General features: G+C 40.2%; 48 protein-coding genes (2 of these 48 cut by a window edge). 20 read left to right on the top strand and 28 right to left on the bottom strand.

Features of this window, described 5'->3' with window-relative positions:
• The 3 genes from FL972_RS18670 to FL972_RS18660 form a co-directional block, all read right to left on the bottom strand.
• A protein-coding gene (locus FL972_RS18670) for a TonB-dependent receptor (protein ID WP_144607498.1) crosses the window boundary here: on the bottom strand, positions 1 to 1988 show its 5' portion. It extends 172 nt beyond the left edge of the window; the window shows 1988 of its 2160 coding nt (coding positions 1–1988); its start codon is at positions 1986 to 1988; its stop codon lies beyond the left edge, outside the window.
• Between the two features lie 301 nt (positions 1989 to 2289).
• On the bottom strand, positions 2290 to 3408 hold the full coding sequence (locus FL972_RS18665) for an amidohydrolase family protein (RefSeq protein ID WP_144607497.1): 1119 nt from the start codon (positions 3406 to 3408) through the stop codon (positions 2290 to 2292).
• A 78-nt stretch (positions 3409 to 3486) separates the two neighbouring features.
• Positions 3487 to 6042, bottom strand: coding sequence for a M14 family metallopeptidase (locus FL972_RS18660; protein ID WP_144607496.1), 2556 nt, complete (start codon positions 6040 to 6042; stop codon positions 3487 to 3489).
• Positions 6043 to 6137: 95 nt separating this feature from the next.
• Between FL972_RS18660 and FL972_RS18655 the strand changes: the two genes are divergently transcribed.
• The 3 genes from FL972_RS18655 to FL972_RS18645 are packed head-to-tail and all read left to right on the top strand — an operon-like array spanning position 6138 to position 6806.
• The gene (locus FL972_RS18655; protein ID WP_144607495.1) at positions 6138 to 6404 is read left to right on the top strand and encodes a PLDc N-terminal domain-containing protein; all 267 of its coding nucleotides are present in this window, start codon (positions 6138 to 6140) and stop codon (positions 6402 to 6404) included.
• Complete coding sequence (locus tag FL972_RS18650; protein ID WP_250161394.1) at positions 6397 to 6630, top strand: PLDc N-terminal domain-containing protein; 234 nt, start codon at positions 6397 to 6399, stop codon at positions 6628 to 6630. Before FL972_RS18655 ends, FL972_RS18650 begins: the two co-directional genes overlap by 8 nt.
• A gap of 2 nt (positions 6631 to 6632) precedes the next feature.
• On the top strand, positions 6633 to 6806 hold the full coding sequence (locus FL972_RS18645; RefSeq protein WP_144607494.1) for a PLDc N-terminal domain-containing protein: 174 nt from the start codon (positions 6633 to 6635) through the stop codon (positions 6804 to 6806).
• Positions 6807 to 6809: 3 nt separating this feature from the next.
• On the opposite strand, the gene FL972_RS18640 is transcribed toward FL972_RS18645, so the two are convergent.
• Positions 6810 to 7700, bottom strand: coding sequence for a TIGR01777 family oxidoreductase (locus FL972_RS18640; protein ID WP_144607493.1), 891 nt, complete (start codon positions 7698 to 7700; stop codon positions 6810 to 6812).
• A 139-nt stretch (positions 7701 to 7839) separates the two neighbouring features.
• On the opposite strand from FL972_RS18640, the gene FL972_RS18635 reads away from it, so the two are divergent.
• Positions 7840 to 9039 carry a voltage-gated chloride channel family protein gene (locus FL972_RS18635; protein ID WP_250161393.1) on the top strand — a complete coding sequence of 400 codons (1200 nt, stop codon included), beginning with the start codon at positions 7840 to 7842 and terminating at the stop codon, positions 9037 to 9039.
• Positions 9040 to 9488: 449 nt separating this feature from the next.
• On the opposite strand, the gene FL972_RS18630 is transcribed toward FL972_RS18635, so the two are convergent.
• Entirely contained in the window at positions 9489 to 9722 is a 234-nt protein-coding gene (locus FL972_RS18630) for a helix-turn-helix domain-containing protein (protein ID WP_262710920.1), read from the bottom strand.
• Positions 9723 to 9889: 167 nt separating this feature from the next.
• Here FL972_RS18630 and FL972_RS18625 point away from each other — a divergent pair, with 167 nt between their 5' ends.
• From FL972_RS18625 to FL972_RS18610, 4 genes are read left to right on the top strand one after another with little or no spacing between them, the layout of a single operon-like run.
• Positions 9890 to 10246: a helix-turn-helix domain-containing protein gene (locus tag FL972_RS18625; protein WP_144607491.1), complete on the top strand. Its 357-nt coding sequence runs from the start codon at positions 9890 to 9892 to the stop codon at positions 10244 to 10246.
• Positions 10227 to 10961 (top strand): ImmA/IrrE family metallo-endopeptidase, encoded by a 735-nt coding sequence (locus FL972_RS18620; RefSeq protein ID WP_144607490.1) that lies wholly within the window; start codon positions 10227 to 10229, stop codon positions 10959 to 10961. Before FL972_RS18625 ends, FL972_RS18620 begins: the two co-directional genes overlap by 20 nt.
• Positions 10942 to 11478: a hypothetical protein gene (locus FL972_RS18615; RefSeq protein ID WP_144607489.1), complete on the top strand. Its 537-nt coding sequence runs from the start codon at positions 10942 to 10944 to the stop codon at positions 11476 to 11478. The genes FL972_RS18620 and FL972_RS18615 overlap by 20 nt, the downstream gene beginning before the upstream one ends.
• Positions 11479 to 12348 carry a hypothetical protein gene (locus FL972_RS18610; RefSeq protein WP_144607488.1) on the top strand — a complete coding sequence of 290 codons (870 nt, stop codon included), beginning with the start codon at positions 11479 to 11481 and terminating at the stop codon, positions 12346 to 12348.
• A 124-nt stretch (positions 12349 to 12472) separates the two neighbouring features.
• On the opposite strand, the gene FL972_RS18605 is transcribed toward FL972_RS18610, so the two are convergent.
• The 6 genes from FL972_RS18605 to FL972_RS18580 all read right to left on the bottom strand — a co-directional run bounded on the left by FL972_RS18605 (position 12473) and on the right by FL972_RS18580 (position 18833).
• Entirely contained in the window at positions 12473 to 12817 is a 345-nt protein-coding gene (locus tag FL972_RS18605; protein ID WP_144607487.1) for a hypothetical protein, read from the bottom strand.
• A 131-nt stretch (positions 12818 to 12948) separates the two neighbouring features.
• A complete protein-coding gene (locus FL972_RS18600; RefSeq protein ID WP_144607486.1) occupies positions 12949 to 13461 on the bottom strand; it encodes a DUF4145 domain-containing protein in 513 nt (170 codons plus the stop codon).
• Between the two features lie 151 nt (positions 13462 to 13612).
• A complete protein-coding gene (locus FL972_RS18595; protein ID WP_144607485.1) occupies positions 13613 to 14431 on the bottom strand; it encodes an ion transporter in 819 nt (272 codons plus the stop codon).
• 125 nt (positions 14432 to 14556) lie between these two features.
• Complete coding sequence (locus FL972_RS18590; RefSeq protein ID WP_144607484.1) at positions 14557 to 17016, bottom strand: bifunctional UDP-N-acetylmuramoyl-tripeptide:D-alanyl-D-alanine ligase/alanine racemase; 2460 nt, start codon at positions 17014 to 17016, stop codon at positions 14557 to 14559.
• A 1-nt stretch (position 17017) separates the two neighbouring features.
• The gene (locus FL972_RS18585; RefSeq protein WP_144607483.1) at positions 17018 to 18082 is read right to left on the bottom strand and encodes a lysylphosphatidylglycerol synthase transmembrane domain-containing protein; all 1065 of its coding nucleotides are present in this window, start codon (positions 18080 to 18082) and stop codon (positions 17018 to 17020) included.
• A gap of 1 nt (position 18083) precedes the next feature.
• Positions 18084 to 18833 (bottom strand): segregation and condensation protein A, encoded by a 750-nt coding sequence (locus tag FL972_RS18580; protein WP_144607482.1) that lies wholly within the window; start codon positions 18831 to 18833, stop codon positions 18084 to 18086.
• 177 nt (positions 18834 to 19010) lie between these two features.
• Between FL972_RS18580 and dxs the strand changes: the two genes are divergently transcribed.
• Both dxs and FL972_RS18570 read left to right on the top strand, forming a co-directional pair.
• Entirely contained in the window at positions 19011 to 20924 is a 1914-nt protein-coding gene (dxs, locus tag FL972_RS18575; RefSeq protein WP_144607481.1) for a 1-deoxy-D-xylulose-5-phosphate synthase, read from the top strand.
• A gap of 7 nt (positions 20925 to 20931) precedes the next feature.
• Complete coding sequence (locus FL972_RS18570; RefSeq protein ID WP_144607480.1) at positions 20932 to 21702, top strand: alpha/beta fold hydrolase; 771 nt, start codon at positions 20932 to 20934, stop codon at positions 21700 to 21702.
• Here FL972_RS18570 and prmC read toward each other — a convergent pair.
• On the bottom strand, positions 21694 to 22530 hold the full coding sequence (prmC, locus tag FL972_RS18565) for a peptide chain release factor N(5)-glutamine methyltransferase (RefSeq protein WP_144607479.1): 837 nt from the start codon (positions 22528 to 22530) through the stop codon (positions 21694 to 21696). The genes FL972_RS18570 and prmC overlap by 9 nt on opposite strands.
• A gap of 84 nt (positions 22531 to 22614) precedes the next feature.
• Between prmC and FL972_RS18560 the strand changes: the two genes are divergently transcribed.
• Both FL972_RS18560 and FL972_RS18555 read left to right on the top strand, forming a co-directional pair.
• Positions 22615 to 23424: a hypothetical protein gene (locus FL972_RS18560; protein WP_144607478.1), complete on the top strand. Its 810-nt coding sequence runs from the start codon at positions 22615 to 22617 to the stop codon at positions 23422 to 23424.
• A gap of 57 nt (positions 23425 to 23481) precedes the next feature.
• Positions 23482 to 24669: an RsmB/NOP family class I SAM-dependent RNA methyltransferase gene (locus FL972_RS18555; protein ID WP_144607477.1), complete on the top strand. Its 1188-nt coding sequence runs from the start codon at positions 23482 to 23484 to the stop codon at positions 24667 to 24669.
• A gap of 32 nt (positions 24670 to 24701) precedes the next feature.
• Here the strand turns inward: FL972_RS18555 and FL972_RS18550 are convergent, their stop codons facing one another.
• The 3 genes from FL972_RS18550 to FL972_RS18540 all read right to left on the bottom strand — a co-directional run bounded on the left by FL972_RS18550 (position 24702) and on the right by FL972_RS18540 (position 26291).
• Positions 24702 to 25001: a helix-turn-helix domain-containing protein gene (locus FL972_RS18550; protein ID WP_144607476.1), complete on the bottom strand. Its 300-nt coding sequence runs from the start codon at positions 24999 to 25001 to the stop codon at positions 24702 to 24704.
• 3 nt (positions 25002 to 25004) lie between these two features.
• The gene (locus tag FL972_RS18545) at positions 25005 to 25343 is read right to left on the bottom strand and encodes a type II toxin-antitoxin system RelE/ParE family toxin (RefSeq protein ID WP_144607475.1); all 339 of its coding nucleotides are present in this window, start codon (positions 25341 to 25343) and stop codon (positions 25005 to 25007) included.
• 111 nt (positions 25344 to 25454) lie between these two features.
• A complete protein-coding gene (locus FL972_RS18540) occupies positions 25455 to 26291 on the bottom strand; it encodes a universal stress protein (protein ID WP_144607474.1) in 837 nt (278 codons plus the stop codon).
• An 889-nt stretch (positions 26292 to 27180) separates the two neighbouring features.
• On the opposite strand from FL972_RS18540, the gene ileS reads away from it, so the two are divergent.
• The 4 genes from ileS to FL972_RS18520 all read left to right on the top strand — a co-directional run bounded on the left by ileS (position 27181) and on the right by FL972_RS18520 (position 36214).
• Positions 27181 to 30555 (top strand): isoleucine--tRNA ligase, encoded by a 3375-nt coding sequence (ileS, locus tag FL972_RS18535; RefSeq protein WP_144607473.1) that lies wholly within the window; start codon positions 27181 to 27183, stop codon positions 30553 to 30555.
• Between the two features lie 17 nt (positions 30556 to 30572).
• Positions 30573 to 31196, top strand: coding sequence for a lipoprotein signal peptidase (locus FL972_RS18530; protein WP_144607472.1), 624 nt, complete (start codon positions 30573 to 30575; stop codon positions 31194 to 31196).
• A 196-nt stretch (positions 31197 to 31392) separates the two neighbouring features.
• Positions 31393 to 34335: a DEAD/DEAH box helicase gene (locus FL972_RS18525; protein ID WP_144607471.1), complete on the top strand. Its 2943-nt coding sequence runs from the start codon at positions 31393 to 31395 to the stop codon at positions 34333 to 34335.
• Positions 34336 to 34867: 532 nt separating this feature from the next.
• The gene (locus tag FL972_RS18520) at positions 34868 to 36214 is read left to right on the top strand and encodes a PhoH family protein (RefSeq protein WP_144607470.1); all 1347 of its coding nucleotides are present in this window, start codon (positions 34868 to 34870) and stop codon (positions 36212 to 36214) included.
• Positions 36215 to 37035: 821 nt separating this feature from the next.
• Here FL972_RS18520 and FL972_RS18515 read toward each other — a convergent pair.
• Positions 37036 to 40182 carry an AsmA family protein gene (locus FL972_RS18515; RefSeq protein ID WP_144607469.1) on the bottom strand — a complete coding sequence of 1049 codons (3147 nt, stop codon included), beginning with the start codon at positions 40180 to 40182 and terminating at the stop codon, positions 37036 to 37038.
• Between the two features lie 762 nt (positions 40183 to 40944).
• On the opposite strand from FL972_RS18515, the gene FL972_RS18510 reads away from it, so the two are divergent.
• Positions 40945 to 41178: a hypothetical protein gene (locus tag FL972_RS18510; protein WP_144607468.1), complete on the top strand. Its 234-nt coding sequence runs from the start codon at positions 40945 to 40947 to the stop codon at positions 41176 to 41178.
• A gap of 212 nt (positions 41179 to 41390) precedes the next feature.
• Here the strand turns inward: FL972_RS18510 and FL972_RS18505 are convergent, their stop codons facing one another.
• The 11 genes from FL972_RS18505 to glgP all read right to left on the bottom strand — a co-directional run bounded on the left by FL972_RS18505 (position 41391) and on the right by glgP (position 54366).
• Positions 41391 to 43349, bottom strand: a complete 1959-nt coding sequence (locus FL972_RS18505; protein WP_144607467.1) for a CASTOR/POLLUX-related putative ion channel — start codon at positions 43347 to 43349, stop codon at positions 41391 to 41393.
• A 415-nt stretch (positions 43350 to 43764) separates the two neighbouring features.
• Positions 43765 to 44043, bottom strand: a complete 279-nt coding sequence (locus tag FL972_RS18500) for a DUF5615 family PIN-like protein (RefSeq protein WP_250161391.1) — start codon at positions 44041 to 44043, stop codon at positions 43765 to 43767.
• The gene (locus FL972_RS18495; RefSeq protein ID WP_144607466.1) at positions 44040 to 44261 is read right to left on the bottom strand and encodes a DUF433 domain-containing protein; all 222 of its coding nucleotides are present in this window, start codon (positions 44259 to 44261) and stop codon (positions 44040 to 44042) included. The genes FL972_RS18500 and FL972_RS18495 overlap by 4 nt, the downstream gene beginning before the upstream one ends.
• A 247-nt stretch (positions 44262 to 44508) precedes the next feature.
• Positions 44509 to 45264: a LytR/AlgR family response regulator transcription factor gene (locus tag FL972_RS18490; RefSeq protein WP_091651632.1), complete on the bottom strand. Its 756-nt coding sequence runs from the start codon at positions 45262 to 45264 to the stop codon at positions 44509 to 44511.
• 121 nt (positions 45265 to 45385) lie between these two features.
• Positions 45386 to 46120, bottom strand: a complete 735-nt coding sequence (locus FL972_RS18485; RefSeq protein ID WP_091651629.1) for a LytR/AlgR family response regulator transcription factor — start codon at positions 46118 to 46120, stop codon at positions 45386 to 45388.
• Between the two features lie 11 nt (positions 46121 to 46131).
• On the bottom strand, positions 46132 to 47190 hold the full coding sequence (locus FL972_RS18480; RefSeq protein WP_144607465.1) for a sensor histidine kinase: 1059 nt from the start codon (positions 47188 to 47190) through the stop codon (positions 46132 to 46134).
• A gap of 80 nt (positions 47191 to 47270) precedes the next feature.
• Positions 47271 to 50102, bottom strand: coding sequence for an excinuclease ABC subunit UvrA (gene uvrA / locus FL972_RS18475; RefSeq protein ID WP_144607464.1), 2832 nt, complete (start codon positions 50100 to 50102; stop codon positions 47271 to 47273).
• A 115-nt stretch (positions 50103 to 50217) separates the two neighbouring features.
• The gene (locus FL972_RS19630; protein WP_250161390.1) at positions 50218 to 50442 is read right to left on the bottom strand and encodes a VOC family protein; all 225 of its coding nucleotides are present in this window, start codon (positions 50440 to 50442) and stop codon (positions 50218 to 50220) included.
• The gene (locus tag FL972_RS19625; protein ID WP_250161389.1) at positions 50435 to 50605 is read right to left on the bottom strand and encodes a hypothetical protein; all 171 of its coding nucleotides are present in this window, start codon (positions 50603 to 50605) and stop codon (positions 50435 to 50437) included. The genes FL972_RS19630 and FL972_RS19625 overlap by 8 nt, the downstream gene beginning before the upstream one ends.
• A gap of 231 nt (positions 50606 to 50836) precedes the next feature.
• Complete coding sequence (locus FL972_RS18465; RefSeq protein ID WP_144607463.1) at positions 50837 to 52657, bottom strand: M14 family metallopeptidase; 1821 nt, start codon at positions 52655 to 52657, stop codon at positions 50837 to 50839.
• Positions 52658 to 52707: 50 nt separating this feature from the next.
• Complete coding sequence (glgP, locus tag FL972_RS18460) at positions 52708 to 54366, bottom strand: alpha-glucan family phosphorylase (protein WP_144607462.1); 1659 nt, start codon at positions 54364 to 54366, stop codon at positions 52708 to 52710.
• Positions 54367 to 54887: 521 nt separating this feature from the next.
• Between glgP and FL972_RS18455 the strand changes: the two genes are divergently transcribed.
• From FL972_RS18455 to FL972_RS18445, 3 genes are all read left to right on the top strand, one after another.
• Positions 54888 to 55469, top strand: a complete 582-nt coding sequence (locus FL972_RS18455) for a YceI family protein (protein ID WP_144607461.1) — start codon at positions 54888 to 54890, stop codon at positions 55467 to 55469.
• An 18-nt stretch (positions 55470 to 55487) separates the two neighbouring features.
• Positions 55488 to 56759 (top strand): hypothetical protein, encoded by a 1272-nt coding sequence (locus tag FL972_RS18450; RefSeq protein WP_144607460.1) that lies wholly within the window; start codon positions 55488 to 55490, stop codon positions 56757 to 56759.
• A 62-nt stretch (positions 56760 to 56821) separates the two neighbouring features.
• The gene (locus FL972_RS18445; RefSeq protein WP_144607459.1) at positions 56822 to 57415 is read left to right on the top strand and encodes a YceI family protein; all 594 of its coding nucleotides are present in this window, start codon (positions 56822 to 56824) and stop codon (positions 57413 to 57415) included.
• Position 57416: 1 nt separating this feature from the next.
• Here the strand turns inward: FL972_RS18445 and FL972_RS18440 are convergent, their stop codons facing one another.
• Positions 57417 to 57671: the 3' portion of a carboxylesterase/lipase family protein gene (locus FL972_RS18440; protein ID WP_144607458.1), read on the bottom strand. 1404 nt of this gene lie beyond the right edge of the window; the window shows 255 of its 1659 coding nt (coding positions 1405–1659); the start codon falls outside the window, past its right edge — the gene reads right to left on this strand; the stop codon is at positions 57417 to 57419.

The following is a 57671-nucleotide window of genomic DNA, read 5'->3' as shown; positions in this document are numbered from 1 at the left end:
TTGACTCCGAAATGAATGATCAAATTGGGTTTGGGTAAATAGCTCCAACTGAAGCTTAAACTTTGAAAGCTTTCAGTTTTAGAACTCATTTCCTCTCCATCATTTGGGTTATGGTAGGGATATCCATCATTCATGGAAAAGCTGATTCCAAGCTGGGATTTGAAGTCCAAAATGAAATGTTTGGCTACAACAGAGAAGTTGTGTTTGGGAGCGAAAGATGGCTGAACCTCTGACTTATACTGGTCAAACTGTCTCTTGCTATCCACAAAGCTGTAGGTGATCCAATAGTCTGTGTTTTTTATACTTTTTCTATCTCTGAAAAAGATATCCACACCCTGAGCATACCCCTTACCTAGGTTGGTCGGGTTTTGGGGCTTTTGTGGATAACCTTCAAAAACTACCAAATTCTCATATCCTTTGTAAAATCCCTCCGCTCTGAAAGTGATACCATCTCTTTGTAGTAAATAATTTAATATCAGGTGATTAGACTCCGTATTATTGAGTGCTTGATTCAAAACCCGTAAGTTTTCCACAGGCATTTGAGAAAAAGAGCCTGCAGCAAAGGAGACTTGGGAAGTTTCTGAGATTTTGTATGCTAAAGAAGCTCTTGGGTCTAACCATTGTTCTTTATTCAAGGAGCTTTTACCTGCTCTAAGGCCTGCCCGAAAAACAAGATTTTTGTTGAGATAGTAATCCCACTCTGTAAAAAGATAAAACTGATGATCTACGTAATCTCTAGAGAAGTTGAGGTCTACCAAGCTTTCATCAAACTGGTGATTGAAGTATTCTAATCCCGTATTCATGGATAATCTATCCGAAAAATCTTTGGTTGCCGTAAATTTTCCGTGTGCCAATTGATTCTTTCTTTCCAATCGAATACTATCAATGTGGATATCATCGAAGTTGGAAGAAAGAGCTGCCCCGGCAAATAGGGTCCATCCATTTTCAAAAGCATTCTTCCAATTGCTCTGGGCAAATGAATATTTATTTTTCAGCCGAATTAGTTGACCTCTCCCTTCCTGGCCTGGTTCTGGTTGCCATATTTCCATTCCTCCGGACTCTTTTCTGGCCAGTATTTTCCAAAGACCTCCTTTGGCTAATTTCTTTTGTGCCGATAATTCAATATCCCACCCATTGGGTGCTCTTTCCCAATCGAAATTTTGCTTTACCAAGGACTGGTAAGGTTTTAAATCAAAATAATTGGCACTGAAAGTCAGGCTTTGCTTTTCTGAGGAAAGCGTATGTGCATAACCCCCTCCTACGGACATGATACTTAGGTCTCCTTGACTTCTGATCGAAAGGTCTTTGGTATTCAAAGCTAAAGCCGAGGACAAGGCCTGCCCGTATTCGGCAGAATAGCCTCCTGTCGAGAAAAATGTGCCTTTAAATAGATTAGGATTGAAGCGGGTTCGTGTCGGGACATTTCCTGCAGTGCTTCCATAGGCATTTCCGACCCGCATGCCATCAATATAAATTCCCACTTCACTTGCATCTCCGCCCCTGACGAATAATCTTCCGTCATTTCCTACTGTGCTTGTTCCCGGAAGTGTCTGGAATGCGCCCACGATGTCACCCATTGCGCTAGGAGTAGTGACTATGTCTATTGGACGAAGTATGACTGATTTTTTTTCATCGGAAGCTTCCATTGCACCGGCAGAAATAGTCACAGCATTCATTTCTGTGATTGCTTCAACTAATATCTGATCTGGGATTTGAATGGCATTTCCTTCGCAATGGATTGCTATCTCAATACTTTTAAAACCCATCAGTTGAAATACTAATACTTGAGGGCCTTCTACCTCAGTTTCAAATTCAAAGCTTCCATCCTCTTTGGAAGTACTTCCGTCGTAAGATCCTTTGATAAGCACATTCACACCTGGCAAGCCTTTCTTTTTTTCATCCAGCACTTTTCCTGAAATCTTGGTTTGAGAAAAAGAAATTGTTGATAAAGACAGAAAAAAGAAGATGAAAATAATGAGCGTTCTCATAGCGAATCATATTTGATCCGAATATGAGCTGCTTTTTACCCTTCAAAAATTAAAGTTGACTGAAGCGTCAAAATCGGCGACTGAAATGTCAGAGATTAAAGATGAAGAAATAATGGTTTGGTGCAGATTCAATAAAAAGAGGCTGTCTCATAAATAGCTCTAGTGTCAGCCTGAGCGCCTGCCTGACGTCAGACAGGGAGTCGAAGGCCATTTCTATGGTTGTGGCCTACATTTCGACTTCGCTCAATGTGACAAATTGCACTTTTGAGACAGCCTCCTCTTAGACTTCAGGCTTAAATTCTTATTCTGGAAATATTGAAGCGTCCATTTTTGGAACGATGCGGAGGGCATTTTTATAATAAACTTTTTTCAACACTTCATCCGGCAGACCCAAACCGTACATCCTCCAAAAGGCATGGTATTTTTTGTAGTAAGGAAAATATTCATCCTCGGTTTCCAAAATTCTAAAGTAAGTGTGGAACTCTTCTGGATTGTAGGCGTCTTTACCAAAAATTAATCTATCCTGATATTTAATGAAAAACTCCCTGGCTCTTTTAGGCTGCCTTCCAAACTCTTGGATAACTGCGCCGATTCCAAAATTCACATTGGGATATTTCTCCAGATGAGCGCTGGCCTTATCCAAGTCATTGGCCATCCAACCCATATGTGCATTGACAAAAGTTGTATTGGGATGCTTCTCGAAAATGTGATGCTGTTCTGCTATGATTTGTTCAAAAGGAGCAGGGTCAGTATCAGATCTTTTTCTATTTGGATGGGTTTTCAACTCCAACCACCTTTCGTTATTGGCATCCATGGGTTCCCAAAACTGAGCTGGATCTGCAGCATGAATCAAAACAGGGATTCCCAATTCACCGGCTTTTGCCCAAACCGGATCCAAATCCGGATGGTCTATAGGAACTCTGTTTCCATTGATATCTTTTACACTTAGGCCTAAGCTTTTGTAGATTTTTAAACCCACAGCTCCTGCAGCTACATCCTCCTCTAATTCTTTGACAGCGATTCTACTCCAATTTTCATCCCCAAAACCGGCGAAATTCAAATTGGTAAAAACAAGAAATCGTCCTGGTGCATGGGTGTTGAATTCTCGAATCATGTTTTTGATGTATTCCTGCTGGGAATTGCTGTCTCCTCTGCCAAATCCCCGGCCGCTCAAATTGACCATTACACCCATATTGAGCTCATTCATTTCGGAAACCAACTTATTCACCTTGGCTTGGTCAATTCCTCCCTGGTGGCTGTGAATATCCACAAAAGGGAATTTGGCCCTGGTAACAGGGTTTTCAGGGACTTTCAGTGTAGAAGGAGGATTATATTCTTCAAAGCTCATTTCCTGAGCAGTTACATTGAAAATCAACCCGCTGAAGAATAGGGCAATTAGGCTTAGGCTAAGTTTGTTCATGTGCTATTAAACTCAATTAATGGTTTTGGGATGTGCCGTTCATAAAAAATCCCGAGCTAATAACTCGGGATCTTCTTTTTACCTAGCTGTTCCTCCTTCTATGACTTGACCGAAGAAGATGGCATTCATGTATAGTTTATTTGTTCCAAACCAGAATGCTCTGAAATTCATATTATCTGCAAAGGCTACAATTCTTCCTCTGCCTACTGCCCCAACCTGAATCACCGACCCGTTCTTCAATCCGGGAAGATTACTAGGATGCAAATAGCCGGAAGCCAATGGGTTTTCAGTATAGACTAGGGGATTTGCATAAGGATTATCAGAAGGTTCCAAAAATAGGTTGTCATTTCTGAAGGTATGAATAGATCCAGATTGGTAGCCATAACCGATAGGATGAGTGGTATCCAATTTTGCATTGAAAATTGCCCCGCCGGTTACTTTTGCACCAGTGGCATTTTCATAGTTAGCATAGGATTTTTGAAGTCCTTTTTCTTGGTTATCCACAGTTCTGAATTTGAACTCTTTGATCTCATTTTGCGATAGCCATCTCACTGCCCCACCTTTTGCTACCAAAGTATTGCCTCGGCCTATCCAATTTTTGATGGTTTCCGCACCTGATTTTCCAAGGCTGTTATAATTTCCGTCAGGCATTAAAATCACATTATAGCGATCAATCACGGTAGCGCTTACTCTATCCATAGGAAGCAAAGTAACAGGCATTTCATATCGCTGATCCAAGAGATGCCAGATTTCTCCAGCTTCATAGCTATCTACTCCTCCATCTACCAAAAGTGCGATTTCAGGCTTATCCAAAGGAGAAATAAAAGTAGAACCCATATTGATTCCGGCAGTATAGCCTGTGCTGATCGCATGGATATCTACGGTGGATTTAGATGCGATTTCCTTTAGTTTTTGATAAAAAGCATCTTTGTCCAACCCAGATTCTCCTTGATCTATCAAAAGGGTTCCTCTTCCAAAGCTTTTTCCTTCCGGTGTGGTAAACTCAGCATTAGCTACCCTTACTAAGAAGCCTGCCTTCAACAATTGGTAGGCAGCTTTAGGTGCATAGTAATCAGACCACTCTAAAGCATATTGGTAGGCGCCCACACCACCAAATACCTGCCCGGGTTTTAGCTGAAAATTATTCTTATTGATCTCTTCCACACTGGCCAAATTTAGAATTCGGCTGTTGAGTACCATGTAGTCCAAATTGAAAGCCATGGGATAAGTCCAGGCGGAGATGTCATAGAAAAGTGAATCAGCAAAGCTGGTTCTGGTTTCAAACATCGCCTTGATCAGACGATATTGGGGCTGATCTGCTGGAACGATATAGGAATTTTCCTTTTTAAATTCTCTTCCATTGACGGTGATGTCTTCTTTCAGATTAAAGACTTTGATATCATGCTGCAAAATCAAATCCGCCAAATGATATCCTCTGGCATCATCCTCTTTGCTTCCAAAAATGTAAGCTTTATTGACATCGGCGTCAGTTTCGGTTTTAATGCCTACATAAAAGTCTCTCATCCATTGGTTCAATTCCTGTCTCATTTCCTTAGCCGCCTGATAGGAGGAAAGATTGGCTGTAAATTGATTTCTGATTGTAAATGGAAAACTCAGCAAACCATTGGCAGATTCCTGCAAATGGCCCCGAGAACTTGCTTGCTCAAACAAAATTCCAATCGATCCCTGAATATCCGGATAAGTAGAACCTTTCCCGTAGTAAAAGTCATCGTAGTTCTCCTGATTATAATAGAGAGAACCGATTTTATCCAAAGCTTTGGCATGATATTGCCCAATCTTCTCAGTGAGTTTGAAGTTTTTTTCCGGCGTCAGCGGGTGCATTCTTGCCGGTACACCCGGCTGGAAAAAGAAAGTACTGTTGGTTCCCATTTCATGGAAATCCAAGTGGATATTGGGCAGCCAGCTTTGGAATACCCGAACTCTATTTCTGGATTCAGGGTGTTGAACAGGTAGCCAATCCCTATTGAGATCAAACCAATAGTGATTGGTTCTACCTCTTGGCCAGGCCTCATTGTATTCTCTTCCATTTGGATCACCATTTAAGTTATAAGCTTTGTGGGAGTTGACCCAAGAAGCAAAACGGTTGAGTCCATCAGGGTTGATAGCTGGATCCAAGAGCAATACAATATTTTCCAGCTCAGCTTCAATTTCATTAGCTGCCGCAAAATGATAGGCAGCCAAAAGAGAAGCATTGGCGCCGCTGGGTTCATTTCCATGAACAGAATACCCCATAAACATCACCACAGGCATGGAAGCGATATTGACAGAGGCATTCGGATTTCTAAGCTTAGCCCGGTCTGCTTTGATTTGGTCAATCTTGGCCAGGTTAGCTGGAGAAGAAATGGTCAAAAGCGTTTGAGGCCTTTTCTCATAAGTTCTGCCAGTCTCTTCAAATTTTACTCGGTCTGAAGCAGCAGCAACGGCTTTCATGTACATGACCAACTGGTCGTGGCTTACATGCCATTCTCCAACTTCATAGCCTAAAACCTCCTTAGGAGTTGGGATGGCTGGATTATAAGTATATCCGGAAGGGAGATAATAGCTCAAGTCCACTTGAGCTTGACTAAAACCGGTGATGAAGCATAAAACCAGTAGGAGTGCACTTCTCGTCATATCTATTGAATAGTTAAATTTTCGACTAAATTCTTACTTTATTTTCCCAAAAAAAGCTATTTTGGAACAGTGGTAAAAATAATTGAAGAATCGAAATGAATTTACTTGAACCCGGCTTTCCTTTTTGGATAGTGCCTCTTACAATGGGTATTTATTTGGGGTTTTGGATTTATGCTCTCATAAATTTGCTCAGAGCAGACTTCAAAGACTCTCATCAAAAATTAGTGTGGATGCTGCTTTTGATTTTTGTTCCTGTTATTGGGACTTTTTTGTATTTATCGATGGCAAGGACTATGAAAAAACGTAGGCGGTTTGATCCAGATTTTAGCAATCAAAAGAATGATTTTAGCAAATATGAGTGAACTAGTATTTGTGAATAACATGGGAGGAGGGATAATCCTGTTTTTGATCTTATTTGGAATAGCTTACTCCATCCTTTGGATTTATTGCGTGGTGGATATCATCCGCTCGGATTTTAAAGATCCTAATATGAAGCTCATCTGGATCATCATTATTTTATTTGGACAAGTAATTGGGCCTCTTGTCTACCTCATTATGGGAAAAGGCACTAAAACCTCAACTTTCTGAAAATGTTTGGAATTGGAATAATAGGATTGGCTATCTATGCCTACACCATTTACGATGTGGTGATCAGCAACTTTGCGAACGATACAGATAAATTAATCTGGATTTTAATAGTGATTTTGGTGCCGCTTTTGGGAACTGTGCTTTGGTTTTTAGTTGGGAGAGGAAAAAGAATCTAGGTATCAGTGCTTGAAAATATCCTTCAAGGCTTCTGACAATTCAAAGTAGTCAAACTGAAAGCCGGCTTTTTGGATTTTCTGGCAGGAAACCCTATTTCCTCCCAATACCATGGCTGCCATTTCTCCTAATACTAATTTTAATACAAAACCAGGAACTCCAATCCCCAAATAAGTTTTGCCTTTCGCATCGGCTGCTTCCTTGGTCAATTGTTGATTTGTACTAGGATTAGGGCCTACAGCATTATATACGCCTTGTAGGGTGGTTTTTTCTAAAGCAAAGACAAACATTTTTGCCAAATCATCAATGTGGATCCAACTCATCCACTGATCTCCTGAACCTAAAGGTGCAGCAACCGGCGGTTTGAGCATTTCTGCCAATGCGCCTCCATCTGCGTCCAAAACAATTCCAATTCGGAGCATGACTGTTCTGAGATGTAGGGATTCAATTTTCTTCACTTCATTCTCCCAGGCTATTACAACCTGAGCCAGAAAATCAGTTCCAGCAGTTGAGTTCTCATCCACTAATTTGGTTCCGGTATTGAAACCGTAGTAGCCAACTGCTGAGGCAGAAATGAAAGTCGTGGGTTTGGCCTCGGACTTTTCTATTGCTTGATGAAGAAGGGCTGTACTTTTTGTTCGGGATTGAAGAATTTCCTGCTTTCTTTCCGCAGTCCATCGTTGATCAGCTACACCTGCCCCTGCTAGGTGGATGACAGCATCTGCCCATTCCATCGCTTCAGGGTCAATGGTTTGGGAATTGATATCCCAAACAAAGGATTTTCGCTTTTTGGAAGACCTACTCAGCCAAGCCACTGCATAGTCTTTTTCCTCCAATAGCTGGGTAATTTTTTGGCCAATCAGGCCAGAGCCGCCGGTGATTAATATGTTCTTCATTTTGTGTGCTAATAACCCTGAAAACTCAAATAAGTTCTCGGGAAGTGATTTTCCTAGTTTATCTCCTACTTAAAAGTCAATTTCTATTCCTATTTTGCCATTCTTGATTTAAACGGTCGCTTTGGATTACTCGAAACTGTTGAAATATTTTTTGCTTTGGCTGGTTTTAGGCCTTTTGGTTGGCTTGCTTTCGGGCTCTGCGTCCGCCTTTTTTCTGGTAGCATTAGACTGGGCAACCAACTTCAGGGAAGAGCATTTGTTGGTAATTGCTTTACTTCCGCTGGGCGGTTGGATCATCGGCTGGACTTATTATAAAATTGGTCAAAATTCTGTTAAAGGCAATAATTTATTATTGGACGAATTATACCAAACCAAGAATCCAATTCCCCTCAGAATGACTCCTTTGGTGCTTTTTGGGACTATTTTCACCCATTTTTTCGGCGGTTCGGCAGGAAGGGAAGGCACTGCAGTTCAAATGGGCGGATCTTTGGCAGATCAGTTGACCAAATGGTTCAAACTTGAGTCACCTGACAGGAGAATTATCTTGATCTGTGGAGTTTCAGGTGGATTTGCTTCAGTTTTCGGGACTCCACTAGCAGGAGCTATTTTTTCTTTGGAATGGATGCACACGGGTCATTTCCGATGGAAATCTATTTTTCCAGCCTTTTGGGCTGGTTTGGTTGCACATTGGGTTTGCGAATCACTCTGGGGAGTGGGTCATACTGTTTATCAAATCCCCGAAGTAGCGACTCATACTTTGATGAATTTATTATGGATTATACCTGCTGGAATTGCCTTTGGTTTATCGGGGCGATTATTTGCAGAGGCTTCCCATTTTTTTTCCAGAGTTTTTTCAAAGACGATTTCCTACCCACCACTTAGGCCGTTCATAGGTGGACTGTTGATCGCATTATTTGTATGGATTTCGGGCAGTACCACTTATTTGGGCTTGGGAGTTCCTAGAATCGTGGAGGCTTTTGAAACACCCTTGCCTTGGTATGATTGGTTGGCTAAAACCGGCTTGACAGGATTTACTTTAGGAGCAGGATTTAAAGGAGGAGAAGTGACACCTTTATTTTTCACGGGAGCTACCTTGGGTAATGCGCTTCACTCGCTGATCCCATTGCCTTTGGCGCTTTTGGCAGGGATGGGATTTGTGGCCGTATTTTCCGGCGCTACAAACACACCAATAGCCTGCACAGTGATGGGGATGGAGCTTTTCGGATATGAATCCGGAATTTTTCTTGCAATAGCTTGCTTTATAGCCTACGTCTTTTCAGGCAAAGGAGGGATTTATGGGTCTCAGGATTTGGGCTGGAAGAAGGGGTGGTGGTATTGAGAAATATTCATGATAAAAACTGATTGAAAGGCCGAATTTTTAAAATGTTTTCAAACCAAAGTAGATTTAACCGTTTGTTTTTCAGCAATAAAAGAAACTTTGAAAAATTAAATTCAGTTGTATTTTTAATTCAAGCTTATCAAATTTCGATCATATAACGCTCTTGGCAACGTATTCTCTATTCTACATAACATAGCGAGGATGCCGACCCTAGAGCTTTTTTTTAATCTCAATGAAAAAAAGAACTGCAATTTTGGTAGATGGAGGATTTTTTCTGACACGGTATCGATCCATCAATAAAATAAAAAATCTTGATCCGGAGAGGACTGGGAAAGATCTTTGGGAAATGTGATTAAAGCATCTAACACAAGCTCGGTCTGAGAATTACGACTTGTATAGAATTTTTTATTATGACTGTCTTCCCTATGACAAAAAACAGCACAACCCAATTACCGGTAAGTCAATTGATTTTTCAAAAACTGATCGGAGAAAAAATAATCCGGTCGAACCCCAAGTGCTTCGAATAGAATTCCAATCATATCGCGGTCAGGAATAACCTGTCCCAACTCGTACTTACTTAGGGACTGCTTAGTAATCCGATTATCTATTTTATCAGCTAAGCCCTGAAGGGAAAGTCCATTCATTAGGCGGGCTGATTTAAAGCGAGAGGCGAGGTAATTCAAGGGAGTTTGAGTTTGATTAGGTCAAATTTTGGTTGACAAATTTACATTTTTATATGCACTATGTCAACTTAACTCAAGTCTGACTTTCTCTTAAAATTTGTTACATTTATTTTGATTTACTTTTAAATATTGTAGGTTTGTAACATTATTTTTTAACCAAATCGTCTATGAATCAGGATCAACTCATCGGAAAGAACCTTCAAGCACTTCGTAAAAAGCTTGGCTTTACACAGGATCAAATTGCAGTGTACTTAGGAATATTGAGAGAAGAGGTCAGCTATTACGAAAACGGTAGCCGTACCATTCCATCCCCTTTGCTAAGTAAGCTAGCCAACCTGTATGGGGTGGACGAGTATGACTTTTTTGAAGAAGATTTGGAGGTAGCAAGTGTCAATCTCGCCTTGGCATTTCGGGCAGATAGTCTGAAGGCCTCCGATCTGGAGCAAATCGCCAAATTCAAAAAGATGGTCCGAAATTACCTAAAGATGAAAACCCTTCTCGCCGATGAGTCCGCTGGTTCTTGAGAAATATGCAGCTCAGTTCCGGGCTGAGAATGGATTCAGCAACAAGGAAAGTATCCATCTCAAAAGCCTACTACACAAGCTTGGAGTCCTCGCAGTATTCAGACCTTTGGAAATGGATATTTCAGGGATGGCTATCAAGGTAGGTGAGAATAATCGGTTTATGCTGGTGAATACGGCCCGAACGCTGGGACATCAGCACTTCACGGTTTGTCACGAACTCTATCACCTGTTTATTCAAAAGGATTTTTCATACCACGTCTGCCAGGTAGGCGCTTTTAACAAAAAGGATAAAGAGGAGTACAATGCCGATTCTTTTGCGTCCAAATTTCTTATACCGGAAGACGGAATCAGGGATCTGGCTCCTGACGAGGAATTGGAAAAATCAAAACTAAGTCTCGCAACTGTATTGAAAATCGAGCAATACTTTTCCTGTTCCCGAAAAGCACTATTGAATAGGCTATATGAACTGAAATTGATTGATAAATCACAGGCTGAGGAATACAGTCATGGAGTGCGGGCCAGTGCCATAAATCACGGGTATTCACTGAAGCTGTATGAGAAGGACAATCAAAGTGAAGTAATCGGAGATTATGGTGACCTAGCGCGAAAACTTTACGAGCGGGATCGAATTTCCGAGTCTCATTATTATGAACTTTTGGAGGATTTAGGTTTGGATTTTTCTGACTTGGGAAGCAATGGGGACGAAAAAGAATGAGAAAATCATCCTGATCGACGCAGATGTCCTTTCCCACTTTATCTCCGGTGGGCAAATCACCCTGCTTCCACATATTTTCCCCTATCCCATCAAAATTCTGGACAAGGTCTATGCAGAAATCTCCAGAATGCCGGGAAGGAAAACGGAAGTGGACAATCTGCTTAACTTCAAACTAATCGAGCAGATCCCTTTTCCGGAAGACCAGCCTGAAATCAAAAAAGAATATCTTCATATTAAAAAGCTAATGTTTAAAGGTGATGGAGAATCCGCTTGTTTGGCTGTAGTCCGCTATTCCAAAGACATTCTGGCCAGCAGCAACCTAAAGGATATCGCCAGTTACTGCAAGCTCCACCAAATCACCTACCTGACTACGATGGATTTTCTTTGCCAAGCAGTCAAGAAAGGGCAACTCACCGAATCAGACTGCGACGATTTTATTCAGCGAGTGCTAAAAGCAGGAAGCAGACTTCCTGTGAAGAAGTGGGAGGAGTATGGGTGTAGGGAGCTAAAATTCTAAATGATGCTAAACTGGAGAGAGATAAAAACCGAAAATCCTGAGATTGACCAATTAATAATCCTGTCAAGTGAAAAAATCACCGATTTTAATAAATGGACCTTAGCCCAGTTTATTGAAAGCGATGATAAAACGAAGTTTGCTTATTTTATTCACTCGGAAGAAACGAAAGAGGCTAGTCCATACCTGTATTGGATCCCATTTTTACTAAAGGATTTGGGAATACCTTCAGATTATCAAGAAGAGGAATTGCCAAGATATCTTTTTGCTTTTAAGGAAATTTTGCGAAGCTATGAACAAAGATTTCTGTTGATGTTTCGAACTAGCCAGCTTCCAGGAAAAGAACTTTTTCATTTGGATTTATTTTTAAACGGCACCTATTCAAGAGCACTCTCTCTAATTGAAGGATTTATCCTTCTTTTGGAATCCAAGAATTATATGGCAGCATCGCACCTCGTTAGGCCTTACCTTGATAGTTTCCTAAGATTATTTGCGGCTTGGCTTGTTGAGGATCCTCATTATTTTGCTAATGAGGTAATGAAAGGTGAGAAAGTTGATATATTCTATGATTCAAAAAATGAAAAACAACGTCTTCAGGATTGGTACTTAAGAGACAAAGCTTCAGAGGAATATCCGTGGATAAAAGATGTTTACAATACGACCTCAGGGTACATCCATTTTAGCAGAAAACATATTTTTAATCCAATTGTAGAAGTGAATACAGATGATTTCACCATTGGAAGTTACCTTTCAAAATATGACTCAAAAACCGTTACTGACCTAAATCGAATAGAAGCTGTTACAGTAATGATTGAAATCTCAAATTGTATTTTGGAATATGCCTATGGATGGGTTAACAAAAATGAAGGATAAATAATTATTTTTTTAATGTTCTAATAATTATAAAATCATTCGAAATCATCCATTATAGCGGTTAACTTTATGAGAACAATTTTAAAATTTTCGATATTTTCCGGATGATAAATACCTTTTGAATTCATTTGTATCGTTTTGTTATTTCCAGCCCTTCATCTAAAAGAGACAATATTTCATTTGTGGAGTATAAAGAATGAAGCTTAGTTTGCATCTTTTCAAGACCTATCTTTTCCTCAAGGGTTGGTTTAGACTTAAGGAACTTTAAAATAGCTTTTTCGATGTTCTTCTTAATTTCTTTTAATTGTTTGTCATAACTACCAACAGTTGATCGCAAATCTGCTCCTCTCTCCGTATCAATAAGATTTTTGAAGTATGCATTCTTAGACTGATGTTCATTATAGCCGCAATTAAATGCTCTTCTGATAAAGGTCTCGTAGGGCATTGCCATGACATAAGAATTTTCCATTTTTTAATTTTTGGTTGTGAAATTGAATCATAACTAAACTTAGAAAATATGATTCAAATATTCTGGAAAAACCTCTAGAGACTGATTCTTTTAGTGACACAAAATGACGAAATAAATTTGTACTATTAGGGTTAACATGACTTATTATCTACAACATTCTCCGCCACCATCCCCAACTCCTCTACCTCCCTCACATACTCATTCATTTTTTGTCCGACCAATTCCCCACGAAAGGCCTTCGCCAATACCGTATGAGGTAACTGATCAATCTTCGCTTTTAGGCTTTGGTATTGGAATTCGATTTTAAAGATGTCAAAAAGCAACACTTCAGCATCCTTCTGACTTGCCTTATTTTGATGCACCGCAATATTGCCCCTATGTTTGATTGAATTCAAAAGGTCTTTGACCTGGGATGGAATTACCCCTTCCAGCTCTAAACTTTTTATGCGATTATTCAACCAATTGTCATACGGAAAGTCCAATTGATGCTCCTCAAAAAGGTATTCTGTAAGCCTTTTACCGAACTGTCTGAGCTTAAAAAGGCAGGTCACAGGATCTTGATGAAGATTAAATTCAGCAGCCTGCCCGATATTAAATAAAATCGGGAATTCAGTTTCTAAAAATGAAAAACTAGAGATTGACATTTCATCAAGATTGAAAAAGAAGTTTTATGATTTTTTACATCATTTTTCAAGAAATGAATTTTTTCAAGAATTTAAAAACGAATTTATTAAAAAGGCGGAATCTATATCTCCCAGGAGTTGGGGTGGAAGAAGAGGTGGCCTTATTAAATAATCAAGGCTTAATGTCTACAGGGTGCCCACAGTTTTTACAAAACTTGGCATCTTTATCCAAACCATCCTGTCCGCAATAGGTACAAGTTTTGGAGGTAGCATGATACTCAGGGCTTTTTTGCTTGGTCATTTCTGAACTGACAATACCAGTTGGAACGGCAATAATTGCATATCCTAAGAGCATGATTAAAGAAGCTACAAATTGTCCCAATGGGGTTTGTGGTGTGATATCCCCAAACCCAACCGTAGTCAACGTAACGATAGCCCAATACATCGCTCTTGGAATACTGGTAAATCCAGCCGCCGGTCCCTCGATCAAATACATGAGAGTTCCCATGATCAAAACAATAGTCAGGACAGTGAATAAAAAAATCTGAATTTTGGTCATACTTGCTTTTAACGACCTCCTTATAAAGTCTGCCTCAGCTAAGTATCTTCCCAGTTTTAATATTCTGATAACTCTCAAAAGTCTTAAAGCCCTCACTACGGTCAGTAATTGCACATTGGCAACAAAAAAGCTCAGATATACCGGAAGAATGGCAAGAAGATCCACGATGCCATAGAAGGAAGAAACATATCTAAACGTCTTACTGGTCAACCAAACCCGTAAACCATACTCAATGGTAAAAAGAAAAGTAAAGATCAATTCGAGCGTAAAAAAAAGACGTCCGTATCCTTCTTTTAATTCTGTTACAGAATCCAGAACCGCCACGATTACAGAACCAAAAATCAGAATAAGAAGTACCACATCAAAAGTTCTTGAAGGTCTATCATTTGACTCAAAAACAATATGAGCAAGCTTTCTTTTGGTGAGCTTCATGGCTGAGTTTTTTCTTTGTCTCGGTGGAAGGGTGATGTGATTATTTTTTCTTTCAAATAGAATCGAAATCCTATCTGTCTACTTTCTTATCTGAATTTAGGAAATTTTCGGAAAGTGAAAGCCTATTAGTCAAGATAGTATACCCGCTTCACCCGAGAACTGATATTAGTCAGTAATTCGTAAGGTATCGTTCCGATCCGGTCAGCTAAGTCCTTCAGAGAGATTTGACTTCCATAAATAATGGCTTCATCTCCCGCTTTGGCCTCGATATCCGTGACATCCACCATGACCATATCCATGCACACATTTCCTATAACTGGAGCTTTCTTCCCATGAATCAGTACATAGCCTTTGCCATTGCTGAACCTCCGGTCATATCCGTCTGCATAACCAATGGAGAGTGTGGCAATTTTACCTCCATTTTCCAACCGTCCTTTTCGAGAATAGCCTATAGTTTCTCCCGGTTCTATTCTTTTTACCTGAGAAATGGTGGTTTTCAAGGTAGAGATGGCCTGTAATTCTCTGTCATGTTTTCCCGTCACTTCAACTCCATATAGGCCTATTCCCAACCTTACCATATCCAATTGATAGTCTGGAAATGCTACAATGCCAGCAGAGTTTAAGGCATGAAGGAGAGGCTTTTGCGAAAGGTGTGGAAGGATTTGGTCTTTCATTCGGATGAAACTGTCCAACTGCTCCTGGGAATAATCTCTATGAATTTCCTCATCTGCCCCTACCAAATGGGTATAAAGGGACTGAATAATTAATTCAGGATAGGTTTTGATCAAGTTGCACAAGGCTTCCAGGTGCCCTTCCTCAAAACCTAATCTCCTCATTCCGGTATCCAGATCCAAATGGACTTTCAATTGGGTATGATTGTTTTTGCACCAATTTCCCAGGCTGGTGAAGAACTCCAAACTAAAAACTACTGGTTCTAAGTCATAGGTTTTACAGAGTTCGAATGATTCCTGTACCGGATTCAAAACCATAATAGGAAGTTGAATTCCTTGCTTTCTGAGCATCACCCCTTCATCAGTGAACGCCACAGCCAGATAATCAGCCCCTAGAGTCTGAAGATGATTGGCGATTTCTACTGCACCTCCGCCATAAGCAAAAGCCTTCACCATGACCATGACTTTGGTTTCAGGCTTAATCCGTCTTTTATAAAAATTAAAATTATGCGTAAGCGCGTTGAGGTTGATTTCTAAGGTTGTACCGTGGATTCTCTGCTGAAGCTGATTGACAATTTGCTCAAAATGATAAGCTCTTGCACCGGTGATCAATAGGAGATCATCAGAAAAGTTTTCAAGTCCTACCCATTCTGAAAGTTCTTGGGTGCTGTCAAAAGCCTTAAATTCACTTTGAATCAACTTTTGCAAAGGATGGATATTTTCCCCTACAGCAACTACCAGGTCTAAAGAATGGGAGTTGATCAGCTCGGCTACTTCCGGATAGATTTTTTCGGGTTGACCCTGCTGTTGAAACTCAGATAAAAATAAAATCTTTCTTCTCTTAGGCCTCTGTTGCCGCATAAAATCCAATGATACCCTCAGCCCTGCCAAATCATTATTGTAGGTATCATCAATAATCAAAGAATCATTGATTCCCGGCTTGAGCGTCAGTCTCATATCTACCTGTCTCAGCAAATTGATTCCCTTCTGGATGGAGTCTGATAGCATTCCCAAGCTTAGCGCTGCTACGATCGTATGAGTCAGGTTTTCCAGAGAAGCCTGATCGGAAAATCGGGTGTAGAAGGTGAAAGTACTTAAGTCGGATTTAATCAGAATAATCTTGGTAAGCTCCTCCTGAAATTTAACGGCACGTGTATAATCGGCTCCTGGCTCATCTGACCAAGCGATTAACCGTTCATTTTCAATGGTTGCCTCGATGATTTTACTTAGCTCTTTCTGATCTTTGTTGTACACCAAAAGGGCTGAATCTTTGAAGAGTTGAAGCTTCTCCTTGATTTTTTCCTCCCTACTATCAAAACCCTCATCGTGCGCAGTTCCTATGTTGGTAAAGATTCCCAAATTTGGCTGGGCAATAGCCTGCAAAGCTTCCATTTCACCCTTTTTGGATATGCCGACTTCCAGAATAGCGACCTGATGATAGGGCTGGATTTCAAAAACGGATAAGGGTAATCCTACTTGGGAATTATAGCTTTTGGGGCTTTTAGCTACCGCATAGTTTTGACTTAGAATCTGCCCCAGCCATTCTTTGACGATCGTTTTTCCATTGGAGCCTGTTATGCCGACTACCGGTTTTTCAAATAGTTCACGTTGATACTTGGCAAGTGCCTGAAGTGCCTTTCTCGTGTCCTTTACAGCAATATAGGAGACTTGATTTTCCTGGATTTGGAAGGATTCGGAAACCAAAAATACCTGAATGCCTTCTTCGATTAATTGGGGAATAAACTTTGCGCCGTCTGCTTTGGCTCCTTTTAAAGCCACAAAAAGCGTCTGTGTGGGATTCAGAATTTGCCTGGAGTCAATGCTGACCCGTGTCAATTCAAGGGATAAATTTTTCCCAAGCAATTTACCACCGGTAATGGAGGCAATTTGCTCAGGAGTCAAGGCATTCATCATCTTATTCTTGGCTAGTTGTTTTCTTTTTGAAAAAAACCTGGCGAATCCATCTTGGAAGGAAAATCGCTCCTAGAATCAAATATGGATAATAGGATAGAAGCCTCCAAAAAATGCTGGTGACAAAGGTGTAGTTGCCTAAAAACTGGGTGAAGAACTGCCCGAAGAAAAACTCAGCAGTACCAGAACTTCCCGGAGTAGGTGAAATCATCATAACGATCCACATGATTACCTGTCTCGCGAAAACGATTACATTATTTTCAACAGACAATGGCACATAAGCAGATATCAATGCATTCAGCATCAAATACCGGGAACTCCAAATAAATATGGTGGCCGCGATGATAGGAAGCCAATAATTTAATTTTTTACCGCTTAATTCTTTGGAAGCTTCGATGATTTGATTTCCGTATTCCTGGGCGTCATGCTTCCATTTTCTCAGCCATTTGATAGAGAATATTTTGATCAAAACCCATTTGAAAACCCTTGGTCTGTAAAAAAGAGCCAAAGCCATGATTAAGCTGTAGGCGGCATAAAGTGCATAACTGATCCAAAAAATAGCCTGTAAGCTATTTTCCAATTGATTTTCCAGGACCTGACTATTGGGGAAAATATTACCTTTTGCAAAAAATAGGATAATTGGCGCTCCTATCACAAAAAAGAGATTGTCAAGGATTGCTGTGACCATCACAAATGAAATGGCTCTACCTAATTTGATTCCCTCCTTATTTAATATAAAAATAGCTACGGCCGTACCTCCAACCACTGAGGGAGTCACAGCAGAGGCAAATTCCCAGAGGATGATCACATAAATGGACCTTGTCCAAGTCAGTTCCCGTTGAGTGATTTCTCTGATCCTGTATACATATCCCGCATCTCTAAAAATTATGACCAAAATGGCCAGAATTACGTAGGGGGCAGAAGCATCGAATACGCCTTTTAAGGTTTGGGCATCAACGCTCGGATCGAAATAAAACATTCCGAATACGATGCCCAAGCCGATTAAGATCGGTACCCAAACTTTGTTGGGGTTGAGAGTTTTAAAGATTTTTTTGTTGTCTAGCTTCATATCAGGCTGTAGCGATCGGCTCAGTCTTTTCTACCCAAAAGTTATTAAAACCCTCTCCAATGACGATTGTTACTAAAGAAAGTTGTAGTAATTCCAGAATTGCCAAAAATGTGTAGATAACGAATATTTTTTCGGGTTTATAGGATATGAATTCAGTGAAAGGGACTTGCTTTTTGAAGCTGATTTTTTCCAAGATAAAATCTTTTTGTTGCTCTATGGTATATGGATATTGGATCACTGTGTGCTTGGTGTCTTCCACACGTGCGGCCATTTTAGCCATGCATTTTTGAAAAACTTTCAAAAGCTTGTAGAGATCCAGGTCTTGCATCTCTGCGTCTACATCGTCAACCTTATTGAGCGCTTTTAGTTCCGCTGCAATATTTCCACGCTTCTGTTTCGAAAGCCTTTCTTGCTCTAAAGTGGCCAATTCCTCTACTACTGATTTATATTTTTTATATTCCAGTAGATTTCTGATGAGTTCTTCTCTTGGATCGATTTCCTCTCCGTCCTCATTTAATTCAGGCCGGGGAAGAAGCATTCTCGATTTTATCTTCATCAGTGTGGCAGCAAATAGGATAAATTCGCTGGCCACCTCGATCTCCATTTGCTCCAAGTGATGGATATAATCCAGAAAATCATGGGTGATTTTGGAGATCGGAATATCATAAATATCCAATTCGTCCCGCTCTATAAAGAAGAGCATGAGGTCGAAAGGACCTTCGAAGAGCGGTAATTTGATTTCGAAACTCAAGGGATATTTAAATTATTGGTTAATTTTGCCACCTTGTGGCCAAAGATATTCAATTAAGACAAATTAATTGAAATTCAGGTCAGAGAATGGAGACTTTGATTTAGTTGCTATGCTAACTAAAAAACAAACCTAGGCTTGCAAAGTTTACCATTCCAGACCATTAAAATGTAAAGATACATGCTGATCGAACCAGGAGAATTATTAGCCCAAATTAACAGTCCGGCAGACCTTAAAAAGTTTCCTAAGGAGAAATTGGTACAAATCTGCGATGAATTAAGAAACTTCATTGTAGACAATGTGTCTATTTACGGAGGCCACTTTGGCGCAAGCTTGGGTGTGGTTGAGCTGACAGTGGCTTTACATTATGTATTGAACACTCCTCAGGATCAATTGGTCTGGGACGTAGGTCATCAGGCTTATGGTCACAAAATTCTAACAGGGAGAAGAGATCAATTTCATACCAATAGAATTTTTGGAGGTATCTCCGGATTCCCTAAAAGAAAAGAGAGTGTTTATGACACTTTCGGAGTAGGGCACTCCAGTACTTCTATTTCCGCTGCGCTTGGGATGGCGATCGCTTCCAAGTATAAAGGTTCTGGCATCCAGCATGTAGCCGTTATTGGTGATGGTTCTATGACAGGTGGGATGGCATTCGAGGCGATGAATCATGCGGGCGTTTCAGATTCAAATATTCTGATTATCCTAAATGATAACTGCATGGCAATCGATCCTAATGTCGGTGCTTTGAAAGATTACCTGACAGATATTACCACTTCCCACACTTATAATAAGGTAAAGGATGAAGTATGGAAGTTGTTGGGTAAGTTCAGCAAATTTGGAAGCTCAGCTCAGGAAGTCATTTCCAAAGTAGAAGGTGCGATCAAATCCGCTGTACTAAAGCAAAGCAATTTATTTGAATCACTGAATTTACGATATTTTGGTCCGGTAGATGGGCATGATGTGAATCATCTTGTAGAGATTTTAAATGACCTGAAAGATATCCCTGGCCCGAAGATACTCCACTGTGTGACGGTGAAAGGGAAAGGCTATGAGCCTGCAGAAAATGGGAATCAGACTACCTGGCATGCTCCGGGCCTATTTGATAAAGTGACTGGTGAAATCTATAAAAAGTCACCTGCAAAGCCTCAAGCTCCAAAATATCAGGATGTTTTCGGACATACAATTGTAGAATTGGCCGAGCAGGATGAGCGTATCATGGGGGTCACTCCGGCCATGCCTTCCGGATCCTCTTTGAATATTATGATGAAGGCCATGCCCGACCGTGCATTTGACGTAGGGATAGCAGAGCAACATGCAGTGACTTTTTCTGCAGGTTTGGCAACGCAGGGTTTGAAGCCTTTCTGTAATATTTACTCCACCTTCATGCAGCGTGCTTATGATCAGGTGATTCATGATGTATGCTTGCAAAATCTTCCTGTCGTGTTCTGTTTAGATAGAGCAGGATTTGCAGGTGCGGACGGTCCTACCCATCATGGCGCTTATGATTTGGCCTATTTCAGATGTATTCCAAATTTGGTAGTAGCTGCTCCTATGAATGAGGAGGAATTGAGAAATATGATGTTCTCGTCCCTTTCTCACGAGGGCCCTTATTCCATCAGATATCCAAGAGGAAATGGTGTTATGCCAGAATGGAGAATGCCTTTCCAGCAAATTCCATTAGGTCAGGGAAGAATCGTGAAGGAGGGTGAGGAAGTTGCGATTTTGACCATTGGCCATATTGGAAATTATGCAGTGGAGGCTTGCGAGTCTCTTGCTGCTGAAGGATTAAATCCTGCTCATTATGATATGAGATTTGTAAAGCCTTTGGATGAAAACTTGCTTCATGAGGTTTTTGGAAAATTCAAGAAAGTAATCACTGTAGAGGATGGTTGTTTGATGGGTGGATTTGGTTCTGCTGTACTCGAATGGATGATGGATCATGAGTATCAGGCTCAGGTGAAACGTCTGGGCATCCCTGACGAAGTGGTTGAGCATGGCGAGCAAATCGAATTGCACAGAGCCTGCGGATTTGACCCGGATGGTATCGCCGATGCTGTTAGAAGCATGAGCGAAGTAGCCAAGAGCATCTAAATAATTTATGTCTTTTGTATATTTTTTTGAAAAAGGACAGGGCCAGCCTGTGGTTTTGATTCATGGGTTCTGTGAAATTGGAGCTATGTGGTCCGATTTTGCAGATGAACTGAGTAAAGATTACAGAGTCATTTGTCCGGATTTGCCAGGTTTTGGAAATAGTCCTTTGGAGCAAAGCCAACTGAGCTTAGAAGAACTTGCAGTGATGCTGGAGGAATGGATGGAAGAAAATGGAATTTCCGAACCGATTGTAATAGGCCATTCTTTAGGGGGATATGTGACCTTGGCACTTTTAGAATTGATGCAGCAAAAATTAAAGGCTGTTGGACTTTTTCATAGTACTGCTTTCGCAGATGATGCTGATAAAAAGCAGATGAGAAACCGGGCAATTACTTTTTTGAAGAAAAACGGGGTTGACAAATTTGTAACTTCCTTTGTGCCTCAGCTTTTCCCGGAAGACAGAAGAAATGAACTTTCCACAGCAATTGAGACAGCTGTAGAACAGGCAAAGGAATCAAGTTTGGAGGGCTTGATCGCATTTACGGAAGCGATGCGGGACAGAAAAGACCGAACCCAAGTTTTGGAACATTTTCATGGTCCAAAATTATTGATTGCAGGCACAGAGGACGGCTCGGTTAAATTAGCAGCAAGCAGGGCTCAAAGTCACCTCTTTACTGATTATTTCGAATTAGAAAATACCGGGCACATGGGGATGTTTGAGCGTAAAGGGGAAACTTTGGCTTTGGTTAAAAACTTTTGTCAAAAGGCTTCATTCTAAAATACCCTTCACGATTCTATCCTTGTCATTAAGGTCTTGGATCAATTCAATCTTGCTGTAGCCCTGCTGATTCAGCAAGTTCAGTACTTCTTGTCCATAATCTTCATGAATTTCAAAATAGAGCTTTCCTCCTTTTTTTAGGCATTTTTTGGCTTTCTCAGCAATGACCCTGTAAAATAAAAGTGGATCCTCATCTGGAACGAAAAGTGCCAATTCTGGCTCAAAATCCAATACGTTTTTGTGCATAAGTGCTTTTCCTTTTTCAGGGATATAAGGTGGATTGCTGACCAAAATATCCAAATCATCTAAAGGAATTTCCTCTTTCAGGATATCTATTTTGTAGAATTTGACATCAGTCTTGAATTCCTTAGCGTTTTCTCTGGCGATTTTCAAAGCCCCTTCGGAAATATCCAAGCCATACACATCCGCTGAATTCATTTCCAAAGCCAGCGATATTGGGATACAACCTGTGCCGGTACCGATATCCAAAATTCTTAAATGAGGTTGGGGATTTTCTTTGATCATCAAATGCACCAACTCTTCGGTTTCATTCCGAGGGATCAGCGTATCTCTGCTTGCTTTGAATTCTCTCCCGTAAAAAGGGGCCTTTTCTAAAATTTGCTGGATAGGTTCTCCTTTTTTCAAACGTTCAAAATCTGACAAAAGAGCCTGAGGAAGATCCTTTTCCTCTAAAAAATGCATCATATCCACTCTTCTCAAGCCCAAGTGATGCTCAAATAGCCATTCCACCAAGTTTTGCGCTTCTGAGAAATCGTAAAGCTCCAGGGATTGGGCCCATTTTTTTACCAAACTATTGTAATTGATCATTGTAGCGAAAAATGAATTAGCTCCGTAAAGGTAAGCACATCCCTGACTGTGGGAAAGTTGTCCGATAATATTAATGCTTGAGGAATGATGAGAAAATTACTATTACTTTCTATGCTTGTCCTGATTTCTGCAAGTGCTGTTTGCCAGGAGAAAAAAGGAATTTGGTTTGAATTGGATGGGGTTTATTGGGAGAAGGCTTTGAAGCAAACCAAAAGTATTGCTCCTGAAAAAGCAAGGTTTGGGGGAGGTAGGTTTTTCGCAGGAATCCCATTGGGGAAAAGCTGGTCTTTGGGCTTGATGGGTTCTCATCATTCTTATTATGAGCCTCAGGAGACAGGATATATCAACAAGACGATTTATGGGGCTCCCAGAGAAAATGGTTATTCATACGATATTCTTGGAATCGTCAGAGACCCGGTCTTAGTAGGTTTACAAAATGAATTGGTGGGATTTGGATTATTTCTTCAAAAATCTTTCTCATTGGGAGAAAGAACCTCTGTGAATGTCAATCTCTTTTCGATGAGAGAAAGAGGAGCAAATGCCAAATTGGAATTTTATCCAGATTATAGCTATCTGTTTTGGTGGCCATGTCTGAATTGTCTTTCTATAGTTCCCGGCCCATTTGTAATTCCTGTGGAGGAGACAAATTGGAGAACGGGGATGGATGTAAGTTTCTCTTATGCCTTGAATAATTGGTTGGACTTGGGGCTTAGAGCGAATTTTCTTGAGTTTAGAAAACAAATCATTCAGAAGGAGCCAATGATCAGCAATCATATGGGTCAACCGAATCAGTTTTCGGTTTTAGGAGATGTTTACGCGGGGGATTTTTTTTATTTTGGTTCAGCAGTCCCCCGGGAAGGCATCAGAATTTCATTGACCTTCAAACCCTTTTGAGTTTCTTTTCGGCTAGTCTGAGAAAGAAAAACTACCTTTGTGCAGAATTTCTTTCTGATGAAGCTACATAATAACACCATACGCGGAGTACATACCGCTTTAGAATCTATTTTTCAAGAAGGTCAATACGCTGACAAGGTCATCGAGCGTACCCTTAAATCCAATCCCAAATGGGGAGCAAGAGATCGATCATTTATAGCAGAGACCACCTATGAAATGGTGCGTTGGTGGAGGTTGATCAATTACTTGAGTCCTTCTGAAAGCTACTGGGATTTGTTTGGAACTTACTGGTTGATGCAGGGTAATGAACTTCCGCCATGGGAGGAATTTTCCGGATTAAATCCAGACAAGATCAAAGCTAAGTACGAGAGCTTGGACAAACCAGCCATTTTGGAATCAATTCCTGATTGGTTGTATGAGTTTGGGAAGAAGGAATTGGGTGAGAAATGGGATCAGGAAATTCACTCTTTGAATGAAGAGGCAGAAGTTGTTCTTCGGGTAAATACTTTGAAAATCACCCGGGAACAATTGAAAAACCGATTGGCTGAAGATGGAATCCGAACTTACATTGTGAAAGGATATCCAGATGCTTTGATTTTGGAGCAAAGACAAAATGTTTTCCGCAATCCGGCATTCAAAGAGGGCCTTTTTGAAGTTCAGGATGCTTCCTCTCAGTTGGTAGCTCAGGCCTTGGCAGTGGAACCGGGAATGCGCGTGATCGATGCCTGTGCAGGTGCCGGAGGGAAGTCTCTCCATTTAGCGGCTTTGATGCAGAACAAAGGGAAAGTACTTTCCATGGATGTGGAAGAGTGGAAGCTACAGCAAACCAAGCTAAGAGCAAGAAGAGATGGAGTTTCTATTATAGAAAGGAAAGTGATCGAAGGCTCCAAGACGATCAAAAGGTTGAAAGAGTCAGCGGATCGATTGTTATTGGATGTGCCTTGTTCTGGATTAGGAGTATTGAGAAGGAACCCGGATACCAAGTGGAAATTGAGTTTGGACTCTATCGCCAAAGTGCAGGAAACCCAGCAGGAAATTATTCAAAGCTATTCCTCCATGTTGAAAAAAGGCGGTCAGATGGTCTATGCGACTTGTAGTATTTTACCTTCAGAAAATCAAAAGCAGGTTGAAAAATTTCTGGCTTCCGAGGCAGGAAAAGACTTCGAATTGATCGAAGATCAAAAAGTATTGGCTCAGGAAAGCGGGTTTGACGGATTTTACATCGCGAGATTGTTGAAGAAATAAAGTAGAATTCTAAGGTTTAACTTTCCCATTTATTAGAGGAAAGTTAAACCAATTCTTTTATTAAGCCCTTGCTCAAATATCCTAATCAACGTTGACAATTGGATATTTCCCTTACCATTTTCAAGTTTAGAGATATAGCTTTTTTTCGTTCCGGCCTTTTCAGCCAATTGTTCTTGAGTAAGTTTTGCCTCCTTTCTGGCTTCTTTTAGCATTTCACTTATGATAAACATTTGGGCATTTTCATCAAATCTGTTTCTGCTTTCAGTGCCAACCTTTCCATGTTCTAATTCAATTAGTTCATCGAAGGTTTTGATTTTGCTATAGTCCTTCATCTCTCATTTTTTTTTTAATTCAAAATAATCTTTCATCAGTCTTTCAGCTTTTTCGATTTCCTTTTTGGGAGTTTTTTGAGATTTTTTTTGAAACCCATTAAAGAGGATAACTAATTTACCTTCGTCAAAGCAACAGAAAATTGTGTAAATGTTTGATTGATACTCTATTCTTATTTCATAAAGGCCATTAGTTCCTTCTAGATGTTTTAGAAACTTTTCAGGCACCTTTTCGACCTGCTTGATAAGCTCCAGAACATATTGAACTTTATTTTTTGCCTTAATATCTAGGTTTTGATAAAATTCAATAAAATGATTTTCATAAAAAATAATTCTCCTGACCATCCATTCAAAGTTATCTTAAAAGAGAACATTTTCAAAAAAATTAAGTTTCATTTTGTGATCACTTTAATCTCTAATTCAACCATTTAATCAGATTTTTCTTGACGAGGCAATTCATTCCTCTAGGCAAATTGAAAGAATAGGAAAATTATGCGTTTTGGCCAAATTTTCTGTTAGGCTTGGATTGAAGAATTTGGTTAGTCCTGATTTTTCTGTTTTAGCTAAAGTTAAAAAATCAGGTTGATGGTTTTCAGCATAGTAGATAACTCCATTTTCGGGATCCTTTGCATTGATCAAGAAATGCTGTGTGGTATTATCTGACTCCAACATCTCATCGAACATTTCATCAATCTCAGCACTTTCATGGAAATGATAGGGAGTATTGATAAAAATTAAATCCAGCTGTGCTCCTAATAAGTCTGCCAGTTTTTTAAGTTTTTTAAAAATAGGCTTTTGACTTTTTTCCAAGGTAGATAGAAATGCAATCTTTTTGATCTCATTGTGAGCAGGCTCCTCCTTTACAATCAGGATAGGAGTTTTAATATTTCTAAGTACCTTTTGGGCAGTAGAGCCAAGGTAAAAGGGTTTTTTTGCTCCTCTGCCTTCGGATCCCATTATCACCAAGTCCGGTTTGGCATTTTGAACATGCTCAAATACCGTCTCCGAACCAAAACTGTAGATTAATGAAGAATAGGCATTGATGCCCTGCTTTTCTAAATCATTGACTATTGATGAAAGGTTGGATTTCGCATTGGCAATAGCATTCAGTGTTTCTGGGTAAAACTTTTCCTTATCCTTGTCCAGCCTTACCCAATCCACCGGAGTGCTGAGGATATGCATTACCTCTACTTTGGCTTTGAGTTTGGATGCCAGTTGCTTGGTATAAAAAAGGGCAAACCCCGCTACATCCGAAAAATCTGTCATCAAGAGTATTTTAGCATTGATTTTCATGGTCTTCCTTCATTGATGTCCTATAAGTTACGAATGATTCTGATCATATCCTTTGATCAAATTGGTGTTTGGAACTGATAAAAGTCAGTGCTTAGTGAAATAATTCTGAAAGGATTGAACTTAAGGGAGTAACGAGTTCAACTCCTTCAGAGTTGGGATGCACCGGGGTATATGGACTTTCTTTTACCACCAGTTTCACTGGAGGCTATTGAGGGGTTTAACCACTTCGTGGTTGGTTATAGGTTGGTGATTTTTCAACTAATTTTATCTTGAAAATTTAAGTTAGAGTTGTTCAATTTTTTCTCTTTTGAAGAAATCGGATCTGCAGCACAGTTGACAATCCTGAAAGGATTGAACTTTATAATAATCACGGGTGCAACCCGTGGAAAAGGAAGCGGCCGATCTTGTTATCCTGACCCTGAAGGGGTCAAACTTTATTGTGTACAGAGTTCAACTCCTTCAGAGTTGGGCTTGGCCATGGTATATATACCATTTGTCCACCAGTTTCACTGGCGGTTATTGAGGGGTTCAACCACTTCGTGGTTGGATTGTCGGTTTCTGCAGAGCAGTGTTAGGCGTTCAAGAATTTAAGCGCTCCATTCCTTCTTGATGACTTTGAGGATGATAATCGTGACCCTACAGGGGTCTAACTTTTCTCATGCAGAGTCTCTATTTTTCAGAGTCCATCATGTATTTACTTTTTACTTCTTAGAAAAGCGCTTTTCTGCTATCTTTGTGGCTTGTTTTGAGCGGGATGCCCCGCGTGAGGGATAGAAGCGGTATCCATTCTGCGTAGCAGGAGGATAAGAGCGGATAGCCCGACCCCGCCCTTTTCGGCGGGGGCACGCCCAAAAAACCCGACATCCAAATCATTCGACAAATATTGGCTGTGAAAACGTATCAGGAATTCAAACAGGTTGACTACCCTCAAATAGGAGAGTCAGTCTTGGAGTATTGGAAAAAGAATCAAATTTTCGAAAAATCAATCGCCAACCGGGAGGGAGCCGAGACTTTTACATTTTTTGAAGGGCCTCCGTCTGCAAACGGTACCCCGGGTATTCACCATGTGATGGCCCGAACGCTGAAGGATATCTTTTGCCGATACAAAACGCTCAAAGGTTTTCAGGTAAAACGTAAAGGTGGTTGGGATACGCATGGATTGCCGGTGGAACTCCAAGTGGAAAAGGAGTTGGGCATCACCAAAGAAGATATCGGAAAGAAGATTTCCGTAGAGGAATACAATAAAAAGTGTCGGGAAACGGTGATGCGTTTCAAAAACGAATGGGATGACCTGACTGAGAAAATCGGTTATTGGGTGGATCTGGATGATCCTTATATCACCTTCGACAGCAAGTACATCGAGACGCTTTGGAGCTTGCTGAGAAAGCTTTATGATAAAGGGCTTTTGTATAAGGGCTACACCATTCAGCCTTATTCACCTGCGGCTGGTACGGGATTGAGTTCCCACGAACTCAACCAACCGGGTACCTACAAGGATGTAAAGGATACTTCTATCACTGCACAGTTTAAGCTAAAAGGACAGGAAAATACTTACATCCTAGCCTGGACGACTACGCCTTGGACTTTACCATCCAACTCCGCTTTGGCTATTGGTGAAAATCTGGATTATGTGAAGGTGAAAACCTTCAATCCTTATACCCATGAGCCTGCTTTTGTGATTTTAGCAAAAGCCAGAATGAGCGCTTATTTGAACCCAAAAGCTGCAGAACTGAAGCTGGATGATTATCAGGCAGGTGATAAATTGATTCCTTACGAAGTAGTGGAGGAGTTTAAGGGAAAGGATATGTTAGGTTGGGAGTATGAGCAATTATTCCCGATCGAATCCTTGGCTTTGCCTCATCCGGCCTTTACGGTAGTTTCCGGGGATTATGTGACCACGGAAGATGGTACAGGAATCGTACACCTGGCCAAAGCATTTGGTGCAGATGACTTTAGAACCTTGGTTCAGAATAATGTGCCAGGCATTTTTGTTCAGGATGAATTGGGAAATGATATCCCTGTAGTCGATAAAAGAGGAAAGTTTCTCCCGGTAGTAGGAGAATACCTGGCCGCAAAAATGAAGGAGCATGAAATCACCGCTCATAAGCAATATGGAGTGGATGATTTTTATGTGAAAAACTATACGGAAGATGATGAGAACGCGACGGATTATAAAAATACCGATGTGATCATATCCATCATCCTAAAAAATGAAAACAAAGCCTTTAAGGTTGAGAAGTATGAGCACAGTTATCCACATTGCTGGAGAACTGATAAGCCTGTATTATACTATCCTTTGGAATCCTGGTTTATCAAAACTACGGCCTTCAAAGACAAAATGGTGGAGCTTAATAAGACCATCAACTGGAAGCCTGAAGCAACCGGAACAGGTCGCTTTGGCAACTGGCTGGAAAATCTGGTAGACTGGAATCTCAGCCGATCCCGATTCTGGGGTACACCTCTGCCAATCTGGAGAACTTCCGATGGAAGCGAAGAGAAGTGCATAGGCTCTATCGCCGAATTGGAAGCAGAAATAGAAAAATCTATCGCAGCCGGATTTATGAAAAAGTCTCCTTATGAAGGAAAGGAACTGGATCTACACCGGCCCTATGTGGATGATGTGATTTTGGTTTCTGATAAAGGAGAGCAAATGCTTCGTGAACCGGACTTGATTGATGTTTGGTTTGATTCAGGAGCTATGCCATATGCACAGTGGCATTATCCTTTCGAAAATGAGGATATTTTCAAAGCAAATTACCCGGCCGATTACATAGCAGAGGGGGTAGATCAGACAAGAGGCTGGTTCTTTACCTTGCATGCGATTGCGGTGATGCTTTTTGATTCAGTAGCATTCAAAAATGTAATTGCCAACGGGCTGGTTTTGGATAAAAACGGAAATAAGATGTCCAAGCGATTGGGCAATGCAGTGGATCCGTTCAAAACCTTGAAAGAATATGGTCCGGATGCCTTGAGATGGTATATGCTGAGCAATGCCAATCCATGGGATAATCTCAAATTTAACTTAGATGGAGTAACCGAGGTACAAAGACGCTTCTTCGGAACGCTGCAGAATACCTACAACTTCTTTGCACTTTATGCCAATTTGGATGCTTTTGTCTATGACAAAACCAAAGCCGTTCCGGTGGCGCAAAGAGCTGAGTTGGATCAGTGGATTATCTCCAAGCTTCAGTCTTTGATCACAGAAGTGGAGGAAGCGATGGATAATTACGATGCCACAAGGGCAACCCGTGCCATCATGAACTTTACTGTGGATCAGCTATCCAACTGGTATGTTAGATTAGCCAGAAAACGATTCTGGAGAGGCGATATGAACCAAGACAAGCAAGCGGCTTATGAGACCCTGTATGAGTGTCTGTTAAGCTTGACGCAGCTGATGTCCTCTTTTGCTCCTTTCTATTCTGACTGGTTGTACAAAAATCTGAATGAAGCAGGTGAAGCTGGAAAAGAATCTGTTCACTTGACTGATTGGGTATCTGCAGACCAAACTCTGATCAATAAAGATCTGGAAGAAAGCATGGATTTGGCTCAGACGATTTCTTCCCTGGTTCACTCTTTGAGGAAAAAGGAAAAGCTGAAAGTGCGTCAGCCTTTACAGCGAATTTTGATTCCTGTATTGAATAAGAAAGTTCAGGCTCAAATCGAGCACGTAGCTGACTTAATCAAATCCGAAGTGAATATCAAGGAGATTGAGTTCATTGACGATGCTTCCGGAGTTTTGGTGAAAGATGTAAAACCTAATCTCCCTGTTTTGGGTAAAAAACTGGGGCCTAAGATGAGATTCGTCGTTGCCGCAATCAAGTCTTGGGGGCAGGAAGAAATTGCCCAAATTGAGCGAGAAAGTAAATACCCGATAGAAGTAGAAGGAGAGACCATTGAGTTGCTTTTGGAGGAAGTTTTGATTTCTTCTCAAGATATTCCGGGCTGGTCCGTAGCTTCTGATGCCGGAGTGACTGTGGCTCTGGATGTAACCTTGACCGATGAATTGAAGCAAGAGGGAGTAGCGAGAGACTTGGTCAACAGAATACAGAACCTCAGAAAAGACATGGGCCTGGAAGTGCAGGATAAAATCCGAATCAAAGTAGCGGACACCAATGAATTGGTCAATAAATCCGTAGGAGGATTTGGGGATTACATTCAGTCCGAAACGCAGGCTTTGAGTTTGGAAGTCAGCAAAGAAGCAAGTACCGGGACTATCCTGGACATGGATGATTTTGAATTGGCTGTTTTGGTGGAAAAAGCCTAAATAGCAAACAGGAAACGATGAACAAATACATTAAATACTTCGGGATTGCCTTTTTGGTGATTGTAGTGGATCAGGTGGTGAAGATGCTCGTTCATTTTCAAATGGACTTTGGCACTCCAGGACAGATTCAGATTTTTGGAGACTGGTTTAAGCTCCACTATACCACTAATCCAGGAATGGCTTTTGGGATGGAGTTGGGCACAGAATATGGTAAAATGATTTTGACCAGCTTCCGCTTGATAGCTATGTTTGGAATAGGTTATTATCTGTATTATATAATTCAAAAGAAAAATCATCCTGTATTTATAGTATGTATTGCTATGATATTAGGAGGTGCAATAGGTAATTTAGTAGATTCTATATTTTATGGTGTTTGGTTAAATAATGCTCCTTATGATGCACCCACTCCCTGGTTTCATGGGCAGGTGGTAGATATGTTTTATTTTGATATTTGGGAAGGCTATTTGCCGGAGTGGTTACCTCTTTGGGGTGGTCAATACACGGCACTTTGGCCTATTTTCAATGTGGCGGATGCTTCTATATTCGTGGGAGTAGCTATTATTTTGATTTTTCAGAGCAGATTTTTCCCGGAAAAAGAGGAAGAAAAAGTTCCTGAAGAAAAGGTAGAGATTCAGGAATAAATATAATTAATGCCTGTTTTTTTTAAAGAAACGGGCATTTTTTTGTCAATTTTTCTAAAAAAGGCCAATATCAATCCATTTCTGCCCGGATTTTTATTAATTTACAAGCTGATTATTTCAAAAAAACTCAACTCTCACCGTATTTGTCTTGCTCAAAACCCCTGTTTGAGTAGGCAATTCCTGATCTTCTAATTTTATGATTGTAGATTCTGACAAGCCCTTTCAGATCGTATATTCTATTTTTAATCATGAATTTCTAGGATTATTATTTGAATCCTTTGTGGTGCAGCTGGATGATAAGGACAGGCTTTCCTATGCTTTTCAAAATATCAGTTCTGCCAATGCCAAAGAATTCGATTCCGGTTTAGATGAAAGGGACTACAAGCTGATCAAGATGATGGATGCCATGCAGCCTGAGGAAGTGATCAAGAGCTTCATTCCCAAAAAGAAAAATATTCGTCCAAAGGACTATTTAACCAAGATTTTTGATCCTAAGACCGAAGACAAGAATACTCAAGCCTTGGTGGAGGCAAGGTTGGAGATTCAACGGTCCAAGATATTACCGCTGCTTATTGGCAAAAGACTTTTTGAAATGGGAAGTGATGGAAATCCAGCCTGGAAAGAGATTCAGATCAATGCTGAACGGGCAACTGTCATCTTTCATTTTCATAAAAATCCTGACAATACCCATTATTATCCCACCATCAAGTTTAGAGGAGAGCGCCTGGATTGGCAATACAAAGGAGGTTACCTGATCTGTAAAGAGCCTGCTTGGTTGATTGTGAATTCACAGCTTTTTCACTTTGAAAAAGATATAGATGGGAAGAAGTTGCAGCCATTTTTGAATAAGAAATTTATCCTCATCGATAAGAAAATGGAGCCTACCTATTTCAGGAAGTTTATGGCTCCTATGCTGACTCAATACGATGTAGATGCGAGAGGATTTGAAATCACGATTGACAGAGGTACTCCCGAGGTTTTGCTGAAAATTCAGGAGCTTCCAGGAAACCAAGGAGCAAATCTTTTTGGTGAGGAAGGAGAGCCACTGGAAGAGGACAAAATCATATTTGAGCTCCGTTTTCAATATGGTGATTCAGACTTTCCTGTTGAAAAAGGTACGGATAGCTCAGTGGGCAATTCAGTATCCTTAATCGAAAAAGACGGGGAATTTTTATTCAAAAAGACGATACGTAGTCTTCAAAAAGAAAAGTCTTTTGGCAAATTCCTGAAAGATCTGGGTTTGGAGCTCCGAGATGGAAAAGTAGCCCTCCCCAAGTCCAAAGCATTTGAGTGGATTGGCGAAAATGAAGATGCGCTGGAAGAAAAGAAAATTAAAATCATTCAGCATAAAAATGCCTCTGGTAAGGTTTATCATCTAGGAAGAGCAAATATTGACATTGAGGTCAATGAAAACATTGACTGGTTTGATGTCAAGGCGCAGATTAAGTTTGGGATCTATTTGGTGCCATTTGCTAAAGTGCGCAAGCTGATTATGCAGGGTAAGACGGACTTTGAATTGCCCAACGGAGAGATTGCCGTAATTCCTGCATCCTGGTTTGTCAATTATTCAGAGTTGTTTTCCTTTATGGAGGAAGGGACAACCCAAGATTCCATTATTATGCGCAAGCATCATTTGGCTTTGGCCAAGCAGCTGGAGGAGGGTAATCTGGTGCAATTGACGCTTACCAGAAAGCTAGAAAAGCTACGAGATTTTGAGGCCATCGATGATTATGAATTGCCGGATTATTTCGAAGGCGAATTGAGGCCTTATCAGAAGGCAGGTTACAATTGGTTAAGATTTTTGAATGAATTCCGTTTCGGAGGCTGTTTGGCAGATGATATGGGTTTGGGTAAGACGGTTCAAACCCTGGCCTTGCTTGCCCATGAAAAGCAGGAGAATCCGGGTTTCTGTTCCTTGTTAGTCATGCCAACGTCCTTGATTTACAACTGGGAACTGGAAGCTCGAAAGTTTACCCCCGAACTGAAAATATTGGTTTATACAGGAACCCAGAGAATCAAAGATCCCTGGAAATTCAGGGATTACGATTTGGTGCTAACCTCTTATGGTATTACCCGTTTGGATATCAATATTTTGAAGGATTTTTACTTCAATTACATCATTTTGGATGAGTCCCAGGCCATCAAAAATCCCGGTTCCAATATTGCAAATGCTGTCAATAAATTGAAGTCTAAGCAAAAGCTGATTTTGACAGGTACTCCTGTTGAAAATGGTACTATGGATCTTTGGTCTCAGATGAATTTTGTGAATCCGGGATTATTGGGAAATCAGAATTCTTTCAAAAAGCAGTTTCTTCAACCCATAGAAAAGCAGAATGATAAGGACAAAGCCATCAAGCTCCATTCCATGATCAAGCCTTTCATCTTGAGGAGACTCAAATCTCAGGTAGCCACTGATCTTCCTGAGAAGATTACCAATGTGAAGTACTCTGCCATGACCGAGGAGCAGGAGAAAGTTTACGAGGAGGTGAAGTCTTATTATCGGGAGAAGATCATTGGGGAGAGTTCCCTGATTGGAAGAGGTGCGCAGCAATTTACCTTGTTGAGAGGATTGACTCAATTGAGGCAGATTGCCAATCACCCGAAACTGGTACGAGAGGATTACAAAGGAGAGTCCGGAAAATTGGAGGATATCACCTACATGCTGCAGTCCACTATTTCGGAAGGGCACAAGGTATTGGTATTTAGTCAATTTGTGAGACATCTTTCCATTGTCAGAGAATATTTGGAGGAGCAGGGGATCACCTATTCCTACTTAGATGGTTCCACGAAGGATAGACAAGCTCAGGTAGAAAAATTCCAGGAGCAGGAGGATGTGAAGGTCTTTTTGATTTCACTAAAAGCCGGTGGTGTTGGCTTAAACCTGACCAAAGCGGAATATGTATTCTTATTGGATCCATGGTGGAATCCAGCTGTGGAGGCTCAGGCAATAGACAGAGCGCATAGAATTGGACAGGAAAATAAAGTCATTATCTATAAATTTATCAGTAGAGGCTCCGTAGAAGAAAAGATTATGGCTTTGCAAAACCGTAAGCTGGCATTGGCCGGAGAATTGATATCAACGGAAGAAAGCTTTATGAAAAGTCTGGATCAGGAAGATATTGCTGCCTTGTTGGATTAAGCCTTGTATGAAGGGTGGAACCTTACCATTCAGAGTATTTGATTGTTGAAAAAGCTAGTTTAATTCCTCCTGCTTTGTTTGAAAATTATTTGATCATTAGGTGATTGATTTTTCATTAGAATCCCTCCTTGCCCCCTTTGTAAAAGGCGAATTGCTTTTAGATCAATTCAGGTAGATAGAGTAAAATACGTGGCTTCTTCGGAGAATTGTGAGATTTTTTAAAACTTTAGATAAAGCTTAGGAATCATAGGTTTTAGCCTGCTGTCCTTCCTCTATTCATCGCAGGAGATTTTTTAAAAGTCAAATAGTTCACCAGGCTTTTGTTTCAATCCCCAATAACTAATAACCAATAACCATTGACAACCCATCTTCTGTGGTAAGTAAATCATTTCAAAAATTTTAAAAAATTGAATTTCAGCGACCTACATCATACTTGATAAGTTTTAACTATTTTTTATTCCTCTGAAGTGATATTCTCAGATATATTTTTCTAACTTATATCATACCAATTACCACTAATAACATCCTGCACATGCCTAGAGCCAAAGCTGAAAAAGAGCGGAAAATTTTTGTGCTGGACACATCTGTGATCCTGTATGCACACAATTCCATTATGAATTTTGCCGAACATGATGTAGTGATTCCGATTACCGTATTGGAAGAGCTGGATCAGTTCAAAAAGGGCAATGACACCAAAAATTTCGAGGCGCGGGAGTTTATACGCTTGTTGGACAAGCTTTCCCAAGACCATATGATTCATGAGTGGACTCCATTGAATGGAAAGTCCAAGGGTAATTTCCGGGTATTGATGAATCCGGAGAATAAACTCAATGCCAATGTGATTTTTGGAGAGGAAAAAAATGACCACAAGATTCTCAATGCAGCTCTTTATTTGAAGGAGCACGAGAAAAACCGAAAGGTCATTTTGGTATCCAAGGATATCAATTTGCGACTAAAGGCAAAATCCCTGGAGATCCATGCAGAAGACTATGAAACCGGTAAGATCAAGAACATCAATGAGCTTGAAAATACCGGAAAGTATATGTTGGATGATGTAGATCCGGCTGCTATCAATAAGCTTTATGAATCTGGTTATATTGACGCCAAAGAGGTATTAGGCACGCGTAAGCGAAAGGCTAACGCTTATTATATTCTAAGAAGCGATAAAAATTCAGTTTTGGCCTACTACAATCCGGAAGAGAATATTCTGGAGCGGGTGGATAAAAAACTGGCGTATAATATTAAGCCAAAGAACGCTGAGCAAACATTCGCTTTGAATGCCATCACCAATCCCAATATCAGATTGGTTTCGATTCAGGGAGTAGCAGGTACGGGTAAAACTTTGCTTGCTTTGGCAGGTGCTTTGGAGCAGCGGAGAGATTATAAACAAATATTCTTGGCTCGACCTATTGTACCCCTATCCAATAAGGATATCGGGTATTTGCCAGGAGATATCAAGTCCAAGTTGAATCCCTACATGGAGCCGCTATGGGACAACTTGAAATTTATCCAAAATCAGTATAAGGAAACCGATAAGGAATACCAGAAAATTACTGAATTGGTCAATCAGGAAAAGTTGGTAATTCAGCCACTGGCTTATATACGTGGTAGATCCTTGTCCAATATCTTCTTTATCGTGGATGAAGCCCAGAATTTGACTCCGCATGAGATCAAGACGATTATCTCTAGGGCAGGAGAAAATACCAAGATTGTATTTACTGGGGATGTTCATCAGATAGATACACCTTATTTGGATTCTCAGTCCAATGGCTTGTCTTATTTGATAGATCGTGTCAAAGACCATCCTCTTTATGCTCATATCAAGTTAGAGAAAGGAGAGCGGTCTGAATTGGCCAATTTGGCCAATGAGTTGTTATAGAATAAATTATTAATGATTTAGCCCTGCAAGTTTAAGATTTGCGGGGCTTTTTGTTTTTAGCTGTTCTGGGAGAGAAAGTGGATTTTGAAGGATTCTATAGCCCTAATTGCGTTTTGGTGAAAAGCTTGAAAAGATATTTTTCAAGATATAGAAGATATGCCATCGGCAAGATATGGGGCAACTCCCCTTTGGAGCTTCGCTTATTTTAGATTTGTGAATAAGGCTAATTTTAACCCCGTAGGGATTAGAGCTAGGTAGAACCTTTTCTCTCGTTACTTTTTAGGCAAAAAGTAACCAAAAGCCTTGTCGTGGCTAAGCTTCCCCCCACAAATCAACCCACACCCCGCTGCCACGACGACCCACCGCGCCTTCACGAAGATTGCTGATTGACGGAATGATAGGGAGACTAATTAAAATCCCGTAGGGATTTGAGATAGGTAGAAAAAGATACATGGTGCTTTTCCATGCAGTAGGTATGGAAGAGAAGGTTCAGAGTTCAATGTTTCCATGGCCTTAGGGAAGGGTTTAGAGCTGAATGGTTAAATAAAGCACTCATGATTTCATTTGGACTGCAAACCCCACGTTAAGGCCTCGGAATTACTCTCAATCTCTATCGCGGATTCCGAAGAGCTAATCAACTCATATGGGCCGTCTCGATGGGACTGGGAAGGACCTCTCGCCAATTATTTCCAGAGATTTTAATCTCTGGCTAGATGATCTTTCGTCGCCATGCGACTGATTTGAATTAAACCCTGATAGAAGATCCTGGATTTGTAAGAAAATCGCTGATTATTAGGATTATATCCTATGATAGTGCCCCTTTAATTTCTTTCTTTTTGTAGGGCAATTTTATAATCTTCCGGAGTTCCTGTCAAATTTAGATTCACAAATCTGATGCGCTTGTCCTGATCTCTGTAGACAATGGCATCTTCCCTCTCAGGGTCGATCTCTTCCTGTTTTTTACCAAATAAAGACTGGAAACCTGCTTTGGTGACGAGACCTAGCGGGATTCTTAGATAGTAATCCATGGTCAAGTCCAAACCTTGTTTCCCGGAAATTTCCATAAAGCCCAAACTAGAATTAATCGTCATACTGGGAATCTCCAATACTCCATTTTGGAGATTGAATGTATTTTGAAGGGTGTCAAACCGAACTAGGTTGAGGTTTTTATCTTTAAAATAGCTAGACATGGCTTGTAGAGGAGTGAAATTTACCAAACTTCCATTGTGAACAGTCAAATCCATTTTTGCAGAGCTCTTCTCAATGATAGGAGTCAAGTCAGGGTAAACCAAAAATTTGCTTTCAATCGTACCACTAATTTTTCCATGGAGATTTTGATTGATTAAGTATTCCTGTCCAAAGTTTTCAAACTTTACCATCAACTTGTCCAAGTCCAATTTCTCAGCAATCATCTTGCTCGAAAAATAGATTTCCTTTGGATTTGAACCGTTGAAATAACCTTTCACATTTAATTTCCCATCAGCAGTATGCACTTCCATATTGTCCAAATAGATGAAATGGTCAGGCGTCATTCTTCCCGAAAATGAAAAGTCCTCCAACCAAAAAGTATGATAATTCAATTCTTTGACAGTAATGGAAAACTTGAAATCTGAAAAGGGTATTTCAAAAATATTGAATGCCGAATCATGCTGTGTTTTGGTATTTGCTGAGGCATTGTAATTCATCAAAGCATCCAAGTCTAGCTTGGAGGAAGTCAGCTTAAAGACATTGTCTCGCTTTTGTAATACAGGGTCTTGACCGGTATACCAAGTAAGGTTTAGAAGAAAATCACTTTTTCCCATTTTACCTGAGAAGTTTTCAACGAGCAAGTGCTCATCTTCAAAATGCACCCTGCCATTGAATTTCTCCAGTTTGAGGGGATGCAGCTTCATTTTCGAACTTAACTCTGTCAAGTAGAAGTCCGCTGACTGAAACAAGCTATCATAATGTAGGTCAAGCTTACCGTGCAGCTTTAGATCCTTGAATTCTTCGTTTTTATATTCTTCTGGGAGGTAATTGTTGCCTTGATAGCTCAGAAGGTCACCAGGATGAAGGTAATTGCTGGTTAGGTCAAATTCAAAGCTGCTTTCTCCTTTGGTTATGGGTAGAAACCACTTGGGATAATTTTCGATAAGCCCACTGAAGTGAAAATCTGTTTGGTCTATCTCTCCTGAAAAATCCTTCAAAACAAGGTTTTCTTCATCTACAATTACATCTGCATGAAAGTCATGGAAGGTATGCGGATAGTGTGCTAGTTTACCGTAGAAATCTTCGATAAAAAACTCACCTTTTGGTAAATACTCAAAATTGGAAAGTTGGTCTCCAGTCGTCTCGAATGCTAATTTGATGGAGAAATCGGAAATCTCTTCTGTTGTAGAATCTGCCAAAGCCGGGTTGAATGCTAAAACCTCTTTGAACTTTATTTTTTTGCTTGAGGCCAAAAAAGATGCTTTGACAGGGGTTTTGTATCCGTGAAATACTGCTGGAAAATCACTTAAAGTTCCTTTGAAATTAAAGTCATTTTCACCCAAATTGAATGATAAGGTGTCTAAAACCACTGCTCCGGAACGCATCACTCCTCGCATATTAGCATTACTGATAGGGATGGGATGATTGGGTAATTTGAAACTCAAATTGCGGACAGTTATTTCACTGTCAATGCCATTTTTTAAGGGTGCTGATTCATCGAATGCAAAAGCCAAATCAGAAATCTCCTTGAAGTGCATATCTATAGTCACTTCTCCACGTAATTCGTCCAAAATTTCCACATTGAAGAATTCACTAAGAAACTCCAAATCTAGATCTGCATGTAGATCCACATTGATAAAGGGGTCCTTGAAATTTTTGATAAAAAATGTTCCTTGGAAGGATCCTTTTTCGGGACGGACGTAAAAGTTTTTTAACTGAATTTCAGAAGATTCTAAAGTTCGCTCTTCTCCATTGGTGAAATAACCAGAGAATCGCATGTCATCTACTCGCTTATTTACCCCGGGATTGAGAAACCAGGCATTTTCGCAACCGAACTCCACATTAATTGCAGGCATATTTCCATTTGCTGCTTTCCCGATGACTGTTCCTATAAAATAGATGTCCCCTTCATTTTGATAGGCTTTCAGGGCATTACCTACTTCTTTTGGAGCAAAGGCCGCAAAGAGATCAAAATTAGGTTTTTGCCCCTCCAGCTTTAGGTTGGTATTGAAGTCATCATCCAAATCAAGTGTTCCTGAGACTCCAAATCTCGAACGCTCCAAATCAATATAGCTGGGAGTAATTTCTATGATTTGGGTGGATTGATTGAAGTCTATTTCCAGATTGAGGCTGATTGCTTTATCAGAAAAGAAAGTATGTTGCTTATTCTGATCCACATCCAAGATTAAGTCCCCTAACAAATCAATATAGAAATGCTCTTCAGAAACCTGAATTTGAGAAGTAAGGGAATTTATTTTACTTACGACGTCCTGACCGGTATTTTGGTCTTCATAAAGGAGCGTAAAATTTTCAATGAGCAGTTCTTTTACGTCCAAATCAAACTCACTCTCTAAAGAATCTGAGGAAGTCTGATCTATTCCTTTCGCGAGTAGGATATTGATATCTCCATTTGGATATCGGATTACGTCCAAGTGACCATTTTGAATTTTGATTTTTTCCAAGTGATAATACCCGCGAAGCAGATCCAGCAAGTTGAATCCCAAATAAATATCTGAGGCCTGGTACAAAGGTGGCTTGTCTTTAGTTTTTGACTCATAAAAACTGACATTCTCCAAATCAATGGAGATATAAGGGAAATTGGCGAAAGGAGCTATATGAGAATCCTCGAGTTCTAAGAATCCATCATATTGTTCATTGATTCTTTGGATTGCATTTTGTACCAAGCGGTCTTGGTGACTGAACAAAATCGCCATCAATAAAATGGAGAGGATGAGTAGTGGGGTAAAAATTAGAAGAAATATTTTTAATGGTTTTCTCATATTATGCTTGTCTCAAAATCTGCTTCAAATTTCTATGTCTATCTCATGGTGAAATGAAGCCACTTTTTCCCTTTGCGGAGAGGGGTCTAATTTATGTAACAATAAAAGAGCTTAATTGTATGACGGGGATAAATATACGTAATGCGGTCATGTCTTGATTTGAGGGAACTGGTCTTCTTGGCTTTTAAAAGTGCTAAATTTATTCGGATTTTAAATCCTAGGATAGGGCCTCGGGATTGCTCATGATAAAATCGTGGATCCGAGGAGCATTGAAGAAGGTATGCCTTCGGCAAGGTATTCTGTAAATACGGCTTGGGCTAATTTAAATCCCGTAGGGATTAGAGCTAGGTAGAAAGAGATAGATGAGACTTCTCCATGCCGTAGGTGTGGAAGAGAAAGTTCAGGGCTCAAAGTTCAGACGGAAGAAGGGTTTGTGATTGAATTTTGAAGAGGTGATTTTATTCGGATTGCAAATCCAACGATAGGACCTCGGGATTGCTCCCGATAAAATCGTGGATCCGAGGAACATTTTACTTGGAAGGGTTTGGCCTCGATAATTTTTCTAAAAGATTCTAAAAAAGGGTTTTGTTCGTGCAACCAAATTTTGTTCGGGATTTTGTCCGCACTTGAGGAATTGCTGTACGAAACCGTACAGCTTCAGGAAGTAAAACCTTAAAATTAAGCGAATTAAGGCCTTTTTTTAGTTTGGGTCAGTTTTTGGCATATAGGTACCATACGAAAACAAACCAATTATTTACTGCCATGAAAGCAATACTATTTACCCAAAAAAATGTCTGTGCGGCACTGGGTTTACTAATGGCACTGACAATCGTATGGAAAGCGAAAACTGAAACCAGTCTTGCACAGCAAACTGCCCGATTTGAATATACTAAACCAACTTCTACTTCAATCGGTGAAGCAAAAGGTTCAGAGATAATCCAAATCTCTGAGGATGAAATTAACAGGTCTGATAGTGAATTGACACCTATCATTTAAGACCTTAAGAAAAACTCGTAAGGGTTAATTTGGTTGATTGTTTGGTTAAATGAAAGAGGCGGGTTTTACCTGCCTTTTTTTGTTATTATACCCGGATTATGCAATCCATTTCCTACTCCTCAATCTCCAAAGTACCTTATTTGCTTGCATTTTGAGTTCTCCAAACGAATTCTTATTCATAATCCAGGTTTATTCGGACTTTTCCTTTTAATCTAGTAAACCGTTGTCAAAACTACCAAGAGTACCTCCGAACTGATCTCCAGATTTCTATTTTTTTCAGGATTGAGAATCAGTTGCTGCTCCTTTTTCAAGGAATTGGGTTTGTATATTCCCAGAGCAATTTCTCCAAACTCAGATGCCTTGTCTTCTAATTGCCTAAAAGGAATCTGCCCAGGATTCAAGCCATATTCTTGGATACTTCTGAAAATAATTTCTGCCCCTCCCGCAGTAAATAGCTCTTTAAAAATGCTGTTTACCTCTCTTTGCAAAGCAGTGCCGGCTAAGAGATTACTTAGGATTAAAGGGCTAATAATCACTTCTGCTTTGTATTTCCTCAATAAGGTCTCATTGTGCGGATCTGAAAGTTCTAGTAGGACATTGGGCTTTTTATTGAGCTTTTCTAAAAGCTCTTCCAGCAGGACATAGCCCACAATGGTTCGGGCATCGGCTTCTTCTTTTTCCAAAATCCTCCCACTACTGACTAAAATAATGTTGTCGAATGCAGGAATATCAAGCTTTTGCAGGATGTTATCGTTGACAAAATCCTCTACTACGTGTTGAATCCTGATTCGCTCCGATATACTTTTGATTTTTTCCAGCTTTGCCTCTCTCTTTTCTTTCGGATAAACTGCCACGATGGTAATATCATAATACTCATCTTCATAGGTGCTCAGCTCCCGAACCAAAGCTGGAATATGGTAATTCCATCCTAAAATCAGGATTTTTACAACTCCTGACTGCTCCTCCACCTTCAACTTTTCCTTGATCTGAATAGGTGGCTCTGGATTATTAGCTATGTTGGTTTTCAGTTCAATATCAGAGGAACTTCTGGCCATAAAAACAAGCCTGTCATTTTCTTCCAGTATAAATTCAGGACTCATATTGAGCATAGGTGTGGGTTCTTCCCCATTATACCTCACTAGGCCTAAAATAACAGCCTTTGGAAATGCTGGCCTTAGGTCATGAATCGTTTTCCCCTTGACTTCAGGGTATTCTCTGCAATATAGATTGTTGTGTACGCTATGACTCAATAGCTCATTGTATACCACAGATAAGCCTTGAAGTCGTATGTTTTGAGCAATCAGCCTGCTGATAATGGTGTTACTCCCAATTACCTCCATCGGTCCAGAGTAGGCCCGATAGGCGGCGTCTATTTTGTTGTCATCTTGGATTTCAGCCACCACATAAGGGAAATTTTGACTTCCGGAAGACTCCTCTGCGGCAGCATTGAGTGACAATAATGTTTTAATGGTTTCTACATCAGGGGTAACTAGCTCATGATCTGTATAGGAAGAACTGGGAATAATGATAGCGGCAGCATTAAGACTGTCCACACGTTTGAGGTCTTCAGGGTCAATGGGTATCCCGGAGCGAAGCACAATATCATCAGCAGCTTTTCCGATCAGAGGGTTGCTTCGGAGTTCCTGAACATGCTCGGGCGTCACATCCTCTGCAAGAATGATCAAGTTCAGTCTTCTGGCTCCATAAAACTTCAAAAATCTTCTTAATCTGCCAACAGACTGAATAATTTCTCCTACTGTATAGCTTGTCTTGGAGTTCCAGCCTAAAATCAAAATGTGATTCTTTGCTGCAACCGGCGTAAAACCTTGTTCCAGGTTTCGGATTTTGGTATTCATCCAGGTGGTAATAATGGCTACCATTGAACCCAAGAAAACCACATAGCCAAGCACTGTAAGTATAGTGGATACAAAGCGTCTCCAGTTGCCCTCATCATCCCCTAGATATCCAGGATCAGACAAGCGTAGAAAGGCCCACCATACCGCTTCTCCAAGATTTCCTGTGGGTTCTCCAGACGGCAAGACAAGCAGTCCTCCAATCAGCGATATCAATCCAATGAGCATTGCTACATACAGCAATTGAACGTAAGCTCCTTTGACAAACTGGCGTTCAAGAAAAAATTTAATACTCTCTTTTATTCTAAGTCTTTTCATGCATTAACATTTATTGCCAATTCATTTTCCAGCGAAAGAATGGGAAACATTGGGAAGCTCTTTTAAAAACTGACCGTTCTTTAATTATACAAAAAAGAAAGCTTAGTATACTAATTGAAGATTGTTTGAGGAGGTTTTAATACTCTCCACATAATCTTCCTTCCAGCTTAAAAAAACAGGAATTTTCATTTTGCGGTATGAGAAGACGGAATCGAAAATAATAATGCCTGCTAAAAATCTAAATTTAATGTAATCGAATACCCATTTTGTAAAATATTTTTTCCGATTATTCCCTGCTCTTTATTCTTCTACTTAGAACAATAAATTCTATCTGAGTGGTTGTTTTTAGTTTACTGAATTTTATCGATTTATTTCCAAAATCGATTTTTCTTTGGATTCCAAAAAATGTTGAACGTTACTGGAATTGTTTAAAGGAAATGGAAGTATTAGTGGTTGTCAAATTAACAGATCTCAGCCAAATAATTTTGGGTGGAGAGTCTTTTACTAGACTCAAATCAACAAAGTCCGAGTCGAAGGTGACAATTGCATATCCATTTTTCTTTGCAAAATTAAAGATTTTCAAGTCTGGAGCATTCTCTAACCCTTCAAAAAGAACATGTGTGGAACCCGGAAATTTTTCCTCTAAAAGTCTAACAATCTTAGATGATATGTTCTGATCAAAAAGTAGTTTCAAGTGGCGAACTGAAGTTTATGTTCTTTATCTGCTGCAAAAGCCAAACACGCATGTATCATTTCTTCATTTAACTCTTCAAAATCAGCAAGAATTTCCTCCTTTGACATTCCATTGGATAACCAGTTTAGTACATCATAAACAGAAATTCTGGTACCTTTAATACAAGGCTTTCCAAACCTTTTATCTGCTCTGATTTCGATATATTTTTGATAATCCATAGCTAAATATACTGAATTATTAGATCATTTGTTTCCCCAATTAACCTTAGTATATTGATAATATTATTGATTTTGCTTCCGATTTTATCAAATCAGAAGGGGATCATTTTCCTGGATTATTAAAATCTTTTACGATTTATTACTTGATGATAATAAACCCTCCAAGGGATTTAAAACCCTTGGAGGGTAAAAAAAATCCTGCCTCTTTGGAAGCAGGATTTTTAAAAATTGGTCGGTGGGTGTAAACTTAACTTTCCGTAATTGTATTCAACTTGGCTAAGAAGCTATTGTAATATTGTCTTCCAACTTGCACAATTGCCCCTTGCTTGAGCGTAATTTCCTTGGTATTAAAGCTTTCAATTTGTCCCAAATGAACGATGAAAGACTTCTGAACCCGAAGGAAAAACTGGGAAGGTAAAATTTCCTCAATTTCTTTCATGGACTTGCGGATACTATAATCTCTGTTTTTCGTGAAAATAGTCACCATATTTCCATTTGCCTCCACATAGTAAATCTCATCGTAAGGTACACGCTCAAATGCATTGTCTGCTTTGATAAATACCGCATCGGTAACCAAATAAGGGCTTTCTTTTGGAGCAACTACGGCAGCTGTTTCCGTAGCAGGCTTGGTTCTTTTATTATAAAGCACGATTTCCACGATAGCGTGGATATCATTAGTATTGAAAGGCTTTACAATAAACCCTGCAGGGGCAATTCTTTTAGCTCGCTCAATGATGGTAGGATCTGAATAAGATGTCACAAACACCAAAGGTGCGTCCACCATCTGCTTTACAATTTCCCCCAGTTCAATTCCATCTTTATCTCCCTTCAATTTGATATCCATAAATATCAAATCAGGACGATATTTTTTGATGACCTTGATACACTGATTGGCCGAGTTGGCAATGTCTATATTGACATAACCAAGGAGTTCTAAGATTTCCTGAATATTCTCTGCAATACTTGGGTCGTCTTCGACTATTAAAATCCGCTCTTCTTTCATGGGTTTGGCAGATAATGCGTTTTAGTGGATGTATCGGGTTAAAAAAGCGATATAAAATTACTTTTCCACTAATTACAGAATTTAATTCGGGAAATCAAATGCTTTTTTTTGGTTATGAAAGTTACAAGCTCATCATTTCCTTGAATCGTGCTGCCTGTCTGCGACTTACCTCAATTCTGTCTCCTCCTTTTAGGGTGACTACCAAGCCTCCATTGAACCAAGGTTCGATTCCTTCGACCCAACCTAAGTTGATAATATGCTTTCTGCTGGCACGGAAAAAAGACTTCTCATCCAGTCTTTCATCCAAGGCATTCAAGGACTTATGGATCATTGGCTTGAAATTGTCGAAGTATACTTTAATATAATTTCCGTCGGATTCGAATAGCCTTACATTGGACAACCTGACAAACCAGCATCTGTCTCCATCTTTGACAAATACCTGATCATCCAAGGTCAATTTTTTATTGTTAGTTGAAGCAGCTTCTTCCTCGCGCTTGATTTGGTTTTCGATTTTGCCTGAAAGTCTCTGAATAGCTTCCTCCAATCTTTTGGGCTCGATAGGCTTCAGCAAATAATCCAAAGCATTTACCTGAAATGCCTTCAGTGCATATTCGTCATAAGCTGTGGTGAAAATTACGTGAGGAACATTATCCAGCTCCTCTAACAAATCGAAACCTGTTTTCTCTGGCATTTGAATATCCAGGAAAATCACATCGGGATTGAGTTGATCTATCTTCTCCTTGGCATCCTCCACATTCACTGCTTCTCCGACTACTTCGACGGTTTCCAGCTGATTTAATAAGTTGATCAGCTCTTTTCTTGCCAATCTTTCGTCATCAATAACTATGGCTCGCATATTTTTTCAGTTTATTGTTCTAAAGTTACTCTTTGTTTGGGAATTTTGATTTCGGTGATAACAAATTGATTCCCGGAATTGAATATACGGAACCTGGCTTTATCCCCATAAATTAACTTAAGCCTTTGTACCGTATTACTCAACCCATGGCCTCCATCGGCTTTGGGCTTCAAGCTCGGAGGAGTTTTGAGATAGCCGCTGTTTTTAACTTGGATATACAAATCATCCTCCAGTCCTTCCCTGCATTTGATCTCAATGATCCCCCCTTTTACCAAATTAGAAATCCCATGCTTAATGGCATTTTCCACTATGGTCTGTAGCATCATTGGCGGGATTTTGTAATTGAAGGCCTCGTCTTCAATTTGATATTCTACCTGCAGCCTTTCTTCAAAGCGGATGGATTCTAGCATGAGATAATCTTTTACCGTATTCAGTTCGTCCTCAAAATCAATGGTCTGTTTTTTATCCATCATCAGTGAGAAGCGAAGTATATTCGAAATTCTCGTGATCGCATTTTTCGCCTTGTCCGGATCTTCATCCACTAAAGCTCTCACGCTGTTCAAAGCGTTGAAAATAAAATGTGGATTGAGCTGGCTTTTCAGATGGTTGAGGCGGATTTGATTGATTTTCGCCTCATATTTTAGGGTATTGTTGTAGTTGTCCAGAAAGTGAAAAAGGAAATACAGCAAAAACCACATGGCATAAAAAAGAAAAGCTATAAACAGGTTGGCTGAAATAACCAGTAGCTGAAAGTCATTCTGTGGGTTTAGAATTCCAAAAGCAATGTTGATTAGAATCTGTACAACCACATTGACTAAACTCAGAGCCAACATTGCCAGGACGGACTGCAGTAAAAGTTGAGGAATGCTCAACTTGAACCAATCGTAGGTCTTGATTATGTAGCGAATAAAATGAGTTGAAAGCAGATAAAATACCGCAAGAACAATAAAGCCCCAAACCTGAACTTGATTGATTCCGGTGGAGGAAAGGGATGCAAAAAGTATCTGGACAAAAGCAATGCTTCCCCAGCCCAGAATTTGTAGCAACCAGTATAAACGAATTCTATTCATAGAACCTCAAATATACTGAAGCTATGAAAAGGAATCAGTGGATTGTGATAAAAGGAATATAGCACTGATTTGGCCTTGAATCAGCTATTTAATTCAATTTTCAGAAACTTGCCTGTATGGCTTTTTGTATTCTTCGCAATCTGCTCAGGTGTGCCTTTTGCGATTATAGTTCCCCCTTTGTTTCCTCCTTCAGGCCCCAAATCCACCACATAATCAGCTACTTTGATGACATCTAGGTTATGCTCAATAATCAAAACTGTATTGCCTTTGTCTACCAGCTTTTGCAAAACTTTCATCAGCATCTCAATATCCTGAAAGTGCAGTCCTGTCGTGGGTTCATCCAGAATATAGAAGGTTTTTCCAGTGTCTTTTTTGGAAAGCTCAGTTGCCAATTTCACCCGCTGCGCCTCACCTCCGGATAGCGTAGTAGCATGCTGTCCAAGTGTGATATAACCTAAACCCACATCATTCAAAGTCTTGATCTTTCTTAGGATTTTCGGTTGGTTATGGAAAAATTCTACTGCCTGCTCTACCGTCATGTCCAATACATCGGAAATGGATTTTCCTTTAAATCTTACTTCCAAAGTTTCCCGATTGTAGCGCTTTCCTTTGCAAGTTTCGCATGGGATGTGGACATCAGGTAAGAAGTCCATCTCAATCAATTTCATCCCGGCACCCTCACAGTCCTCACATCTTCCTCCTTTGACATTGAAGGAAAATCTTCCCGGTTTGTATCCCCTGATTTTAGCCTCCGGAAGTTCTGTAAAAAGTGTCCTGATATCTGAAAATACTCCCGTGTAAGTGGCGGGGTTTGATCTTGGTGTTCTACCAATCGGAGACTGATCCACCTCAATTACTTTATCCAGGTGCTCCAAGCCTTTGAAGCTCTCATAAGGCATGGGGTCTTTTTTGGATCCATAAATATGTTGCCTCAAAATGGGATACAATGTCTCATGAATCAAAGTACTTTTCCCTGATCCGGAGACGCCGGTGATCAAAGTCAGAGTGCCTAGTGGAATTTCTAAATCTACATTCTTCAGATTATTTCCACTTGCACCTTTGAGAATTAAGCTTTCGCCTTTTCCTTTTTTGCGTTCTTTGGGAATTGGTAGCCCAAGTTTCCCTTTCAGATAATCGGCAGTTACTCCTCCTTGCTTCAGAATTTCCTCGGGCTTGCCTGATGCAACAATATGTCCGCCGTGTCTTCCTGCTCCCGGTCCCATATCCAGCACAAAATCGGATTCGAGCATCATGTCTTTATCATGCTCCACTACCAGCACCGAATTACCAAGATCTCTTAGGCTTTGTAGCGCCTTGATCAATTTGACATTGTCCCGCTGGTGCAAGCCAATGCTAGGTTCATCCAAAATGTAAAGCACTCCCACAAGCTGAGTACCTATCTGGGTTGCCAGACGGATTCGCTGAGCCTCTCCACCAGAAAGCGTTCTTAATGGTCGGTTGAGCGTCAAATAATCCAAGCCAATATCCAAGAGAAAACCTATCCTCTTTCTGATTTCTTTCAATACTTCCTGACCGATGATCTGCTGCTTCTCAGTCATGCGGCTTTCCACGCCTTCAAACCAATCTCCTAAAGCTCGGATATCTTTATGAGCTAATTCACCGATGTGCGTATCGTCGATTTTGAAGTGCAGTGCTTCCTTCTTCAGACGATATCCATTACAATCCGGACAGGTCTGAGTGATGGTAAACTCCGAAACCCAGTCCTGAATTTTTTCAGAACTGCCTTCCTGATACTTTTGGAGGAAATTGACGATTCCCTCGAAGGTGGTATGCCACTTCGTTCCTGGATATTTCACCGAGTCCACAGCTACTTCAACCTTATCTCCGTAGAGCAGGACGTCCACCACATTTTCAGGAAGCTTATTGATAGGCGTACTCATGCTACATTTGTAATGCTTCAGGATCGCCTCAATTTTCTTAAATATCCAGATGTCTCTATATTCGCCCAAAGGAGCAATTCCCCCTCTGGTAATACTCAGACTGGGATCGGGAATGATACTTTCTTTGGTGATTTCTTCAGTAATCCCGAGCCCATTACAGGTAGGGCAGGCTCCATATGGACTATTGAAAGAAAAAGTGTTAGGGGCAGGCTCATCGTAAGAAAGTCCTGTTTCCGGATCCATCAAGTACTTGGAGAAATGATGAATTTCTCCTTCCTCATCCCGAATCATGATCACCCCTTTGCCATGTTGCAAGGCAGATTTGAGAGATTGAGTGATTCTAAATCTATCGGACTCATCAGCGACAATACGATCGATTACAATTTCAATGTCGTGAATTTTATAACGGTCCACCTGCATTTTGGGAACCATTTCCATTACCACGCCATCAACCCGAACTTTGGAGAATCCCATTTTTCTGATCTGCTCAAAAAGCTCCCTGTAATGTCCTTTCCTTCCTTTGACTACCGGAGCAAGGATAAAGAGTTTTTTTCCTTCAAACTTGGAGAAAAGTTGCTCGATAATCTGGTCTTCTGTTTGCCTCACCATCTTTTTCCCTGTTTCATAGGAAAAAGCCTCCCCGGCTCTTGCGAATAGCAATCGCATAAAGTCGTAGATTTCGGTAACTGTGCCTACTGTGGAGCGAGGATTTTTCGAGGTGGTTTTTTGCTCTATGGCAATTACAGGCGAAAGCCCATTGATTTTATCTACGTCGGGTCTTTCCATCCCACCTAAAAAAGAGCGGGCATAGGCTGAAAAGCTCTCCAAATATCTTCTTTGTCCTTCCGAATAAATGGTGTCAAAAGCGAGGGAGCTTTTTCCGCTTCCGCTCAGACCTGTAACCACCACCAGTTGGTTGCGGGGAATTCTGACATCCAGATTTTTCAGATTATGCTCTCGGGCACCAAAAATTTCAATAAATTCTTCCTGAGAAGCAGTGGATTGACTCATAAATCGATGGGCAATTTTAAACGGCGAAGGTACTCAATTATCGATTGATTACCAGAACTACTCCAATAACCTGAGGACTGCCCGTCTGGTTTCCAGAATTGGGTATTTTCCTCAATTAAACTGTCAATTCCAATAAATTTCCTTCAGGATCTGATATTACAGACTCATAATATCCATCGCCTGTAGTTCTGGGTCCATCTAAAATCGGAATGCCCTCAGATTTGAAAAATTGGGTTATTTCATCCACCTTTTCTTTCGAGCCTAAAGAAATAGCTATATGAGCATAGCCTGAATATATTTTTGATCCTTCTGCCCTGCTTTCCAGATCTTGTCTATTCATCAGCTCCAGTCTTGCACCATTGGGGAATTTTAAAAAATAAGAACTGAACCCCTTTTTTTGGATTGATATAAAGCTCTCCTGCTTCAAGGCTCAGGTAATGGCAATACCAATTTTTCATGCTCTCCAGATTCTCTACCCAAATGGCTATATGCTCTATTTTCATCTGTTTATAATTTGTTTTTCAAAGGTCAGATGGAATCTTCGCATTGGTTCCCCGATACATCGGGGCGTCTCTCTGTGTGTCACTTTGGGTCGTGCTCGATTTCATCTGTTTATATTTTGATTTTTAGAGGTCAGATGGAATGCCCTACCCCGATTTATCGGGGCATCCCCCTCCCGAAACAAGTTCGGGACAAGTTGTGTGAGATTTTTCCTCATGGGAATTTCATATTATTTACCATTCTCTTCCCACTGGAATCACTTTCCAGTTTTGATCAAAATAAGGGGTCTTTTCATAAAACCAGCGATAGATTCTTCTCGCATTTTTAGCGAAGTCAGGGTCTTCTGATTTTTTCTTCTCAAATTCGGTTTTGAGCTTTGGATCTTTTGCTAGCATTTGAGCAATCAAAGGCTCCATAATGTAAGTCTCCATATATTCTGTTTGGCTGAATACGGAATTGAAATATCCCCATTGAAAAAAGCTGTCCACGGATTCCTCTTCCAATAAAATTACTGCCAGTTCCCCCAAAGCTTGGTCAGTTTTGACTCTTATGGAGCCTGGAAGGAAAGTTTGCGTTCGGTAGATTTTTTCTGAAGAAAATTCCTGCACTCTCATTAAGCCTTCATAGGGCTGACTGCCCATTTTAAAGTCTATTACTTTGGAGTATTCTAGCCTGATGTCTTTTGGCTCACTCAAGATTTCCAAATCAATCCCGTGTAGCTTTAATTTTTCAATGACCTCCGACCACTCTGAGGAAATCCAATAAGCTTTGGGAATAGGGACTGTTTGCACAGGCACGTCCATCAAAAGGGTAGGGACTTCCTGAGTGATTGCCTTACCTTCCCAAACCACATATTCGGATCCAGTTAGGGAAGATTTTTCTTTTCTGGATGCTATCCCTTTGAATTGCATGGTGTCGGCTGGGCTCTCCCTAAATTTGAATTTCACATCAAGGGATTCCTTTGCCTGATTTTGATCCACAGCAACCGCTTTTTTAACTGCGTCAAAATGCTTAGCCATGGTCAAAATCGCTTGTTCCATGAAGACATAAGTTCCCAATACGCGTTGTCTGAATGGCTTTAGAGAGTGATTTTCTATTAAAATGGAGGGTAAATGCCTAACATCTCCATAGGTATGAGAAAATCTGGGGCTGAAAGAAAAGGCTACATTTCCGGAGGAAAAATCATCCCCATTCGCAGCGAATAGAAGAGGACCTGGAATATGACCCTTGCTACTCAAAGCAGCATCAACTTCTTTCTGAAAAGTATTAGCTAAAAACTGACTGATAGCAGGAGAATATCCTCCTGTCTTTACAAAGCCGTAAGTGATGTCATATTGATAATCTGCACCATCTGTGACATGCACATCCACATATAAATCCGGCTCATATTCATTGATCACTTCTATGACGGCCTCAACTCCAGCAGTTTGGATTTTGGTAAAATCCCTATTGAGGTTTAGGTTTTTGGCATTGGTTCTCCATCCCATTTCTACCGGCCCTCTTTGATTGACGCGGCCATAAGGGCTTCTTCTTTCATGTCCATCCACATTAAGTATGGGGATAAAAAGAATATTGGCCTGATCCAATAAGTGGCCTTTTTCTCCATGGATGATATCGCGAAGCAACATCATGCCGGCATCTTTTCCGTCTATTTCTCCGGCATGAATTCCCCCGTGGAAAAATATCAGCGGTTTCTCTTCCTTTTTTAACCTTTCTCCGTCAAAAAATTGATTTTTGGAAGCGATGAGTATCCAAATATCCCTTCCCTGTTCACTTTTGCCGAGGCTTTTAAGTTGGAGGTAAGGACTGGAGTCAGCTAATTTTTTGATCCAAAGGTAGGTTTCCTCATAAGTTGGAGATTTTTTCAGGTCGCTTGCTTCTCCTGGAGTTATCCAAGGATGATCTTTCGCTACAATGAGGGCTTCCGATTTTCCTTTCCAGGGCAAAAGTGGAGGCATTACATCTTGAGCATAAGTGAAAATTGGTAAAAGGATCAGAAGGAGTAGGGCTTTTTTCATCATTACATACAATAGAGAGGCAAAATAAAAGCTCAAATCGAATTATCCGATTTGAGCTTTACAGAATGGTCTAAATATCTTTTGAATCAGGATTTGTACATTAAATCATAGTATTCTTTCGCCATTCTATTACTTTCAAAAAAGCCGATGACATCTTTCATGCCTTTTTGAACTAAGGCTCTCCAGCCTTCTGGATTATCGTAATAAAGCGGAAGGATTTCTTTTTCCAGCACTTCATAGAGCTTATTCAAATCGTATTCGTCTTGCTCTTCCACATGCATGGATGCATAGTTAGCTGGAGGAACGATGAAGCTGTTTTTTCCATGCTCTGCAAATTCACAGATCCACCCGTCAAAAGTGGAAAGATTTACCCCTCCATTCATGGATGCGGTCATACCCGAAGTGCCAGAGGCTTCTCTCGGCACGCGTGGATTGTTCAGCCAAATATCAGACGCCTGCTTGAGACGCTTGCTCAGAGTCAACTCATAACCTGTACACACTGCCATATTAGGATATTGCTTGCTCAAATGAACCAGCTGGTTGAAAACAGAAATGGCATTGTAATCTAATGGATAAGGTTTACCTGCCCAGATTATCTGAATTGGATATTTCGAATTGCGCATTAATGCATCAAATCGTCGGATATCCCGAGTGATCAATTCGGCTCTTTTGTAACTGGCAAATCTTCTGGCCCAAACGATAGTCAGTACTTTCGGGTTCATGAGTTTACCTGTCTGATCTGCTACGATATCAAATGCTCTTTTCTTCAAAAACTGCTTTCTATCTTCAAAAAGAGCCACATCGTCCTGCTCCATGTAATGATAGAGTTGCTTATCCGCCCAGTATTTGAAGTTTTGGGAATTGGTAATGTGGGTAATTTCCGGGATGTTTTTGTGGGATTTCCACATTTGCCTACTAACTTTTCCATGGAGTTCAGAGACTCCATTCGCTTTTCTGGCGAATCGAAGCGCTGCTAACGAGTGATTGAAAACATCACCTTCCATACCGGTGAGTTTTTTCACTTCATCCACAGAGTATCCGTTGAAAAAGCTCATTTTATTCAGTAGATGAATATCGTGTTTTTCATTTCCGGCCTCCTCTGGGGTATGCGTGGTGAAGACCAGTCGTTTTTGAACTTCCTTCTTGCTGCCGAATTTTCTCATTAGATGAAATACGGCACTGACTCCATGAGCTTCATTCAAATGGTATACATCCGGATTAAAATTGAGAATATCCAATAATTTGGCTCCGCCTATACCCAATAGTAAACACTGCGCAATCTTGGCTGCAGTGTCGGAGTCATATAATTTATGAGTGATTGTCTGACTGAGATAGTCATTTTCAGGAAGGTCTGTGCTCAATAGAAACAAGGGCGCAGACTTGAAAGTATCCGGAGCCAAATAGAAAGCCTTGACCCAAACTGGCACATCATGAACTGTTACCTGAAACTTGATCCCTGTATCCTCCAAGAAGCTGTAGGTCTTTTCGTACCACTCTGGCTTAAGTGTTTGGTCATGATGCCTCGTCTGATCGTAATAGCCGTATTTCCAAAGGATGCCTATACCAATCAGGTTTTGTCCTAGTTCATAGGCACTTCTGAGATGTGAGCCTGAAAGGAATCCCAAGCCACCTGAATAGATTTTTAAAGGTTGGTGAATGGCAAACTCCATAGAGAAGTAAGCCACTTTTTCAGAATAGTCTGAGGATATCGAATAGGGTACTTTATAGTTTTTAAAATCTGTCATAGTTGTCTGAATAAGAGCGCCTAATTTATGGGAAAAGAAATCGCTTTTAAGCAGAATTTTGAGGAATGTATCAGGAAAATTTAATGCAACCGGTTGAAATCGAGCTTGAAGGTGATATTAAAAAATCAAGTGGATTATCATGGGCATAGTTGTTATGTAATGCAAGATTCTCTGATCATTTCCTTGATTTTAACCGAGAAGCTGGTTTGCTCTTAATTGAAAGCCGATATTATTTTCATCATTCTAAAGCCAAAAAACTTTTAGCTGAGTCCACGAAATTATTAAGAGGCGAAATCATTGAAGTAAGATATAAATACTGTCTTGCTGATTTTTTTTAAAATAAAATACCGTAATAGATACAAAATACATTCCAAACAGTATAAAGAATAACTTAGCTATTTTATTGTAGATTCTTTAAAAGCTGATAAAAGTCATCCTTTTAGCCAATTCTCGTCAAGTTTTAATCCAATCGCTGAACCTACTTTTGGATCAACAAACAAGTTCACTAACCCTTTAATGCGATGGAAAGGCTTACAAAATACATACTGTTGACGCTGATCTTGGGAGTACTCCAAATACAAGTTGGATACGCTCAGCAACAGTTGTTTACAATCAAAAATTCAGCAGAGGTAAAAGTTTCCGGCACTTCGACAATTCATGATTGGGATATGGTAACCGAAGGTCCTTTACAAGGCCAGGCATCCATAAATCTATTGAGTGGAAAGCTGGAAGGAATTCAAAGTTTGACGATAAAAGTTCCTGTGAAATCCCTGAAAAGCGGAAAGAGCTCCATGGATAAAAATGCTTATGAAGCTCTTAAAGCAGAGCAGTTTCAGTCAGTTGATTTTCAATTAATCAGTCTGGACGAAATTCAGAGCAAATACCTGATGGCCACCGGAAAACTCAGTATAGCAGGAGTCAGTCAAACTGTAAAAATGAAGGTCAATTACCAGGTAAATGGAAATTCTGTCCTTTTCTCCGGTAATCTTCCGATCACCTTTACTCAATTCAAACTTAGTCCACCGACTGCTGTATTCAACACCATCAAAACCGGTAACGATTTACAGATTTCTTACAAAGCGATTTACGAACAAAAAAATTAACCCTTATCTCAATTGATTATGAAAAAGCAATTAACCTGGTTTGGCACATTGGCGATAATTCTCATGGCGCTGAGCCCTTTGGCAACAAATGCACAAGAAAAAACCGAGTTACAATATTTTAGATCCAATGATAAAGAAGGTCTAAATGTATTTGAAACTCCGAAAGAAGCGAAAGGTACCTTTGATAAGGTAAGAGTATTCGTTGGAGGTGATTTTGCACTCCAATTCCAGACCATTAATAACTACAACAATCTCAATAACTTGGTGGAGTTAGGTTCCAATTTCAATCTTCCTTCTGCTAACCTTAACATCAACACACAATTAGCTGATGGTATGAGATTGCATTTAAGAACTTATCTTTCTTCTAAGCACCATAACGAGGCTTGGGTAAAAGGTGGTCACCTTCAAATCGATAGGCTGGACTTTATCAGACCTGGTTTTATGGAAGGCTTTATGAATATCGCGACCATTACTGTTGGTTTGGATGAATTCAACTATGGGGATGCTCACTTTAGAAGATCTGATAATGCGCGAGTGATTTACAATCCTTTCATAGGCAACTATATAATGGACTCATTTTCTACTGAGGCATTCGGAGAAATAACCATTCAAAATAATGGGTTTATCGGGGTAGTTGGACTTTCCAATGGTAAACTCAATCAAAATGTGATTGTCAATGATAACTCTGACAATAAGGCTTCTTTCTACGGAAAATTGGGTTTTGATAAGCAATTGAGTGATGATTTACGACTAAGATTAACAGGTTCTTGGTACTTGAATAATGGTACTACCACAGGTACTTGGTTGTACGGAGGAGACAGAGCCGGTTCTAGATACTACGGAGTGATGCAGGCCTTAGAGGGAAATGCAAGCGATTTCGAGGGAAGATTTAATCCAAGATTCAAGCAAATGACCGCGATGCAGTTCAACCCTTTCATCAAATATAGAGGCTTGGAGTTCTTCGGGATCTATGAAGTGGTTAACAACTCTCCAGACCAAGGAGATGGTCAATTCACTCAAGTAGCTGCAGAAACACTCTACAGATTTGGCACCACCGAGCAGTTTTACCTAGGACTCAGATGGAACTCAGTGAATGGTAATGCAAATAGCACTGCTCCTGATACCAAGATTACAAGATTGAATTTAGGTGGAGGTTGGTTTATGACTAAGAATGTGCTTCTAAAATTAGAATATGTAAATCAAGAGTATAAGGACGGTTTTGCTCCGGATAGCAAATACTTTGAAGGTCGCTTCAAAGGTGTGAACATGGAAGCTGCGATTAGTTTCTAATCCAGAAACTAGATCACCCAAATCGGCCCTGGAAACGGGGCCGATTTTAAAGTTTTACAGTCATGGAAAAGATAGTCACTTCCCTTCTTATTTTATTTATTTCTTTTGGCTTCAGCCTAAAAGAAAAAGAAGATATCACTCATTGGAAGGTATCTAAGGAAAGTGTGGTTGAAATTTTAGGTAAAACCAATGTCAATCAATTCGAATGCGCAGCTTTGGGCTATCAGGGGAATGATATATTAATTGAAACGCTCTCACCTGAAAAGCACATTGCTCACTGGTCTGGAGAAATTGTGTTGAATTCAACGAATTTCAATTGCTACAACAAGTTGATGACCAGAGATTTCCATGAAACTGTCAGAGCTGAAGAACATCCTGAAATAAGAGTAAGGTTTTTAGATCTTGTCCGAACCAATCCCAACACCCCCTCTGAAAGTCTCAAGGGGAATGTTGAAATTACTCTTGCAGGTGTGTGTAGAAGATTTCCGATTTCCTGTCAATTGCAAATCAAGCAAAATGGAAAAACTACGCTCAGCGGAAAGCAAACAGTTACTTTTTCAGATTTCTCAATTGATCCTCCAGTTAAGTTTTTTGGTACAGTAAAAGTCCATAATGAAATTCAAGTTCGATTTGGACTTGTTCTCGAACAAATTTGAGTTAAGCCATCAAAGCTGCTAATCCATTGGCATCCGGCTTATTTTTCACTTGACAGATATCATCAAGAATCATGGTTTCTCCATTTGCAGCTTGATATGCTGGCCAAGTAGGAAGGCCTCCTCCATTCGGATTCCCTGTTTTCATAAAGGCTAGCAAAGCAGAAGACATCTTATCAGACAAGGCTCTTGGTCTGGCTCCTCCTCCAGTATGGGTATACATGCGATCAGTATTCTGGTACCAGAAACAGATATCTAT

The sequence above is a fragment of the Algoriphagus algorifonticola genome, from assembly GCF_007655305.1.
GTDB lineage: Bacteria > Bacteroidota > Bacteroidia > Cytophagales > Cyclobacteriaceae > Algoriphagus > Algoriphagus algorifonticola.
The sequence above is the reverse complement of the archived record's forward strand: the minus strand, read 5'-3'. Positions and strand labels throughout refer to the sequence as shown.

Coding starts and splice junctions, on each gene's coding strand:
- FL972_RS18665 (WP_144607497.1), bottom strand. CDS start 3,408: ATGAACAAACTTAGCCTAAGCCTAATTGCCCTATTCTTCAGCGGGTTG.
- FL972_RS18660 (WP_144607496.1), bottom strand. CDS start 6,042: ATGACGAGAAGTGCACTCCTACTGGTTTTATGCTTCATCACCGGTTTT.
- FL972_RS18655 (WP_144607495.1), top strand. CDS start 6,138: ATGAATTTACTTGAACCCGGCTTTCCTTTTTGGATAGTGCCTCTTACA.
- FL972_RS18650 (WP_250161394.1), top strand. CDS start 6,397: ATGAGTGAACTAGTATTTGTGAATAACATGGGAGGAGGGATAATCCTG.
- FL972_RS18645 (WP_144607494.1), top strand. CDS start 6,633: ATGTTTGGAATTGGAATAATAGGATTGGCTATCTATGCCTACACCATT.
- FL972_RS18640 (WP_144607493.1), bottom strand. CDS start 7,700: ATGAAGAACATATTAATCACCGGCGGCTCTGGCCTGATTGGCCAAAAA.
- FL972_RS18625 (WP_144607491.1), top strand. CDS start 9,890: ATGAATCAGGATCAACTCATCGGAAAGAACCTTCAAGCACTTCGTAAA.
- FL972_RS18620 (WP_144607490.1), top strand. CDS start 10,227: ATGAGTCCGCTGGTTCTTGAGAAATATGCAGCTCAGTTCCGGGCTGAG.
- FL972_RS18615 (WP_144607489.1), top strand. CDS start 10,942: ATGGGGACGAAAAAGAATGAGAAAATCATCCTGATCGACGCAGATGTC.
- FL972_RS18610 (WP_144607488.1), top strand. CDS start 11,479: ATGATGCTAAACTGGAGAGAGATAAAAACCGAAAATCCTGAGATTGAC.
- FL972_RS18605 (WP_144607487.1), bottom strand. CDS start 12,817: ATGGAAAATTCTTATGTCATGGCAATGCCCTACGAGACCTTTATCAGA.
- FL972_RS18600 (WP_144607486.1), bottom strand. CDS start 13,461: ATGTCAATCTCTAGTTTTTCATTTTTAGAAACTGAATTCCCGATTTTA.
- FL972_RS18595 (WP_144607485.1), bottom strand. CDS start 14,431: ATGAAGCTCACCAAAAGAAAGCTTGCTCATATTGTTTTTGAGTCAAAT.
- FL972_RS18590 (WP_144607484.1), bottom strand. CDS start 17,016: ATGATGAATGCCTTGACTCCTGAGCAAATTGCCTCCATTACCGGTGGT.
- FL972_RS18585 (WP_144607483.1), bottom strand. CDS start 18,082: ATGAAGCTAGACAACAAAAAAATCTTTAAAACTCTCAACCCCAACAAA.
- dxs (WP_144607481.1), top strand. CDS start 19,011: ATGCTGATCGAACCAGGAGAATTATTAGCCCAAATTAACAGTCCGGCA.
- FL972_RS18570 (WP_144607480.1), top strand. CDS start 20,932: ATGTCTTTTGTATATTTTTTTGAAAAAGGACAGGGCCAGCCTGTGGTT.
- prmC (WP_144607479.1), bottom strand. CDS start 22,530: ATGATCAATTACAATAGTTTGGTAAAAAAATGGGCCCAATCCCTGGAG.
- FL972_RS18560 (WP_144607478.1), top strand. CDS start 22,615: ATGATGAGAAAATTACTATTACTTTCTATGCTTGTCCTGATTTCTGCA.
- FL972_RS18555 (WP_144607477.1), top strand. CDS start 23,482: ATGAAGCTACATAATAACACCATACGCGGAGTACATACCGCTTTAGAA.
- FL972_RS18550 (WP_144607476.1), bottom strand. CDS start 25,001: ATGAAGGACTATAGCAAAATCAAAACCTTCGATGAACTAATTGAATTA.
- FL972_RS18545 (WP_144607475.1), bottom strand. CDS start 25,343: ATGGTCAGGAGAATTATTTTTTATGAAAATCATTTTATTGAATTTTAT.
- FL972_RS18540 (WP_144607474.1), bottom strand. CDS start 26,291: ATGAAAATCAATGCTAAAATACTCTTGATGACAGATTTTTCGGATGTA.
- FL972_RS18530 (WP_144607472.1), top strand. CDS start 30,573: ATGAACAAATACATTAAATACTTCGGGATTGCCTTTTTGGTGATTGTA.
- FL972_RS18525 (WP_144607471.1), top strand. CDS start 31,393: ATGATTGTAGATTCTGACAAGCCCTTTCAGATCGTATATTCTATTTTT.
- FL972_RS18520 (WP_144607470.1), top strand. CDS start 34,868: ATGCCTAGAGCCAAAGCTGAAAAAGAGCGGAAAATTTTTGTGCTGGAC.
- FL972_RS18515 (WP_144607469.1), bottom strand. CDS start 40,182: ATGAGAAAACCATTAAAAATATTTCTTCTAATTTTTACCCCACTACTC.
- FL972_RS18510 (WP_144607468.1), top strand. CDS start 40,945: ATGAAAGCAATACTATTTACCCAAAAAAATGTCTGTGCGGCACTGGGT.
- FL972_RS18505 (WP_144607467.1), bottom strand. CDS start 43,349: ATGAAAAGACTTAGAATAAAAGAGAGTATTAAATTTTTTCTTGAACGC.
- FL972_RS18495 (WP_144607466.1), bottom strand. CDS start 44,261: ATGGATTATCAAAAATATATCGAAATCAGAGCAGATAAAAGGTTTGGA.
- FL972_RS18490 (WP_091651632.1), bottom strand. CDS start 45,264: ATGAAAGAAGAGCGGATTTTAATAGTCGAAGACGACCCAAGTATTGCA.
- FL972_RS18485 (WP_091651629.1), bottom strand. CDS start 46,120: ATGCGAGCCATAGTTATTGATGACGAAAGATTGGCAAGAAAAGAGCTG.
- FL972_RS18480 (WP_144607465.1), bottom strand. CDS start 47,190: ATGAATAGAATTCGTTTATACTGGTTGCTACAAATTCTGGGCTGGGGA.
- uvrA (WP_144607464.1), bottom strand. CDS start 50,102: ATGAGTCAATCCACTGCTTCTCAGGAAGAATTTATTGAAATTTTTGGT.
- FL972_RS19630 (WP_250161390.1), bottom strand. CDS start 50,442: ATGAATAGACAAGATCTGGAAAGCAGGGCAGAAGGATCAAAAATATAT.
- FL972_RS19625 (WP_250161389.1), bottom strand. CDS start 50,605: ATGAAAATAGAGCATATAGCCATTTGGGTAGAGAATCTGGAGAGCATG.
- glgP (WP_144607462.1), bottom strand. CDS start 54,366: ATGACAGATTTTAAAAACTATAAAGTACCCTATTCGATATCCTCAGAC.
- FL972_RS18455 (WP_144607461.1), top strand. CDS start 54,888: ATGGAAAGGCTTACAAAATACATACTGTTGACGCTGATCTTGGGAGTA.
- FL972_RS18450 (WP_144607460.1), top strand. CDS start 55,488: ATGAAAAAGCAATTAACCTGGTTTGGCACATTGGCGATAATTCTCATG.
- FL972_RS18445 (WP_144607459.1), top strand. CDS start 56,822: ATGGAAAAGATAGTCACTTCCCTTCTTATTTTATTTATTTCTTTTGGC.